48 protein-coding genes (2 of these 48 only partly in view) are annotated in these 57,671 nt (G+C 60.8%); 29 read left to right on the top strand and 19 right to left on the bottom strand.

The window, feature by feature from the left end; genetic code table 11:
* Positions 1–165: the 5' end (the start) of a type II 3-dehydroquinate dehydratase gene (gene aroQ / locus ACHPFG_RS27475; protein ID WP_010206717.1), read on the bottom strand. It extends 285 nt beyond the left edge of the window; the window shows 165 of its 450 coding nt (coding positions 1–165); it begins with the start codon at positions 163–165; its stop codon lies off the left edge, out of view.
* A gap of 207 nt (positions 166–372) precedes the next feature.
* Between aroQ and ACHPFG_RS27470 the strand changes: the two genes are divergently transcribed.
* The 9 genes from ACHPFG_RS27470 (at position 373) to ACHPFG_RS27430 (ending at position 11,163) form a co-directional block, all read left to right on the top strand.
* A complete protein-coding gene (locus ACHPFG_RS27470) occupies positions 373–894 on the top strand; it encodes an RNA polymerase sigma factor (RefSeq protein ID WP_131700139.1) in 522 nt (173 codons plus the stop codon).
* Between the two features lie 63 nt (positions 895–957).
* The gene (locus ACHPFG_RS27465; protein ID WP_145336652.1) at positions 958–1,956 is read left to right on the top strand and encodes a FecR family protein; all 999 of its coding nucleotides are present in this window, start codon (positions 958–960) and stop codon (positions 1,954–1,956) included.
* A gap of 151 nt (positions 1,957–2,107) precedes the next feature.
* Positions 2,108–4,858 carry a TonB-dependent hemoglobin/transferrin/lactoferrin family receptor gene (locus ACHPFG_RS27460; protein ID WP_431700983.1) on the top strand — a complete coding sequence of 917 codons (2,751 nt, stop codon included), beginning with the start codon at positions 2,108–2,110 and terminating at the stop codon, positions 4,856–4,858.
* 104 nt (positions 4,859–4,962) lie between these two features.
* Positions 4,963–5,583, top strand: a complete 621-nt coding sequence (locus tag ACHPFG_RS27455; protein WP_431700982.1) for a heme acquisition protein HasA — start codon at positions 4,963–4,965, stop codon at positions 5,581–5,583.
* A 174-nt stretch (positions 5,584–5,757) separates the two neighbouring features.
* A complete protein-coding gene (locus tag ACHPFG_RS27450; protein ID WP_431703529.1) occupies positions 5,758–7,494 on the top strand; it encodes a type I secretion system permease/ATPase in 1,737 nt (578 codons plus the stop codon).
* Positions 7,491–8,810: an HlyD family type I secretion periplasmic adaptor subunit gene (locus ACHPFG_RS27445; protein WP_431700981.1), complete on the top strand. Its 1,320-nt coding sequence runs from the start codon at positions 7,491–7,493 to the stop codon at positions 8,808–8,810. The genes ACHPFG_RS27450 and ACHPFG_RS27445 overlap by 4 nt, the downstream gene beginning before the upstream one ends.
* The gene (locus ACHPFG_RS27440) at positions 8,807–10,135 is read left to right on the top strand and encodes a TolC family outer membrane protein (RefSeq protein WP_431700980.1); all 1,329 of its coding nucleotides are present in this window, start codon (positions 8,807–8,809) and stop codon (positions 10,133–10,135) included. Before ACHPFG_RS27445 ends, ACHPFG_RS27440 begins: the two co-directional genes overlap by 4 nt.
* Before the next feature lie 135 nt (positions 10,136–10,270).
* On the top strand, positions 10,271–10,699 hold the full coding sequence (locus tag ACHPFG_RS27435; protein ID WP_431700979.1) for a DUF4160 domain-containing protein: 429 nt from the start codon (positions 10,271–10,273) through the stop codon (positions 10,697–10,699).
* On the top strand, positions 10,696–11,163 hold the full coding sequence (locus ACHPFG_RS27430) for a DUF2442 domain-containing protein (RefSeq protein WP_145336640.1): 468 nt from the start codon (positions 10,696–10,698) through the stop codon (positions 11,161–11,163). Before ACHPFG_RS27435 ends, ACHPFG_RS27430 begins: the two co-directional genes overlap by 4 nt.
* Here the strand turns inward: ACHPFG_RS27430 and trmA are convergent.
* Together trmA and ACHPFG_RS27420 are read right to left on the bottom strand one after the other, a co-directional pair.
* Positions 11,146–12,225, bottom strand: coding sequence for a tRNA (uridine(54)-C5)-methyltransferase TrmA (gene trmA, locus ACHPFG_RS27425; RefSeq protein ID WP_145336638.1), 1,080 nt, complete (start codon positions 12,223–12,225; stop codon positions 11,146–11,148). The two genes, ACHPFG_RS27430 and trmA, sit on opposite strands and share 18 nt — an antisense overlap.
* The gene (locus ACHPFG_RS27420; RefSeq protein WP_431700978.1) at positions 12,222–13,517 is read right to left on the bottom strand and encodes an NCS2 family permease; all 1,296 of its coding nucleotides are present in this window, start codon (positions 13,515–13,517) and stop codon (positions 12,222–12,224) included. The genes trmA and ACHPFG_RS27420 overlap by 4 nt, the downstream gene beginning before the upstream one ends.
* 188 nt (positions 13,518–13,705) lie before the next feature.
* Here ACHPFG_RS27420 and ACHPFG_RS27415 point away from each other — a divergent pair, with 188 nt between their 5' ends.
* The 4 genes from ACHPFG_RS27415 (at position 13,706) to ACHPFG_RS27400 (ending at position 17,939) form a co-directional block, all read left to right on the top strand.
* Positions 13,706–14,152, top strand: coding sequence for a DUF4879 domain-containing protein (locus ACHPFG_RS27415; RefSeq protein WP_431700977.1), 447 nt, complete (start codon positions 13,706–13,708; stop codon positions 14,150–14,152).
* 96 nt (positions 14,153–14,248) lie between these two features.
* On the top strand, positions 14,249–14,773 hold the full coding sequence (locus tag ACHPFG_RS27410; RefSeq protein WP_431700976.1) for a (2Fe-2S)-binding protein: 525 nt from the start codon (positions 14,249–14,251) through the stop codon (positions 14,771–14,773).
* Positions 14,770–15,759: an FAD binding domain-containing protein gene (locus ACHPFG_RS27405; protein ID WP_431700975.1), complete on the top strand. Its 990-nt coding sequence runs from the start codon at positions 14,770–14,772 to the stop codon at positions 15,757–15,759. Before ACHPFG_RS27410 ends, ACHPFG_RS27405 begins: the two co-directional genes overlap by 4 nt.
* Complete coding sequence (locus ACHPFG_RS27400; protein WP_431700974.1) at positions 15,756–17,939, top strand: xanthine dehydrogenase family protein molybdopterin-binding subunit; 2,184 nt, start codon at positions 15,756–15,758, stop codon at positions 17,937–17,939. Before ACHPFG_RS27405 ends, ACHPFG_RS27400 begins: the two co-directional genes overlap by 4 nt.
* 141 nt (positions 17,940–18,080) lie before the next feature.
* Here ACHPFG_RS27400 and ACHPFG_RS27395 read toward each other — a convergent pair whose 3' ends face one another.
* Positions 18,081–19,328: an MFS transporter gene (locus ACHPFG_RS27395; protein ID WP_431700973.1), complete on the bottom strand. Its 1,248-nt coding sequence runs from the start codon at positions 19,326–19,328 to the stop codon at positions 18,081–18,083.
* A gap of 317 nt (positions 19,329–19,645) precedes the next feature.
* Here ACHPFG_RS27395 and ACHPFG_RS27390 point away from each other — a divergent pair, with 317 nt between their 5' ends.
* Genes ACHPFG_RS27390 through ACHPFG_RS27380 form a run of 3 tightly spaced genes read left to right on the top strand, consistent with a single transcriptional unit; the run spans position 19,646 to position 22,274 of the window.
* Complete coding sequence (locus ACHPFG_RS27390) at positions 19,646–21,085, top strand: cytochrome ubiquinol oxidase subunit I (protein ID WP_131700154.1); 1,440 nt, start codon at positions 19,646–19,648, stop codon at positions 21,083–21,085.
* A gap of 1 nt (position 21,086) precedes the next feature.
* Positions 21,087–22,094: a cytochrome d ubiquinol oxidase subunit II gene (gene cydB, locus ACHPFG_RS27385; protein WP_131700155.1), complete on the top strand. Its 1,008-nt coding sequence runs from the start codon at positions 21,087–21,089 to the stop codon at positions 22,092–22,094.
* Positions 22,095–22,106: 12 nt separating this feature from the next.
* A complete protein-coding gene (locus tag ACHPFG_RS27380) occupies positions 22,107–22,274 on the top strand; it encodes a DUF2474 domain-containing protein (RefSeq protein WP_010562540.1) in 168 nt (55 codons plus the stop codon).
* A 66-nt stretch (positions 22,275–22,340) separates the two neighbouring features.
* Here ACHPFG_RS27380 and ACHPFG_RS27375 read toward each other — a convergent pair whose 3' ends face one another.
* Positions 22,341–23,465, bottom strand: coding sequence for a methyltransferase (locus ACHPFG_RS27375; protein WP_431700972.1), 1,125 nt, complete (start codon positions 23,463–23,465; stop codon positions 22,341–22,343).
* 161 nt (positions 23,466–23,626) lie between these two features.
* Complete coding sequence (locus ACHPFG_RS27370; protein ID WP_145336629.1) at positions 23,627–24,337, bottom strand: helix-turn-helix transcriptional regulator; 711 nt, start codon at positions 24,335–24,337, stop codon at positions 23,627–23,629.
* Positions 24,338–24,717: 380 nt separating this feature from the next.
* Between ACHPFG_RS27370 and ACHPFG_RS27365 the strand changes: the two genes are divergently transcribed.
* Positions 24,718–25,494 carry a ferredoxin--NADP reductase gene (locus tag ACHPFG_RS27365; protein ID WP_131699338.1) on the top strand — a complete coding sequence of 259 codons (777 nt, stop codon included), beginning with the start codon at positions 24,718–24,720 and terminating at the stop codon, positions 25,492–25,494.
* Positions 25,495–25,540: 46 nt separating this feature from the next.
* Here ACHPFG_RS27365 and mscL read toward each other — a convergent pair whose 3' ends face one another.
* Positions 25,541–25,957, bottom strand: coding sequence for a large-conductance mechanosensitive channel protein MscL (mscL, locus tag ACHPFG_RS27360; protein WP_053137928.1), 417 nt, complete (start codon positions 25,955–25,957; stop codon positions 25,541–25,543).
* Positions 25,958–26,243: 286 nt separating this feature from the next.
* Between mscL and katB the strand changes: the two genes are divergently transcribed.
* From katB to ACHPFG_RS27340, 4 genes are read left to right on the top strand one after another with little or no spacing between them, the layout of a single operon-like run.
* On the top strand, positions 26,244–27,785 hold the full coding sequence (gene katB, locus ACHPFG_RS27355) for a catalase KatB (protein WP_145336627.1): 1,542 nt from the start codon (positions 26,244–26,246) through the stop codon (positions 27,783–27,785).
* A 54-nt stretch (positions 27,786–27,839) separates the two neighbouring features.
* A complete protein-coding gene (locus ACHPFG_RS27350) occupies positions 27,840–28,379 on the top strand; it encodes an ankyrin repeat domain-containing protein (protein WP_431700971.1) in 540 nt (179 codons plus the stop codon).
* Positions 28,380–28,414: 35 nt separating this feature from the next.
* The gene (radA, locus tag ACHPFG_RS27345; RefSeq protein ID WP_024077502.1) at positions 28,415–29,782 is read left to right on the top strand and encodes a DNA repair protein RadA; all 1,368 of its coding nucleotides are present in this window, start codon (positions 28,415–28,417) and stop codon (positions 29,780–29,782) included.
* A gap of 16 nt (positions 29,783–29,798) precedes the next feature.
* Positions 29,799–30,524, top strand: coding sequence for a hypothetical protein (locus tag ACHPFG_RS27340; RefSeq protein WP_431700970.1), 726 nt, complete (start codon positions 29,799–29,801; stop codon positions 30,522–30,524).
* Positions 30,525–30,528: 4 nt separating this feature from the next.
* On the opposite strand, the gene ACHPFG_RS27335 is transcribed toward ACHPFG_RS27340, so the two are convergent.
* The gene (locus ACHPFG_RS27335; RefSeq protein ID WP_431700969.1) at positions 30,529–30,897 is read right to left on the bottom strand and encodes a PilZ domain-containing protein; all 369 of its coding nucleotides are present in this window, start codon (positions 30,895–30,897) and stop codon (positions 30,529–30,531) included.
* Between the two features lie 174 nt (positions 30,898–31,071).
* On the opposite strand from ACHPFG_RS27335, the gene ACHPFG_RS27330 reads away from it, so the two are divergent.
* From ACHPFG_RS27330 to yjiA, 3 genes are all read left to right on the top strand, one after another.
* Positions 31,072–33,138, top strand: coding sequence for a carbon starvation CstA family protein (locus ACHPFG_RS27330; RefSeq protein WP_053137912.1), 2,067 nt, complete (start codon positions 31,072–31,074; stop codon positions 33,136–33,138).
* Between the two features lie 15 nt (positions 33,139–33,153).
* Complete coding sequence (locus tag ACHPFG_RS27325) at positions 33,154–33,351, top strand: YbdD/YjiX family protein (RefSeq protein WP_003176208.1); 198 nt, start codon at positions 33,154–33,156, stop codon at positions 33,349–33,351.
* 156 nt (positions 33,352–33,507) lie between these two features.
* The gene (gene yjiA, locus ACHPFG_RS27320) at positions 33,508–34,467 is read left to right on the top strand and encodes a GTPase (protein WP_431700967.1); all 960 of its coding nucleotides are present in this window, start codon (positions 33,508–33,510) and stop codon (positions 34,465–34,467) included.
* Between the two features lie 185 nt (positions 34,468–34,652).
* Here yjiA and glyA read toward each other — a convergent pair whose 3' ends face one another.
* Positions 34,653–35,906, bottom strand: a complete 1,254-nt coding sequence (glyA, locus tag ACHPFG_RS27315) for a serine hydroxymethyltransferase (RefSeq protein WP_053137906.1) — start codon at positions 35,904–35,906, stop codon at positions 34,653–34,655.
* Between the two features lie 230 nt (positions 35,907–36,136).
* Positions 36,137–39,988 (bottom strand): EAL domain-containing protein, encoded by a 3,852-nt coding sequence (locus tag ACHPFG_RS27310; protein ID WP_431700966.1) that lies wholly within the window; start codon positions 39,986–39,988, stop codon positions 36,137–36,139.
* 284 nt (positions 39,989–40,272) lie between these two features.
* Between ACHPFG_RS27310 and ettA the strand changes: the two genes are divergently transcribed.
* Both ettA and gdhA read left to right on the top strand, forming a co-directional pair.
* Positions 40,273–41,937, top strand: a complete 1,665-nt coding sequence (gene ettA / locus ACHPFG_RS27305) for an energy-dependent translational throttle protein EttA (RefSeq protein WP_053137900.1) — start codon at positions 40,273–40,275, stop codon at positions 41,935–41,937.
* 298 nt (positions 41,938–42,235) lie between these two features.
* Complete coding sequence (gene gdhA / locus ACHPFG_RS27300; RefSeq protein ID WP_431700965.1) at positions 42,236–43,573, top strand: NADP-specific glutamate dehydrogenase; 1,338 nt, start codon at positions 42,236–42,238, stop codon at positions 43,571–43,573.
* Here the strand turns inward: gdhA and ACHPFG_RS27295 are convergent.
* The 5 genes from ACHPFG_RS27295 to ACHPFG_RS27275 all read right to left on the bottom strand — a co-directional run bounded on the left by ACHPFG_RS27295 (position 43,570) and on the right by ACHPFG_RS27275 (position 47,429).
* On the bottom strand, positions 43,570–44,067 hold the full coding sequence (locus tag ACHPFG_RS27295) for a GreA/GreB family elongation factor (protein WP_431700964.1): 498 nt from the start codon (positions 44,065–44,067) through the stop codon (positions 43,570–43,572). The two genes, gdhA and ACHPFG_RS27295, sit on opposite strands and share 4 nt — an antisense overlap.
* A gap of 70 nt (positions 44,068–44,137) precedes the next feature.
* On the bottom strand, positions 44,138–44,494 hold the full coding sequence (locus ACHPFG_RS27290) for a hypothetical protein (protein WP_131699347.1): 357 nt from the start codon (positions 44,492–44,494) through the stop codon (positions 44,138–44,140).
* 147 nt (positions 44,495–44,641) lie between these two features.
* Positions 44,642–44,947, bottom strand: a complete 306-nt coding sequence (locus tag ACHPFG_RS27285) for a chorismate mutase (RefSeq protein ID WP_431700962.1) — start codon at positions 44,945–44,947, stop codon at positions 44,642–44,644.
* Positions 44,948–44,995: 48 nt separating this feature from the next.
* A complete protein-coding gene (locus ACHPFG_RS27280; protein WP_431700960.1) occupies positions 44,996–46,849 on the bottom strand; it encodes a DUF4105 domain-containing protein in 1,854 nt (617 codons plus the stop codon).
* Between the two features lie 91 nt (positions 46,850–46,940).
* Positions 46,941–47,429 carry a DUF3015 domain-containing protein gene (locus tag ACHPFG_RS27275; RefSeq protein WP_027605327.1) on the bottom strand — a complete coding sequence of 163 codons (489 nt, stop codon included), beginning with the start codon at positions 47,427–47,429 and terminating at the stop codon, positions 46,941–46,943.
* Between the two features lie 267 nt (positions 47,430–47,696).
* Here ACHPFG_RS27275 and ACHPFG_RS27270 point away from each other — a divergent pair, with 267 nt between their 5' ends.
* Both ACHPFG_RS27270 and ACHPFG_RS27265 read left to right on the top strand, forming a co-directional pair.
* Positions 47,697–50,135, top strand: a complete 2,439-nt coding sequence (locus tag ACHPFG_RS27270) for a Lon protease family protein (protein WP_431700959.1) — start codon at positions 47,697–47,699, stop codon at positions 50,133–50,135.
* A 298-nt stretch (positions 50,136–50,433) separates the two neighbouring features.
* Positions 50,434–50,751: a hypothetical protein gene (locus ACHPFG_RS27265; protein WP_131699350.1), complete on the top strand. Its 318-nt coding sequence runs from the start codon at positions 50,434–50,436 to the stop codon at positions 50,749–50,751.
* 6 nt (positions 50,752–50,757) lie between these two features.
* Here the strand turns inward: ACHPFG_RS27265 and ACHPFG_RS27260 are convergent, their stop codons facing one another.
* On the bottom strand, positions 50,758–52,581 hold the full coding sequence (locus ACHPFG_RS27260) for a hypothetical protein (protein ID WP_431700957.1): 1,824 nt from the start codon (positions 52,579–52,581) through the stop codon (positions 50,758–50,760).
* A gap of 164 nt (positions 52,582–52,745) precedes the next feature.
* Between ACHPFG_RS27260 and ACHPFG_RS27255 the strand changes: the two genes are divergently transcribed.
* On the top strand, positions 52,746–53,234 hold the full coding sequence (locus ACHPFG_RS27255) for a TIGR00645 family protein (protein WP_017253710.1): 489 nt from the start codon (positions 52,746–52,748) through the stop codon (positions 53,232–53,234).
* 14 nt (positions 53,235–53,248) lie between these two features.
* Here ACHPFG_RS27255 and ACHPFG_RS27250 read toward each other — a convergent pair whose 3' ends face one another.
* The 3 genes from ACHPFG_RS27250 to ACHPFG_RS27240 form a co-directional block, all read right to left on the bottom strand.
* Positions 53,249–54,688 carry an ArnT family glycosyltransferase gene (locus ACHPFG_RS27250; protein WP_431700956.1) on the bottom strand — a complete coding sequence of 480 codons (1,440 nt, stop codon included), beginning with the start codon at positions 54,686–54,688 and terminating at the stop codon, positions 53,249–53,251.
* A gap of 146 nt (positions 54,689–54,834) precedes the next feature.
* A complete protein-coding gene (locus tag ACHPFG_RS27245) occupies positions 54,835–56,997 on the bottom strand; it encodes a methyl-accepting chemotaxis protein (protein ID WP_431700954.1) in 2,163 nt (720 codons plus the stop codon).
* Positions 56,998–57,130: 133 nt separating this feature from the next.
* Positions 57,131–57,671, bottom strand: the end of a protein-coding gene (locus ACHPFG_RS27240) for an HD domain-containing phosphohydrolase (protein WP_431700952.1). Its footprint extends 575 nt past the window's final position; the window shows 541 of its 1,116 coding nt (coding positions 576–1,116); its start codon lies off the right edge, out of view — the gene reads right to left on this strand; it ends in the stop codon at positions 57,131–57,133.

The following is a 57,671-nucleotide window of genomic DNA, read 5'->3' as shown; positions in this document are numbered from 1 at the left end:
TTCGTGGTTGGTCTGGCGGAATTCGATTTTAAGCCCCAATTGTTCGGCGCTGCGGCCGCACAGGGCCGCCACGTCGGCCAGGGTTTCATGGCCGTAGGTCGCGGGCTCGCGAGTGCCGAGCAGGTTGAGGTTGGGGCCGTTGAGCACCAGCACGATGGGCGGCATACAGGGGATCTCCACAGTTCTTGTTCGTTGTGGGGATAAAATGTACTGGTTGGTTAATTTGGTCAATTGATGGCGGCGGATATGTTCGATTACCGAACCGTTAATCAGACGTGTCCGACGCTGGAATCGGATTAGATATCAATTGAAAATCATTCTCGACAACGCTTAAGATGCCCGCCTGTTTCCTTTACATTCCAGGGAGTCGGTTTGTCGGACGTGGATCTCAAAGGCCTGTTTCTCAAGCATGCCGATACCCTGCGTGGGTATCTGGCGCGCAAGGTACGGGACCCGCAGTTGGCCGCCGACCTGGTACAGGAGAGCTTCCTGCGCCTGGCGGAAAAACCGGCCGGCGAGCGTATCGACAACTCCCAGGGCTATCTCTATCGAACGGCGAGCAATCTGCTGATCGACCATATTCGCCAGGAGGCGCGGCGCAAGACCGATTCCGTGCCCCATGAGGCGCTGGCCGAGATTGAAGATGAAGTGGCCGGGTTGGAGGCTCAGGCAATGGCGCAGCAACAGCGACAGGCATTGAAGCAGGCGTTGGCGGAGCTGCCGGAACGCACCCAGCAGATCTTCCGTCTGAACCGTATAGAGGGCATGACCCACGCCCAGGTTGCCCGGCATTTGGACATCTCCGACAGTTCCGTGCAAAAGCACTTGGCCAAGGCGCTGGCGTATGTGATGCAGCGCTTGCAGGATGGCGAGGTGGGGCCATCCGACGAATGAATTACGGAAAAACCTCAGGTCAGACGTCACAGCGTCATATAACGAAAAATTCGAGATTCACACGTGAATAGCCAGGGTCAGCAACAGCACAGCATTACCGAGGAGGCCGCCGAGTGGGCGGTGCGCCTGCACGCCGGTGCCCTGACCGACCAGGAGCAGGCCGAGCTGTGCCAGTGGATCGCCTGCGACAGCCGCCACGAAGCGGCGCTGCGCTTTGCCGAACAGACCTGGGCGGCGTTGGGCGAGGTGCATAAGGACGAGAGCGTTCACCGCCAGCGCCCCGCGACTGCAGCGCTGCCCGTGCGCCGCTCCCCGCGGCGCAGGCCCTGGCAACGTGCGGCGGCGGTCGCGTTGGTCGTGGTGGTGGCCGGCGTCGGCTGGCTGCGTGGGCCGGACGCCTGGCTGCACATGCAGGCCGACTATGTCACCCAAAAAGGCGAGGTGCGCACCGTGCACTTGGCCGATGGCAGCACGGTGGAGCTGGATTCCGCCAGTGCCATCCGCCTGGATTACGACGGCGTGCAGCGGCGTATCAGCCTGATCCAGGGCTCGGCGATTTTTGATGTGGCGCCGATGGTGGGTCAGGAGACCCGTCCGTTCGTGGTGCAGAGCGCCGGCGGGCAGACGCGGGCGTTGGGCACGCGGTTTGTGGTGGCGCGCGAGGCCGAACGCCGGGCATGGGTGGGCGTGTTGCAGCACAGCGTTGAAGTTTCTTTGCACGCCTCACCGAAAAAAGGCCCGAGCGATCGGGTGCTCCAGGAGGGCCAGGCTGCACGCTACAACGCCCAGGAGGGTGTGGTGCCCCTGGATCAATTCGATGTGGACCGTGCCACCAGCTGGCGACGTGGCGTGCTGATCTTTGATCGCCAGCCCCTGGCCAAGGTCATTGAGCAGCTCAATCGCTACCGTCCGGGGCGGGTGGTGTTGACCCATGCCGACCTGGGCGAGCGCGAAGTCAGCGGCGTCTTCCGTCTCGACATGCTCGACAGCGCCCTCGGTACTCTCACCCAGGAACTTCAAGTGCAACGCTTGGACCTGGCAGGCCTCAGCCTGATCTATTGATGATCCGGTGGGAGGCCTGCTCCCACCCGCTTAACTCCCCCCAGCGCAAAAACTTTTGAAAAAGCCTTACTGACTTCCTGCGCCTCGTACGTCTTGCTAGGTGAGAAGCATTCGCATAAACAAAAATACGATCAGCGCAGGGAAACCAGAAATGTCAGTACTCACCAAGGGGCGTCTCACCGGTAGCCGGTTAGCCCTGGCCATCCACTTGGGCCTGTTCGCCGCAGCCGCTCCCGTGTATGCAGCGCAGCCTCAGGTGGGCGCTGCCCAGCCGGCGGTGCTGGCGTTCGATGTGCCGGCGCAATCCTTGGGCAGTGCCGTATTGGCCTTTGCCGACCAGGCCGGTTTGCAGGTGCTGTTCGACAGCCCACGCCTGCAAGGCTTGAGCAGCACGGCGCTCAAAGGCAGCTTCAGCGTGCAGGAAGGGCTTGGCCGTTTGCTCGGTGCCACGCCGGTGGAATATCGCTTTACCGGCGAGCGCCAGGTCACCCTCAACCGTGTCAGCGACGACCACGACGGCGCCATGACCGTGGGCACCACCACCATCACCGGCAACACCAACGGCCAGGCCAGCGACTGGGTGTACCAGACCCCAAAGTCCGTGGCGGTGATCAGCCGCGACATGATCGATAAACGTCCGCCCCGTCACGCCGCCGACATGCTCGAAGAAACCGCCGGCGTCTACACCGCCGTCAACCAGCGCGACCCCGGCCTGTCGGTGAATATTCGCGGTGTGCAGGACTATGGCCGCGTGAACATGAACATCGACGGCATGCGCCAGAACTTCAACGTCAACGGCCACCAGCAGCGCAACGGCACGATGCTGATCGACCCGGAGTTCATCTCCAGCATCGAGATCGACAAAGGCAGCCAGTCGGGGCAGGGCGGAGCGGCCGTGCTGGGTGGCATTGCGTCATTCAAGACCCTGGATGCCAGTGAGTTCCTCAAGGACGGCAAGGACTACGGCGGCCGCCTTCGCGCCGGCAGCGGCATCGGTGAGCTGGGTAACGGCACCGACTTCAACGGCAGCGGCGTGTTCGCCTTTGGTGATGAGCGCGGCGATGTATTGCTGGGCTACAGCGAGCGGCATTTCGGTAACTACCGCGCCGGCAGGCACAACGACGACAACCTGGGCACCAATCTGCGCGCCAGATCATCTGCCCCTGCGGCCTTCGACGACTGGTTGAACAGCGAAGTCGGCGACACCGGCAGCGTGACCCGCTCACAGATCGTCAAGTTCGGCCTGAACCTGCCCAACGACCAACGCGTGCAGTTGAGCTACCTGGAAACCGACACCGACAGTAACGATGCCTGGGGCTATATCGCCGACGACCTTCAGAGCACCTACTACGTACGCACCAGCAAAAACAATCTCAACGCCAAAAACGTCGCGCTGGACTACAGCTACAGCCCGGACAACCCGCTGATCGACCTCAAGGCCAAGCTCTATTACGTCACCACCCAGATGGATCGCGGCAACGCCCCCAACCTGTCGTCGCCAGGTACCGGTAACTACGTCGGCGCCTACACCGATCACTTCCAGACCGACACCTGGGGCCTGCAGGGTGACAACACCTCACGGTTTGATTTCGGCGAGCGGGGGCATGTCACCTGGAACTACGGGGTGGAGCTGTATCAGGACGAGTTCAAGCCCCGCACCAACAAAGTTGAAGCCGTCAACAACCAGGGCTTGTTGCCTTACGCAGAGGGCAGTACGCCGGGGGGCAAACGCACCATTGCCAGCCTCTTCAACAACGCGCAGTACGAATATGGCGGCTGGCTGACCCTGGATGCGGGCTTGCGTTATGACCGCTATCGGCTTGAAGGCGAAACCGGCATGACCCTGTACCGGCGTGATCGTTTCTACAGCAGCCTCGTCGGCGCCAGGCGTGTCTCGGAAGTGATCGAGGTCGACCGTGAAGAAGGCCAGTTTTCCCCCACCTTCGGTCTGGCGGTAAAACCGGGCGTGGACTGGCTGCAACTCTATACCCGGTGGGGCAAGGGCTGGCGGCCACCGGCGGTGACCGAAACCTTCATGACCGGTCGCCCCCACGGTGGTGGTTCGGGAGAGCGCGTGTTTCCCAACCCGTACCTCAAGCCTGAAGAATCACGGGATTGGGAAGTAGGCATGAATGTCTTCAAGGAGGGGTTGTTCTTCAGTGATGACCGCCTCGGCATGAAGGTGGCTTACTTCGATACCCGGATTGAAAACTTCTCTTTCCTCAACACCAGCGTCAGCTTGCCGGAAACCCAGGTGGGTGGATTTCTCGGGACCATGGCTTACGTCAATAACACCAACCCGACGCGTTTTCGCGGGGTCGAATACCAGCTCAATTACGACATGGGGCGCGCGTACGCCAACCTCAGCTACACCCACATGATCGGCAGCAATGAGTTCTGCTCGAAGAACTATTACATGGGCGGCGCCAAGACCACCGGGCCAAGGACCACTCGCCTGGAGCGTTTCACCCTGCCGGATGGGCGCATCAGCATACGGCCGGTCACCACCTATGAAGTGTTGGATGACGACGTCGCCAACAACAAGGAAAGCTGCGGGCGAATCATGGGTAACGCCACGTACATGCCTGCCGATCGCGGCTCGCTGACCCTGGGCACGCGTTTCCTGGAAAAACGCCTGGATACGGGTGTGCGTGTGCGCTACAGCTCGGGCAACGGCGAAAACCTCGATCAGCAGGGCTACGAGCTGATGGATCAGGCGATGTGGCCCAAGTACACGCTCTATGACCTGTACGCCAGTTACTGGATGACGGATCAACTGAACATTGCACTGGCGTTGGAAAACGCCACCGATGAAGCCTATTTCGTCGCCATGGGCGACGCCAACAACCTCAGCCTGGCGCGCGGGCGAACCCTGAGCGGCATGCTGGAATACAAATTCTGATCAGTGTGCCCAGGCAGCTGATTAAAGATTTTGCCCATGGGTGGGCAAAAAAGGCGCGCCGCACCGGCGTGCTCATCAACAACGTTGTTTAACGAGGTTTAGCGATGACTATTTCTGTTAGCTACGATTCGGGCCTGGGTTCTCTGTCGGTATCGGACTACCTGAGTTCCTGGGCAGTGGGGTTCAACACGGCAGGTCACGGCACCAGTAACACGGGCGGCTTCAGCAACGGCACCCTCAGCGGCGACCAGTATTCGACCCACGGCGCCAACAACTCCGAGTACGCGTTCATCGCTGACAGCGACACCAGCAATGGCCTGCACTATGTGTTCAACCCATCGTTGCCCGCCAGCAGCAACCTGAACCACTACCTGTGGGGCGACCTGGATAATGTGCAACTGGGCACTGGCCTGGGCGGCGGCAATGGCAGCGACTTCAGCCTGAGCGACTTCAAGGTCGCGTTCAACGGCCTCGACCTGAGCGCCGCCGAGGGTGCCGGCCGGGCTGGCAACGAAGTACAGAGCGTGATCTACGGTTTGATGCAGGGCAATACCGCCGCGCTGGAAACCGTGCTCAACAACCTGCTCGACGACTTTGGTCTGTCCACTGCCAGCACGTTCGACGAAGTGTCGGCGGGCCTGGCGGCACACACCAGCGCAGTGTCCACCGACGTTGCCCTGGTGGGCGTGCAGGACGTGGCACAGGACTGGGCACTCGCTGCCTGAACCCGCTGCTGCATGAAAAAAAGCGAATGGAAGATCGCTCTCCCATTCGCTGCATTACACCGCCTTCGCCCAAGCCTTCTAACTCTTCCGGCGACGGCGGTGCCGAATTCTGCGCAGCGTCGTATCGCCTGTCAACGCGGCGACGCCGCACGCTCAACCCACGAGAATTCCCAGATGCGCCACGCCGGCAACGAAACCCTGGCCGCCCTCACGGCCTATAAAGGTGGCTTCTTCAACATCGGCCTGTTCTCGGCGGTGATCAACCTGCTGATGCTGGCCCCGGCGCTGTACATGCTGCAGGTGTACGACCGCGTGCTGGCCTCGGGTAATCAGATGACCCTGCTCATGCTGACGTTGATGATCCTCGGCCTGTTCGGCCTGATGGGCGCGTTGGAGTGGGTGCGCAGCCAGGTGGTCATCCGCCTCGGCACACAGATGGACATGCGCCTCAACCAGCGGGTCTACGACGCCGCATTCGAAGCGCAACTCAAGGGCGGCACCCAGGCGGCGGGCCAGGCGTTGCATGACCTGACCACCTTGCGCCAGTTCGCCACCGGCCAGGCGCTGTTCGCGTTTTTCGATGCGCCGTGGTTTCCGGTGTACCTGCTGGTGATCTTCCTGTTCCACCCCTGGCTTGGCCTGCTGGCGCTGGGCGGCGCTGTGATGTTGATCGCGTTGGCGTGGATCAACCACCACGTCAGCCAGGCGCCGATGGCCCAGGCCAGCCAACTGTCCATCCACGCCAGCCAGCAGGCCACGGCCAACCTGCGCAATGCCGACAGCATCGAAGCCATGGGCATGCTCGCCACCTTGCGCGGGCGTTGGTTCAACCAGCACCAGGCGTTCCTCGCCGAGCAAAACCTGGCCAGTGAAAAGACTGCCGCCGTCACCGCCTGGTCCAAGGGCGTGCGCCTGGCATTGCAATCGCTGGTACTCGGCCTGGGCGCGTTGCTGGCGGTGCAGGGCGATATCACGCCGGGGATGATGATTGCCGGCTCGATCCTGATGGGGCGGGTGCTGAGCCCCATCGACCAACTGATCGGCGTCTGGAAGCAATGGGGCTCGGCGCGTCTGGCCTACGAGCGCTTGTCGCAGTTGCTGGCGGCCAACCCGGCGCGACCGCCGCGCATGAGCCTGCCGGTGCCCAAGGGCCAGTTGAGCGTCGAGCACATCAGCGCCTGCGCCCCCGGCAGCCGTCGCCCGGCGCTGGTGAACCTGGCGTTCAACCTGCCAGCGGGTGAAGTGCTCGGCGTGATCGGCCCGTCAGGCTGCGGCAAGTCCACCCTGGCGCGGGTGCTGGTGGGCGCCTGGGCACCGCTGGCCGGCAAGGTGCGGCTCGACGGCGCCGACCTCGCCCAATGGGACAAACAGCAACTCGGCCCGCACATCGGCTACCTGCCTCAGGACATTCAACTGTTCGCCGGCAGCATCGTCGACAACATCGCGCGGTTTGCCGAGCTGGAGGCCGACAAAGTCCTCGCTGCCGCGCAAATGGCCGGCGTGCATGAACTGATCCTGCAACTGCCCCAAGGCTACGACACGCAGTTGGGGGAGGGCGGTGCGGGGTTGTCCGGTGGGCAAAAGCAACGCGTCGCCCTGGCCCGTGCGCTATACGGCCTGCCGGCGTTGATCGTGCTGGACGAGCCCAACGCCAACCTCGACGAAGTGGGTGAGCAGGCCCTGCTCCAGGCCATCACCCAGCTTAAGCAGCAGCGCCGCACGGTGATCCTGATTACCCACAAAGCCAATGTGCTGAGCCTGACCGACCAGTTGCTGATCCTCAAGGACGGCCAGTTGCAGGCCTTTGGTCCTACGGCGCGGGTGTTGGAAGCACCGCAGAAAGCCGCAGCGCCCAAGCCGGTGTCGACCCTGAGCATGAGCTACCGCCTCGGTGAAGGAAAACCGGCATGAGCAAACCGGTGCTGGTCAGCGACCAACCTCACACGGTGTTGGCGCTGGATGACAAACAATATTCGCGCCTGGGCTGGTGGCTGGTGCTCGGTGGCTTTGCCGGATTTATCGGCTGGGCTGCGTTGGCGCCGCTGGACAAGGGCGTGGCGGTGTCGGGCAAGGTCATGGTCTCTGGCCATCGCAAGACCGTGCAGCATCCTGCCGGTGGCATCGTCGAGCGCATCGAGGTGCGTGACGGTGAGGTGGTCAACGCCGGCCAGGTGCTGCTGAGCTTGAAGGAAACACCCTTGCGCGGGCAGATGCAGTCGCTGCGCAGCCAGTACCTGGCGTCTCTCGCCAGTGAGGCGCGCTTGAGTGCGGAAAGCGAAGGTTTGCCCGCCATCGCATTCGGCCCTGAATTGCTGAATGAACCGGAGGCGACCAACACCCTGAATCTGCAACGACAACTGTTCACCAGCCGCGCCCAGGCGCTGGCCACCGAGCAACAAGGCCTGCGCGAAACCATCGCCGGCGCCGAGGCGCAGTTGCGTGGCACGCGGGATTCCCAGGCGAGCAAGCTGCAGCAACGCGCGGCGTTGAATGAGCAACTGCAAGGCCTGCGCGAGTTGGCGCGCGATGGCTATATCCCGCGCAATCGCCTGCTCGACAGCGAGCGCCTGTACGCCCAGGTTGATGGCGCGATTGCCGAAGACTACGGGCGCATCGGCCAGTTGCAGCGCCAGGTTTTGGAGCTGCGCTTGCGCATCCGCCAGCTCGGCGAAGACTTCCAGAAAGACCTGCGCGGCCAGTTGGCCGAAACCCGCACCCGCAGCGACGACCTGCGCAACCGGCTGGCGTCGGCCGAGTTCGAACTGGCCAACAGCCTGGTGCGTGCGCCGGCTTCGGGGGTGGTGGTGGGGTTGGACGTGTACACCGAAGGCGGAGTGATCAAGCCCGGCCAGGCGCTGATGGACATCGTGCCCCAGGGCGAACCGCTGTGGGTGGAAGCACGGGTGCCGGTGCAAATGATCGACAAGGTGCACCCAGGTTTGCCGGTAGAACTGCTGTTCTCGGCCTTCAACCAGGCCACCACCCCGCGGGTGGCCGGTGAGGTGACGCTGGTCTCCGCCGACCGCCAGGTCGATGAGCGCACCGACGAGCCTTATTACACCGTGCGCGCCCAGGTCAGTGCGGCGGGCATGCAACAACTGGACGGCATGCAGATTCGCCCCGGCATGCCGGTGGAAACCTTCGTCAAGACCGGTGAACGTTCGATGCTCAACTACCTGTTCAAACCTTTGTTGGATCGTACCCACATGGCCCTGGTGGAAGAATGAAGGCGCTGTTTTTTACCCTGTGCCTGAGCGTTACACCGGCGGCGCATGCCTTGGGTTTGCTCGACGCCTACGACCTTGCCCTACGCAATGACCCGACCTTTCAGGCAGCCATCCAGGAACGTGAAGCCGGCGAAGAGAACCGCGTGATCGGCCGTGCAGCGTTATTGCCGAACCTGTCCTGGAGCTATAACAACTCGCGCAACGCATCCGAAGTTACCCAAAGCACCGCCGTCGGCAATGTCACCAGCGACCGTGACTACCGCAGCTATGCCTCGACCCTGACCTTGCAGCAACCGTTGCTGGATTACGAAGCCTACGCGCGCTTTCGCCAAAGCACCGCCCAGGCGCTGATGGCCGATGAACGTTTTCGCAGCAAGAGCCAGGAGTTGGCCGTGCGCGTGCTCAGCGCCTACAGCCAGGCGCTGCTGGCCCAGGAGCGCATCGAGTTGAGCCGCGCGCAGAAGCGTGCGTTTGCCGAACGCCTGCAACTCAATGATCGTTTGCTCAAAGGCGGCGAAGGCACACGCACCGATGTGCTGGAAACCCAGGCGCGCTTGAGCCTGGCCCAGGCAGAGGAAATCGAGGCGTTGGACGCCCAGGACAGCGCCTTGCGCGAGCTGGAAGCGATTGTGGGCCAACCGTTGCAGGTCGAAGCGCTGGCACCCCTGGCCCGCCAATTTGACATCCCACCCCTGGAGCCCAACCGTTTCGAGACGTGGCGCGAACTGGCCATGGCCAACAACCCCGAACTCAAGTCCCAGCACCATGCGCTGGACGTGGCCTCTTACGAAGTGGAGCGTAAACGCGCCGGCCACTTGCCCAAGGTCAGCCTGTACGCCAGCAGCCGTCAGACCAGCTCCGATTCAGAAAGCAGCTACAACCAGAAGTACGACACCCACAGCGTCGGCCTCCAGGTCAGCCTGCCCTTGTTTGCCGGTGGATCGGTTTCGGCTTCCACGCGCCAGGCGGCCAATCAACTGTCCCAGGCCCAATACGAGCTGGACGCACACACCTCGGCGACGCTGGTGGAGCTGCGCAAGCAATTCAACCTCAACACCAGCGGCGCGGCGAAAGTGCGCGCCTACGAGATGGCCGTCAGCTCCGCCACCGCGCTGGTCACTGCGACCAAAAAGAGCGTCAGCGGCGGTGAGCGGGTCAACCTCGACGTGCTCGACGCCGAGCAACAACTGTTCACCGCCCGCCGCGACCTGGCGAATGCGCGGCATGCGTATCTGCTGGCCAGGATTCAGTTGAAGTATTACGCGGGGTTGCTGAGTGAGCAGGACTTGCGGGCGTTGGCGGGGTATTTCCAGCCGTCGGCATGAGTGGTTACAACCCGGCATTCGCCGGGTTTTTTGTCGTTACTAATCTGTGAAACAGCTTCGAGATCATGGAGCCGGTTGTCGGGTGGCAGGGGGAAATTGTTACCTGGCGGAAAATAACCTAACGGATGGGTTACGATGAGGGTAGGTGCTTACAAGGGGTATGTCATCTCAGTGTTTATCAGGGACGAGCATTGCCCGCCTCATGTGCATGTCAGGGGCAAGGGGTGGGATGCGCGGTTTCGTTTCAGTTTTTTGGATGGGGACGTTGAGTTGTGGGATGTAGAGCCTGAACGGAGGCGGCCACCCACTGCGGTTCTGAAGGAAATACGCGAGGTAATCATGCAGCGACATTATCTGGCACGGGCACGCAGGATTTGGTGGGAAAAACTGCAAACGGTTTGCCTGGAGAACCATTCCTGGAACTGGAACACCAGTGAGTTGGTTCCAGGGTTAGTCATTCGACCTGGTGTCTACGTCATCGCAAGCGCCTGGCACGACGCTGTAGCGCAACGGACTATTTTGAATCTGGTAAGAGCGCCAGATTGCGTGGGGATTAATTTATGAAAATCGTAAAAGCCAAAGTCATACCTTATGTACCTCTCACTGACGCCGACGTCGACAAGGCAATCGCCCGTGGCCGCAGGCTAAAGCGCCTGTACGCCAACGCCAGCAATGTGCGTTACGAAAACGATTGCATCTCCATCGGCTTCAGCGACGGCAGCCGCGTCATGTTGCCGGTGGCCGGCCTGCCGGAGTTCGAAGGGTTTTCAGAGGAAGATTTCCAGCAGTTGGAAGTCAGTTTCGGTGGCAAGGCCATTAGTTGTGAGGCTCAGGACTTGGATGTTTCGATCACGGGCCTGATCGCCACAAGCCAGCCGCTGATGGACCTGGCCACCAGCCTGGTAGCCTCACGCAACGGTCGCAAGAGCAGCGCCGCCAAATCCGCCGCCGCCCGCGCCAATGGCAAGAAGGGCGGCCGGCCACGCAAGAAGGAACCTGAGGACGTTGAATTACCGCCTGGTCAATAACACCCCGGATTCCATATGGTGCGTCCACGGGAACTGGTCAAACATCGCACACTGGGTAATGCGGTGGGTGTCATGCAGTTGCGCAATGTTCGCCGCCAGCGTCTCCGGGTTGCAGGAGATGTACAGGATGTTGTCGAAGCGCCGGGTCAGTTCGCAGGTGTCCGGGTCCATGCCGGCGCGGGGCGGGTCGACGAACACGCTACCGAATTCGTAGCTCTTCAGGTCGATGCCGTGCAGGCGGCGGAACGGGCGCACTTCATTCAGCGCTTCGGTGAGCTCTTCGGCGGAGAGGCGCACCAGGGTGACGTTATCCACCGCGTTTTCATCGAGGTTGCTCAGGGCCGCGTTCACCGAGGTCTTGCTGATCTCGGTGGCCAGCACTTTACGCACACGGGTGGCCAGCGGCAGGGTGAAGTTGCCGTTGCCGCAATACAACTCCAGCAAGTCATCCGGGCGATCGCCCAAGGCTTCGTATGCCCAGTTGAGCATCTTCTGGTTCACCGTGCCGTTGGGCTGGGTGAACGCGCCTTCGGGTTGGCGGTAGCTGAAGGTGCGGCCGCCGACGTCGAGTTTTTCCACCACGTAATCGTGGCCGATCACATCGCGCTTGCCCTTGGAGCGGCCGATGATGCTGACATTCAAATCAGCCGCCAGCTTATTCGCCGCGGTGTGCCAGTGCTCGTCCAGCGGGCGGTGATAACACAGGGTGATCATCGCGTCGCCGGCCAGGGTGGTGAGGAACTCCACCTGGAACAGCTTGTGGCTCAGGGCGGCGCTGGCTTGCCAGGCGGCCTTGAGCTGGGGCATCAGTTGGTTGATGCGAGTGCTTGCGATGGGGAATTCTTCAATCAGGATCGGCGTGCGCTTGTCGTCCTGGGAAAACATCGCGTAGTGGCGTTCACCGCCTTCGCGCCACAGGCGGAACTCCGCCCGCAGGCGGAAGTTCTGCAATGGCGACTCGAAAACCTGCGGCTCGGGTGCGTCGAACGGTGCCAGCAGGTCACGCAAGCGCGTGACCTTGTCTTGCAGTTGAGCGGTGTAGCGTGCGGCGTCAAAAGTCATGCGTTGAACCAGCCCAGCTTGATCACGAACAGAATCGACAGAATCACCAGTGCCGGGTTGAGCTCACGGTAGCGGCCCGAAAGCAGCTTGATGGCGGTCCAGGCGATGAAACCGAAGGCAATGCCGTTGGCGATGGAGTAAGTGAAGGGCATCGCCAGGGCGGTGATCACCACCGGCGCTGCAACGGTAATGTCATCCCAGTCGATTTCGGCCAGGCCTGAGGTCATCAATACGGCGACGAACAGCAGCGCCGGCGCGGTAGCAAAGGCCGGTACGCTGGCGGCCAGCGGCGAGAAGAACAGCGCCAGCAGGAACAGGATCGCCACCACGATGGCGGTCAAGCCGGTACGGCCACCGGCGCTCACGCCCGCAGCGGATTCGATGTAACTGGTGGTGGTCGACGTACCCAGCAGCGAACCGGCCATGGCGGCGGTACTGTCGGCGATCAGCGCACGGCCCATTTTCGGCATGTGGCCGTCCTTGCCCATCAGCCCGGCGCGCTTGGCCACGCCGATCAGGGTGCCGGAGTTGTCGAACAGGTCAACGAACAGGAAGGCGAAGATCACGCTGACCAGGCCGATGTCCAGCGCGCCCTTGATATCCAGCTGCAGGAAAGTCGGAGCCAGGGACGGCGGCATCGACATCACGCCACCGAACTCGGTGACACCCAGCAGGATGGAGACGATGGTCACCGCCAGGATGCCGATCAGCACGGCACCGCGCACGGCCAGGGCTTCCAGCGCAACGATCAGCATGAAGCCCAGGATAGCCAGGATAGGCGCCGGTTTGGTCAGGTCGCCCAAGCCCACCAGGGTGTTCGGGTTGCCGACCACGATCCCGGCGTTGTGCAGGGCGATCAGCGCCAGGAACAGGCCGATACCGGCGGCAATCGCCGAACGCAGGGGCAGGGGAATGCTGTTGATGATCCACTCACGGATACGGAAGATCGACAGCAGGAAGAACAGCACCGCCGAAATGAACACCGCCCCCAGCGCAACCTGCCATGTATGGCCCATGTGCAGAACCACGGTGTAGGTAAAGAAGGCGTTGAGGCCCATGCCCGGCGCCAGTGCGATCGGGTAGTTGGCGATCAGGCCCATCACGGTCGAACCGATGGCCGCCGCCAGGCACGTCGCGACGAACACCGCGCCCTTGTCCATGCCGGTCTCGCCGAGGATGCTCGGGTTCACGAACAGGATGTAGGCCATGGCCAGGAATGTCGTGATGCCCGCGAGGATTTCGGTGCGCACGTTGGTGTTGTGTGCCTTGAGTTGAAACAGCTTTTCCAGCATGCCTGCTCCCTGTGACGCTATGTTGCGTCGTTATTTGTTGACCTCTAAGTCAAAGCACAAACTGCGCCAAGCGCCTGTGGTTCCAGAGAGGATCGGAAAAAGCGGCGCATCATACCAGCAGCCGAGGCTGTGTGGCGCATGGCCTTGAGGCATACTGCGGCAACGTTCAGTACCGGGTCATCGACAGCATGAAAAAAGCCAACGCGTGGAGTCTAGCCCTGATCCCTTGTCTCGGCCTGTGGTTGGGCGCGGCACCGGTGTGGGGCGCGACTGCACCGCCCTTGAGCGAGGTGCGCGTGTTCAAGGTCGAATCGGCGCGCTGCACGGAAACCATCCCGGAACGCGCGCAAAGCACCCAGATGTGCACGCACCGTGGGCCCACCAAAGTGTCGGTGATGGAAGTCGGCCTGGGCAACAACCCGATGGGCCGCTTCAATGGTGCCGAACTGAACGGGCAACGTACGCCCGTGTGCCAGGTCGGTAGCGTCAGCGAGGCCTGCAGCGGGGCGGGCACGCTGATGGGCTACATCTATGTATTTGACCTGAATGTCGAAGCCCAGGGCTGGTTCGAATACAGCAACTCGTCGATCAACGGCCCGCGAAACACCTTGAAGACCCTGCTCAATATCCGCTGATCAATCACCTTGAACGCTCAATAACCCGGGAAGTCGTACCCCTGAGACGGCGATTTTCCTGAACGCCGCGGATGTACACCAACCCGTGAGGTGTTTATGAGCGCGACCCCCAATGGCGCGGCGGCCCAACCGTTCGTCGCCCACTCCATACGCTTGACCCTCAATGGTCAGCACCGCCAACTGGATGTATTGCCCTGGACCACGTTGCTGGACCTGCTGCGCGAGCAACTGGACCTGGTCGGCAGCAAAAAAGGCTGCGACCACGGCCAGTGCGGCGCCTGCACGGTATTGCGCGACGGCAAACGCATCAACGCCTGCCTGACCCTGGCGGTGATGTGCGATGGCGCCGAATTGACCACCATTGAAGGCCTGGCCGGCGGCGACCAACTGCACCCGATGCAGCAAGCCTTCATCAAGCACGACGCCTTCCAGTGCGGCTACTGCACGCCGGGTCAGATTTGCTCCGCCGTCGGCCTGGCCAATGAAGGCCGCGCCCACGATACCGCGCAGATCCAGGAACTGATGAGCGGCAACCTGTGCCGCTGCGGCGCCTACAGCAACATCCGTGATGCTATCGAAGAGGCCTTGCCGGCCTGCCGCACCCCGGGAGGCGCGCAATGAATCCCTTCCAGTACAGCAAACCGGCGGATGTCCACGAAGCCGTGCACCTGAGCAGCGCCGCGTCGCGCTTTATTGCCGGCGGCACCAACCTGCTGGATTTGATGAAAGAAAACATCAGCCGCCCCGAGCACCTGATCGACATCACCGGCCTGCCGCTGAATGAGATTGAACAAACCGCCGAGGGCGGCCTGCGGATCGGCGCGCTGGTGAGCAATGCCGACCTGGCCTGGCACCCGCTGATCGAACAGCATTACCCGTTGCTGTCCCAGGCGATCCTTGCCGGTGCTTCGCCGCAACTGCGCAATATGGCCAGTACGGGTGGCAACCTGTTGCAGCGCACCCGTTGCTACTACTTCTATGACGCCACCGTGCCCTGCAACAAGCGTGAGCCCGGCAGCGGCTGCCCGGCGCGCACCGGCTTGAACCGCATCCACGCAATCCTCGGCGCCAGCGAACAGTGCGTGGCCACTCACCCGTCGGACATGTGCGTGGCCCTGGCGGCGCTGGAGGCGCGGGTGCATGTGGAGGGGCGTGGCGGTGCGCGGGTTATCGAGTTTGCCGACTTCCACCGCTTGCCCGGTGATGCGCCGCAACGCGACAACCAACTGGCCGACGATGAGCTGATCACCGCCATCGAATTACCCGCCGACCACCTGGCGCGTCACAGCCACTACCTGAAAATCCGCGACCGTGCGTCTTACGCGTTTGCGTTGGTGTCTGTCGCTGCCGCCCTCGAATTGGAGGGCGACCGAATCGTCGATGCGCGCCTGGCCCTTGGCGGCGTGGCCCATAAACCCTGGCGTGACCGCGCGGTGGAAGCCTCGCTGATCGGCCAGGTGGTCAGCCGCGAGACCTTCAGCAACGCCGCCGACGCCCTGTTGCACGACGCCGAGCCGCTGGAGCACAACGGCTTCAAGATCAAGCTGGCGCGCCGCGCAATTATCCGCGCCCTGAGCGACGCCGCCGTCGCAGGAGAACGCCCATGACCGCTATTGGCAAACCCCTGGACCGTGTCGACGGTCTGCTCAAGGTCACCGGCCAGGCGCGTTATGCCGGTGAATTCCCCGAGGACGGCCTGCTCCACGGCAGTGTGGTGTCCAGCACCATCGCCAAGGGCCGTGTGCTGGCTATCGACGCGGCCAGGGCACTGGCCCTGCCGGGCGTGGTGGCGGTTATCCATCACCTCAACCGGCCGAAAATCGCCAGTTACGACGATGCCTTCCAGGATGATGATGCGGCGGACGGTTCGCCGTTTCGTCCGCTGTATAACGACCATGTGCTGTACAGCGGCCAGCCCCTGGCCCTGGTGATCGCCGACAACCTGGAGCTGGCGCGACATGCGGGCTCGCTGGTAGAAATCGAATACGCGCGTGAAGACTTCGAGACTGACCTGCTAGCCCAACAGGAACAGGCCCATGCCTCACCGCAGACGCCACCCGCGCCGCGCGGCAACTTCCAGGCCGAGTGGGCCGCTGCCGCTGTCAGTCTCGACCTGCACTACAGCACGCCCATCGAACACCACAACCCCATGGAACCCCACGCCAGCACCGTGCTGTATCAGCCGGACGGCACCCTGCATATTCATGACAAGACCCAAGGCCCGCAGAACTGCCAGGCCTATGTGCAAAAAGTCTTCGGATTGGATAAAAGCCAGGTGCGGATTTTTGCTGCATACGTCGGCGGTGCCTTCGGCTCAGGTTTGCGTCCGCAGTATCAATTGCCCTTGGCAGTGATGGCGTCCCTGGCGCTCAAGCGCTCGGTGCGCGTCACCTTGACCCGCCAGCAGATGTTCACCTTCGGCTACCGCCCGCGCACGTTGCAGCGTTTGCAGATGGGCGCCGCCGCCAATGGTCGCCTGCTGGCGTTGGGGCATACGGCGATTGGCCAGACCTCGCGCTTCGAAGATTTCAGTGAGCATGTGGTGGAGTGGAGCGGCATGCTCTATCACTGCGACAACGTGCAACTGACTTACAAACTGGTGCCGCTGGATGTGTTCACGCCCCTGGACATGCGCGCGCCCGGCGCTGCGTTGGGTGTGATTGGCCTGGAGTGCGCCATGGATGAACTGGCCAGCGCCTTGGGGATGGACCCGGTACAGCTGCGGCTGGTCAACTACGCCGAGCGCAACCAGAACGAAGATAAACCCTGGTCGAGCAAGGCCCTGCGCGAGTGTTACAGCGAAGGAGCCGAGCGCTTCGGCTGGAACCAGCGCAACCCGGAACCGCGCAGCATGCGCGACGGCCGCCAGTTGATCGGCTGGGGCATGGCCGGTGGCGTGTGGGAGGCCATGCAGATGAAGGCCAGCGCCAAGGCGCGCATCGACGCCGAGGGCAAGCTGACGGTCAGCAGCGCGACCACGGATATCGGCACCGGCACCTACACGGTGATGACCCAGATTGCGGCGCAGGCCAGTGGTGTGGCGGTGGAGGACGTGGTGTTTCTGCTCGGCGACTCTTCACTGCCCACCGCGCCGCTGCAAGGCGGCTCGTTCACCGTGTCGTCCGTCGGCACCGCCGTGCAGCAAGCCTGCGAAGCGTTGAGCGCCAAGCTGCTGACCATCGCCCGGCAAACTTACCCGGTGTTCAAAGAGGCCGAGTCCGTGCGCTTTGAAGACGGCCAACTGCACACCGGTGACGTGAGTGTGTCATTGGCTCAACTGGTCAAGGACAGCGGCGAAGAGACCTTGGAGGTCCAGGTCGACAGCGAACCGGACAAGAAACGCGAGGGGTACGCCACCGCCACCCATTCGGCGGTGTTCGTCGAAGTGCGGGTTGATGAAGACTTGGGCACGATCAAGGTCAGCCGGGTGGTCAGCGCCATCGCGGCGGGGCGTGTGGTCAACCCGAAGATGGCACGCAGCCAGATCCTCGGCGGGGTGGTGTGGGGAATCGGCATGGCCCTGCACGAAGAGACTCAGATCGACCATCAACTGGGACGCTACATGAACCACAGCCTGGCTGAATACCACATCCCCGTAAATGCCGATATCGGTGAGATAGACGTGGTGTTTGTCGAAGAACACGACGAGATCGTTAACGCCCTTGGGTCCAAAGGCGTGGGGGAAATCGGGATTGTCGGGGTGGCGGCGGCGGTGGCGAATGCGATTTACCATGCCACCGGCAAGCGGGTGCGGGAGTTTCCGATCACCCTGGACAAGTTGCTCTGAGGCGGTCCAGCAAACACTGAAAATCCAAATGTGGGAGGGGGCTTGCTCCCGATGGCGGAGTTTCAGTCCAAGCATAAGTTGGCTGATCCACCGCTATTGGGAGCAAGCCCCCTCCCACATTGATCTTATTGCCACATTGAATCATGCAGCGGGCTTGATGCTTTCTTCCACCGGCACATGCATACGATCCCGATTCGCCAGGGTCGGGAACAGTTTGATCCACACCCCGGTCACCACCAGCGTGCCGATCCCGCCCATCACCACGGCCTGCACGGTGCCAAACCAATGGGCAGTGATGCCCGACTCGAACTCGCCCAATTGGTTGGACGCGCCGATAAACAGGCCATTGACCGCACTCACCCGGCCGCGCATTTCATCCGGGGTTTCCAACTGCACAAAGGAGGCGCGGATGACCATGCTGATCATGTCCGCCGCGCCCAGTACCACCAGTACCGCCAGGGAAAACCAGAACGAGGTGGACAGGCCGAAGGCAATGGTCGCCACGCCGAATACGCCGACGGCGGTGAACATCACCCGGCCGACCTTCCGATCTACCGAAAAACGTGCCAGCCACAGTGACATCAACAACGCACCCACCGCCGGTGCCGAACGCAACAGGCCCAGGCCCCAGGCGCCGGTCAGCAGGATGTCCTTGGCGAACACCGGCAGCAACGCGGTGGCGCCGCCCAGCAGCACGGCGAACAGGTCGAGGGAAATCGCCCCGAGGATGTCCGGGCGGCTGCGGATAAAACGAATCCCCGCCAGCAGCGAATCCAGGGTGGCCTTGCCTTTATTGAGCGGGGTCTGGCGGGCGGGCAGGTTGAGGGTCAGCACGCAGGCGATGAGGTACAGCGCCACTGTGGGGCCATACACCCAGACGCTGCCGAAGGCGTAAAGCAAACCGCCCAGCGCCGGGGCGACGATGGTCGCCAGTTGCTGGGCCGACTGCGACGAGGCCACGGCGCGTGGGAACAGTGCGCTGGGCACGATGCTCGGCAACAGGGCCTGGGTGGTGGGCATTTCAAATGACCGCGCCGCGCCGAGCAGGAAGGCCAGGATAAAGATCATCTCGCGGGTCACGTTGCCGGTCAGGCCGCCGATGGCCAGGGAGAGGGCAATCAGCGCCTGCACGGTCTGGCAGATGGCCGCGACTTTGCGTCGCTCATAGCGGTCGGCCACATGCCCGGTGTGCAGCATGAACAGCACGCGCGGCACGAACTCCACCAGGCCGACCAAACCGAGGTCCAGTACGTTGCCGGTGAGTTGGTAGAGGTTCCAGCCGATGGCCACGGTAAGCATCTGGAAGCCGCTGGCGGTGAAAATCCGTGCCAGCCAGAACGCGATGAAAGGGCGGTGGTGACGTAACAGCAACGCGGGTTCACTGGGCATCGGAAATTCTGGTCAAGGCCGGAGGAAGGGCCGAGATTATCATCAAGTTGTAACAGATGGTTGCAAGAACTGCGCTGAGGCAGTCTGTCACGCGGCAAAAGACCACACGGACCAACCGCGAAAATGGGACTACTCTTTTCACTGTGATTGATCCAGATCAAAGTCATTTCAGAATTTGTTCTGGTGGCCGCAAGGCCTGATTCCCTACGTGGTTGGTTAAAAAAAGAAACGAATTGAAATTCGCCAGACTCCATATCCGTGGGGGCAGTGGGTGCAGGCTCCCGCCAGCAGCCGGTATTACTGACAGAGGAAGACTTATGTTCGGTTTGGAGGCGCTAGATCTCGCCCGAATTCAGTTCGCGTTCACCATCTCATTCCACATCCTGTTCCCGGCGATCACCATCGGCCTGGCCAGTTACCTCGCGGTGCTGGAAGGCTTGTGGCTCAAGACCCATAACGACACCTACCGTGACCTCTACCATTTCTGGTCGAAGATCTTTGCCGTCAACTTCGGCATGGGCGTGGTCTCCGGTTTGGTCATGGCCTACCAGTTCGGTACCAACTGGAGCCGCTTCTCGGACTTCGCCGGCGCCGTCACCGGGCCGCTTCTGACGTACGAAGTGCTTACGGCCTTCTTCCTCGAAGCCGGTTTCCTCGGGGTGATGCTGTTTGGCTGGAACAAAGTGGGGCGCAAGCTGCACTTCTTCTCCACCGTGATGGTGGCCGTCGGTACGTTGATCTCGACCTTCTGGATCCTGGCGTCCAACAGCTGGATGCAGACACCGCAGGGCTTTGAAATCATCGACGGTCGCGTGATTCCTACCGATTGGCTGGCGGTGATCTTCAACCCGTCGTTCCCCTACCGGCTGGCGCATATGGCTACGGCGGCGTTCGTGGCGACCGCGTTCTTCGTCGGTTCCTCGGCGGCCTGGCACTTGCTGCGCGGCAAGGACAACCCGGCGATCCGCAAGATGTTGTCGATGGCGATGTGGATGGCCCTGATCGTGGCGCCTATCCAGGCGGTGATCGGTGACTTTCATGGCCTCAACACCCTCAAGCACCAGCCGGCAAAAATCGCCGCCATCGAAGGCCACTGGGAAAACAAAGGCAATGAGCCAACCCCGCTGATCCTGTTTGGCTGGCCGGACATGAAAGCCGAAAAAACCAAATACGCGGTGGAGATTCCGTACCTGGGCAGCCTGATCCTGACCCACTCCCTGGATAAACAGGTGCCGGCGCTCAAGGAGTTCCCACCGGAAGACCGGCCGAATTCGACCATCGTGTTCTGGTCGTTCCGGGTCATGGTCGGCTTGGGTTTCCTGATGATCTTCACCGGTCTGTTCAGCCTCTGGCTGCGCCGGGGCGACAAGATGTACACGTCCAAACCGTTCCTGTACCTGGCGCTGTGGATGGGGCCGTCTGGCCTGATCGCGATTCTTGCCGGTTGGTTCACCACCGAAATCGGCCGCCAGCCGTGGGTGGTCTACGGGTTGATGCGCACGGCGGATGCTTCTTCCGGGCATAGCCTGGCGCAGATGACGATCACCCTGGTGTTGTTCGTGGTGGTGTACTTCGCGCTGTTTGGTGCGGGCCTGGGCTACATGATGCGCCTGGTGCGCAAAGGCCCGGTGACCCACGAAAGCACGGAGCCGACCCACGGTGGCCCTGGCCAGAAACGCACACCGGCCCGTCCTTTGTCCGCCGCCGATGATGGCAGCGATGACGACCACGCCCACATCCAGCACAAGGGGAATTGAGATGGGTATTGATCTTCCGCTGATCTGGGCCGTGATCATCATCTTCGGCATCATGATGTACGTGGTCATGGACGGCTTCGACCTCGGCATCGGCATTCTCTTCCCGTTTATCCCGGGCAAGACCGACCGTGACGTGATGATGAACACCGTGGCCCCGGTCTGGGACGGTAACGAAACCTGGCTGGTACTCGGTGGCGCGGCGTTGTTCGGCGCGTTCCCGCTGGCCTATTCGGTGGTGCTCTCTGCGTTGTACCTGCCGTTGATTTTGATGCTGATCGGGCTGATTTTTCGCGGCGTGGCTTTCGAGTTCCGCTTCAAGGCCAAGGACCACAAGCGTCACCTGTGGGACAAGGCGTTTATCGGCGGCTCGCTGGCGGCCACGTTCTTCCAGGGTGTAGCGCTGGGCGCGTTTATCGACGGGATCCCGGTGGTCAATCGCCAGTTTGCCGGCGGCTCGCTGGACTGGCTCACACCGTTCACGATGTTCTGCGGCGTGGCGCTGATCGTGGCCTATGCGTTGCTGGGCTGCACCTGGCTGATCATGAAAACCGAAGGCCCGTTGCAGGAGAAGATGCACAACCTGGCGCGGCCGTTGGCCTTCGTGGTGTTGGCCGTGATCGGCATCGTGAGTATCTGGACGCCACTGTCGCACCCGGAAATCGCCTCGCGCTGGTTCACCCTGCCGAATCTGTTCTGGTTCCTGCCGGTACCGATCCTGGTGCTGGTGACCATGTACGGGTTGATCCGCGCCGTGGCGCGTAATGCCCACTACACGCCGTTCCTGCTGACGCTGGTGCTGATCTTCCTCGGCTACAGCGGCCTGGGGATCAGCCTGTGGCCGAACATCATCCCGCCATCCGTGTCGATCTGGGATGCCGCTGCGCCGCCCCAGAGCCAAGGCTTCATGCTGGTGGGCACCTTGTTCATCATCCCGTTCATCCTGGGCTACACCTTCTGGAGCTACTACGTGTTCCGCGGCAAGGTCACCCACGAAGACGGCTATCACTAGGAGGGTCGTTGCATGTCCGGCAAACCTACGTTGCACGAGATTGAACAGGCCGAGAAACAGCCGTTGTGGCGGCGCCTGGGGTGGCTGGCGATGATCTGGACCGGCAGTGTGCTGGCCCTGTTCGTCGTGGCCAGCCTGATGCGCATGTTCATGAATGCGGCCGGCCTGACCACCCACTGACATCCCGATCCGGGCTTCGCGCTCGGTTTTCAGCCCTGCTCTTCTTTTGGAAGGGCAGGGCTTTTTTTATTTGCGCGCTTTGAGAATCACAAACTTTGGCGTGGCGGCCACTTGCTCTACGCCACGGAACAAGCGCGCCAACTTGCTGTGATAACCCAGGTGACGGTTGCCGACGATATACAGGGCGCCGCCGACCACCAACGCCTCCCGCGCCTGCTGGAACATACGCCAGGCGAGGAAGTCGCCGACCACCTGCTGCTGGTGGAACGGCGGGTTGCACAGCACAACGTCGAGGGAGTCTGGTTCCTGACCGGCCAGGCCATCGCCAGCGCGTACGGTGACGGCGCGGTCACCGAGGGCGGCTTGCCAGTTCTCCAGCGCCGATTGCACGGCCATATAGGACTCGTCCACCAGAGTGTATTGCGCCTCGGGGTTTTGCAGGGCGCTGGCAATCGCCAGTACACCGTTGCCACAACCCAGGTCCGCCACGCGGGCACTGCCCAGGTTGTTGGGCAGGTGCGGCAGGAAGGCGCGGGTGCCGATGTCCAGGCCTTCACGGCAGAACACGTTGGCATGGTTGAGCAGTTCGATAGCCGGCGCGTCCAGGGTGTAGCGCGTCGGGTAGGGCGAGACAGCGATGGGCCGGTCGGCCTGGGTGGCGATCAGCAACCGGGCTTTCTTGACGGCCAGGGAGGCGTGCATCGGCCCGATATAGCGCTCAAGCATTTCCCCGGCCGCCCTTGGCAGGTGCTTGATCATCGCCCCTGCGATCACCTCGGCACCCGGCGCCAGTTGGCCTTGCAGGCGGATCAGTTGTTCTTCCAGCAATGCCAGGGTTTTGGGTACACGGATCAGCACCCGGTCGAACGGCCCTGTGGGCACTTGGCAGGCGGGGATGAACGGCACGGCGTCAAAGGCCTTGCCATTGCGCACCAGGTTTGTATCCAGGCCCAGGGCGGCCAGGAACGAGTCGCCGCTGGAGGTCACCTGCGCCCGGCCTTCGAGACTGGCAGCCAGGGCGCCGAAGCTGTCATTGAGCACCAGCACGCGAGTCGCAGCGCTCGGTTGCTGTTCAGCCAGATAGCTGAGCAGGTACTCGTCGGCTGCGTCGAAGGCTTGCAGCGGATCGTTATGCTGCTCTGGCTGGCGGATCAGATCGAGCTGGGCGAAGGGGCTGTCGAGCAGGGGCATGGCGAGGGAGGCTCTGGGTCATCGATGGGTGTTCGGCAGTCGGCTGCAGAACCGTCTGAGTGAACAGCGGGCGGCGCCCCGTGGGGACAGCCCAGCACTCAGAATGGGTCGTAAATGTTACTTTTTTTCTTGAGGGATTACATGCGGTGTTTCAACGCGGCTTAAAACAACCCCGCTTTCGAGGCGCAGAGCACAGCGGCGATCTTGTTGTTGACCCCCAGCTTTTTGAAGCAACTGCAGATATGAAAGCCCACCGTACGTTCGGACAGGCACAGAATGGTGGCGATGTCCGCAGCGGTCTTGCCCATGGCTGACCACTTGAGGATTTCGGTTTCGCGCGGGGTTAATTTGCTGGCAGGGTTAATGCTGGGCTTGCGTGCGTAAGTCTGCGCCACTACCGCGTGCATCGCATGGCACAGCCACAGGACCTGGCCGGCTTTTTCGTACAGCTCCTGCGGGGTCACTTCACCCGTGCTACGGCCAAGGGTCAGCATGCTGAACACACCCTGGAAATCATGCACAGCTTGGGTCCATCCCAAATGCACACCAAAGGATTTGGCTAAAGACCACAAGTTTGGTGAGTCTTTAAAGGTTTTTTCCTCCCAGACAAGGGGGAGTACACAACGTTTGCAATGTTCCACCACGGGATCAACTTCAAAGAAGTGGGCCTGGTTATACAGTTTGTTCCACTCATCGGGATAGTTGTTGAGGTGAATAGGTTTCGTTTGGTTGTTAGGCAGTTGAGAACTCATCGTAAAAGAACAGTATTGGAAGCCAAGTGCGTAGGTGTGGTTCACAGCCGTCTCGAAAAGAGTAGTTGCCTCGCTCTCGCCCTCCAGCTTGGGAAGTCGGGTGTTGCGCCAGTTGACCATTGGTAACTCTCCATGGGTTTCCGCATGACATGGGATACGTCCCGAACTCCCACTGCACGCAAACCAGTGTAGGACATGAGCTACATCGCGAGATGAAATTTTCGCTCTTGCAGGGCGGCGTTTAAGAAGTTTTCTCTACGGTCGCGGCGGGCTTTGCTAAGGGGCTTAGTTGTTTTTTTCGATTTTTTAGTCAGTTGAAGCACTTGTAGCAGACCAACTTAGAGTGTGCTTGTGGTGCTGATAGGGGCGCTAATAGCAAATTTATTAGCGCTGATATTAAGTTGCTACTATTTTGTGCCTGCACCATGCCATTACCCGGCATGGGTGTTTCCGGGCGCGACTTTGAGGGACACTAGGGCACCTGTAGAACGGAGTCCCCCATGACGGCCAGTGCTGAGAAATTTACCCGCCAGACCTTGCTCGATGTGCAATCCCTGACCCCCAGCCTGTTTACGCTGCGAACCACCCGTGACCCAGGGTTCCGTTTCACCGCCGGGCAATTCGTGCGCCTGGGGGTCACCAAGGCGGATGGCAGCACGGTGTGGCGTGCCTATTCCGTGGTGTCCTCGCCATTTGATGAATACTTGGACTTCTTCTCGATTGTTGTCCCAGGTGGCGAATTCACCAGTGAGCTCAGCCGACTGCGGGTAGGCGATACCTTAATGGTGGAGCGCCAGGCTACCGGGTACCTGACCCTGAATCGTTTCGTCGATGGTCGTGACTTGTGGATGTTGGGTACGGGGACCGGGGTGGCGCCGTTTTTGTCGATCCTGCAGGACTTTGAAGTCTGGGAGAAATTCGAGCGCATCATCCTGGTATACAGCGCGCGGGAAGCCCAGGAGTTGGCCTATCAGTCGCTGATCAAAGAGCTGGGTGAACGAGAGTACCTGGCCGAATACGCGCATAAATTCACCTACATCCCGCTCGTCACCCGTGAACAGCACCCAGGTGCGCTGAATGGGCGCATTACCACGCTGATCGAGAATGGCGAATTGGAGCGTGCTGCCGGCGTCGAGCTGACTCCGGAACATTCCCGCGTGCTGATTTGCGGTAACCCGCAGATGGTGGATGACACCCGCCAGTTGCTCAAGCAGCGCGACATGCAACTGAGCCTTAGCCGCCGGCCGGGGCAGGTGGCGGTGGAAAACTACTGGTAATAAAAAGGCGCCTCAAGCAGGCGCCTTTTTTCCAAGCCGGTACGGGTTAAAGCGGCTTGTCGTTCTGTGCCTTGAGCAGGTCGCGAATCTCACCCAGCAGCACTTCTTCCTTGCTCGGTGTCGGTGGCAGGCTAGGTGCAACGGCTTCTTCGCGCTTGAGGCGGTTGATGGCCTTGACGCCCATGAAGATCGCAAACGCGACGATCACAAAGTCGATCACGCTCTGGATGAACTTGCCGTACGCCAGGACGACGGCGGGCACATCGCCTTGTGCCGCCTTGAGCGTTATCGCCAGGTCACCAAAGTCCACGCCACCGATCAACAGACCAATGGGCGGCATCACTACGTCGCCTACAAACGAAGAAACAATTTTGCCGAAGGCGGCGCCGATGATGATACCGACGGCCATGTCGACCACATTACCTTTGACCGCGAAGGCCTTGAACTCACTGATCACGCCCATAGGTTATTCCTTGTTACAAATGAGAAGGGTGCCGCTTAGTGTAAGTCAGCGGTAGCGGGCTTGCCCGACACAACCGTTAACACTGTTAGTTTTAATCGACACATTAAAACGCAAATAGTTTGCAAAGTGCCACCAATCGCGCGCGAAATACGCGCTGTTTCAGTGGCTTACCACATTATTTTCTTAATCGCCCTGGTGGGGTTTTTCTATTTATCTTCTGACTCGCGGGTCACTAGCCTCTGGCAAGCACGACTGAATGTGCACTAAAAAACCAGAGGAAACCTTGATGAAGAATCCAATCAATCGCGGCCCGGTATTGGCGCGTCATGTGCTGGTACTGGCGACCGCCAGCCTGCTTTCCCTCTCCGTGCAAGCCGCCAACCTGACCCGTGATAACGGCGCCGCGGTCGGCGATAACCAGAACTCGCAAACCGCTGGCGCCAACGGCCCGGTGCTGCTGCAGGACGTGCAACTGATCCAGAAGCTGCAGCGCTTCGACCGTGAACGCATCCCCGAGCGCGTCGTGCATGCCCGTGGCACCGGCGCCCATGGCACCTTCACCGTCACCGATAACCTCAGCGACCTGACCAAGGCCAAGGTCTTCGCTGCTGGCGAAACGACCCCGGTATTCGTGCGCTTCTCGGCCGTGGTGCACGGTAACCACTCCCCGGAAACCCTGCGTGACCCGCGCGGCTTCGCCACCAAGTTCTATACCGCCGATGGCAACTGGGACCTGGTGGGCAATAACTTCCCGACGTTCTTTATCCGCGATGCCATCAAGTTCCCCGACATGGTCCACGCCTTCAAGCCGGACCCGCGCACTAACCTGGACGATGACTCCCGTCGCTTCGACTTCTTCTCCCATGTTCCCGAGGCCACTCGCACACTCACCGAGTTGTATTCCGACTCCGGTACTCCGGCCAGTTATCGGGAAATGGACGGCAATGGTGTACATGCCTACAAGTTGATCAACGCCAAGGGTGAAGTGCACTACGTCAAGTTCCACTGGAAGAGCCTGCAAGGCATCAAGAATCTCGACCCCAAGCAAGTTACCGAAGTGCAGGGGCGTGACTACAGCCATATGACCAACGACCTGGTCACCCATATAAACAAGGGCGACTTCCCCAAGTGGGACCTGTATGTGCAGGTACTCAAGCCGGAAGACCTGGCCAAGTTTGATTTCGACCCGCTGGACGCCACCAAGATCTGGCCGAATGTGCCCGAGCGTAAAGTCGGGCAGATGGTGCTGAACCGCAACCCGGCGAATGTCTTCCAGGAAACCGAGCAAGTGGCCATGGCCCCGGCCAACCTGGTGCCGGGCATCGAACCGTCGGAAGACCGCCTGCTGCAAGGGCGGGTGTTCTCGTATGCCGACACGCAGATGTATCGACTGGGCGCCAATGCCCTGCAATTGCCGATCAATGCCCCACGGGTCACCGTCAACAACGGTAACCAGGACGGCGCGCTGAACTTCGGCAAGACCACCAGCGGTGTGAACTACCAGCCAAGCCGCCTGGAAAACCGTGAAGAGCCGCAAACCGCGCGCTACAGCCAGACGGCGCTGTCGGGCAGCACCCAGCAGGCGAAGATCCAGCGTGAGCAGAACTTCAAGCAGGCCGGCGATCTGTATCGCTCCTACAGCAAGAAAGAGCGTCAGGACTTGATCGACAACTTCGGCGGCTCCCTGGCCACTACCGATGACGAGAGCAAGCACATCATCCTGTCGTTCCTCTACAAGGCTGATCCGGAATACGGCACCGGCGTGGCCAAGGTCGCCAAGGGTGACCTGGCGCGCGTGAAGGCGCTGGCCGAAAAACTCACTGACTGACGTTGGTTTCGGTCGACGCCCACGCGGGCGTCGACCTCTGGCAGGAGAGAACTCATGCGTATTTCGATCGGCCTACTGATGACCATGCTGGCCTTTGTCGCCCATGCCGAGTCGCCCGACCCGGTCGCGCTCAAGGCGCAGCTCCAGGATTATTACTTCGACGCCGCCCGCCGTGGTGACCTCGACATGCTCAACACCTTTATCGACGCCGGCTTCCCCCTCAACACCCAGGACGACAAGGGCTACACGGCGTTGATTCTCGCCGCCTACCATGGTGAAAGCGCCTACGTGGAGCGTTTGCTCGCCGCCGGCGCCGACGCCTGTGTGCAGGACAAGCGCGGCAACACCGCGTTGATGGGCGCGATCTTCAAGGGTGAACTGAAAATTGCCCAGCGCCTGCTGGCCACCGACTGCAACCCCGACCAACGTAACGGTGCCGGTCAGACGGCGGCCATGTACGCCGGCCTGTTCAAGCGCCTTGAGTTGCTCGACGAACTCAAGGCCAAGGGCGCCGATCTCAATGCCGAAGACCCGGTCGGCAACAGTGCTTCACGACTGGCCAGCGGTGAAATCCGGACCCCGGCGTCGCGCTGAGCTATCATCGCGGTTTTTCGGTTGGAGGTTCTCAAATGGCAAAGGCCAAGCGCATGTACGGCTGCACGGAGTGCGGCGCGACCTTTCCCAAGTGGGCCGGCCAATGCACCGAGTGTGGTGCGTGGAATACCCTGACTGAAACCATGATCGAAAGCGGCGGCGCCTCGGCCCCCACCGGCCGCGCCGGCTGGACCGGGCAACAGGCGCAGATCAAGACCCTGGCCGAGGTCAGCGTTGAAGAGATCCCGCGTTTCTCGACAGCTTCCGGTGAGCTGGATCGGGTTCTGGGTGGCGGCCTGGTGGATGGTTCGGTGGTGTTGATTGGCGGCGACCCCGGCATCGGTAAATCGACGATCCTGCTGCAAACCCTGTGCAGCATCGCCAGCCGCATGCCGGCGCTGTACGTCACCGGCGAAGAATCCCAGCAACAGGTGGCCATGCGTGCCCGCCGCCTCGGTTTGCCCCAGGACCAACTGCGGGTCATGACTGAAACCTGCATCGAAAGCATCATCGCCACGGCCCGGATCGAAAAACCCAAGGTCATGGTGATCGACTCGATCCAGACGATTTTCACCGAGCAACTGCAATCGGCGCCGGGCGGTGTGTCCCAGGTGCGCGAGAGTGCGGCGTTGCTGGTGCGCTACGCCAAGCAGAGCGGCACGGCGATCTTCCTGGTCGGCCACGTCACCAAAGAGGGCGCGCTGGCCGGGCCACGGGTGTTGGAGCATATGGTCGACACCGTGCTGTATTTCGAAGGCGAGTCCGATGGCCGCTTGCGCCTGCTGAGGGCGGTGAAGAACCGCTTCGGTGCGGTGAACGAGCTGGGTGTGTTCGCCATGACAGACCGGGGGCTGAAGGAAGTCTCCAACCCCTCGGCGATTTTCCTGACCCGTGCCCAGGAAGAAGTCCCAGGCAGCGTGGTTATGGCAACGTGGGAAGGCACCCGGCCGATGCTGGTGGAAGTCCAGGCGCTGGTGGATGACAGCCATCTGGCCAACCCTCGTCGCGTCACTCTGGGCCTGGATCAAAACCGCCTGGCGATGCTGTTGGCGGTGCTGCACCGTCACGGTGGCATCCCGACCCATGACCAGGACGTGTTCCTCAACGTGGTCGGCGGGGTCAAGGTGCTGGAAACCGCGTCCGACCTGGCGTTGATGGCGGCAGTGATGTCCAGCTTGCGTAACCGGCCATTGCCCCACGACCTGCTGGTGTTCGGTGAGGTGGGCCTGTCCGGCGAAGTGCGCCCGGTGCCGAGCGGTCAGGAACGCTTGAAGGAAGCGGCCAAACACGGCTTCAAACGCGCGATCGTGCCCAAGGGCAATGCGCCGAAGGAAATGCCGCCGGGATTGCAGGTGATTGGGGTCACGCGCCTGGAACAGGCGTTGGATGCACTTTTCGAATAACCCAGGGATGGACGCCATGCAACGATCGAATCGCTTGGGTGTAGTCGCCCTGTTAATCGCCTTGGCCGGCTTGCCCGCCATGGCCTGGGCTGAGCTGCCAACGGGCTATCGCCTGGCGCAAACGCTGGTGACACCAGATGGCAGTGTGCTGCAGGTGCTCGAAGACCAGCGCATCAGCGCCCAACTGCACAAGGACAGTTGGGGCAGTGGGCTGGATGAAGACTCGTTCGACGAGCCCGGCGATTTGGTCGACAACCCGCTGCTCGAAGCCCAGGTGCGGTGGGTATCGGCCTCTGGCGAGGTGATAGCTCACGAAGACCTCGGCTACCCCTTGGCCGAGGTCAAGAAAGCCCCGCTCAAAGGGCTGCCCGAACCTGTGTATTTTTTGACCATCGACCAGACCGCCCCCATGGGCAGCTACAGCGGACCTGCCACGCAGCTGTTGCTGCCTGGCAAACAGCAACTCAAGCCGTTGAGTTACCAGGGCGCCGACGGCAAAGTCCAGGCGCTGACCCTGGCTCATACCGGCAAGGCTGCGTGGATGATCGCAACGCCAGCCAGTGGCGGCGCGGATGAACTGCTGCAGGTGTCGTCATTTATGGACGGCGACGGTGAGGACGACTTTGCCACCCGTTATCAGACTTATCGGTTTGTCGAAGGGCAGTGGCACGGCGCCGCAAGTCAGAAGAAGGGCTACTGGGACATGGAAAGCGAATTTCCCGCACGTACCGCGTTCCCCTGAGCCATCAAACTTCCAGCAACGCGGCCAGCTCCCGATCCAGTTCCTCCTGATCGCCCAGGTTCAACTCGATCAGCCGCCGCAAGTGGCTGATCGAGTCCAGGTCGATGTATTGGCACACGAAACCCAACTGACCAGGATCCTCGTGAGTCAGCTTCACTTGCATCTTTATATGGGCCTTTGGATCCAGACGAATATCGACGTCGAACGGCAGCGCCTTATTTCCCTTCCAGTCTTCAGGTCGTTGCGCCAACAGGCCCTTGAGCGACAAATCCACCAATTGCACTGGCCATTCGTTGCCGTTTTGCCGAAGTTCGGTCTTGGCATCAAAGGCGATCCGGCGAAAACGGCGGCGATCAGACGCTTGCTCGGTCATGGTGAAACCCTCTGTGGATAAAAGGATTGTAGCCCTGCGCCATCATTGGGCGGTTTTTTCTGTTTTTTTTACCGCTGCAAGGCTCTAGACCAACGTAGGGGGGTGGCCTTTAAGGCCAGTAGCGCTAAACTCCGGATGGCTGTCCTTTCTGTCCACCCTGGCTGGAATATAAAAATGAAAAATAATAATAGCCTGCTACGCCACTTACCCTGGCTGGTGCTGGCAATCGTAGGAGCGTGCGCCCTGGGCGTAGTGGCCTTGCGCCGAGGCGAGGCGATCAACGCCTTGTGGATTGTGGTCGCTGCCGTGGCCATCTATCTGGTCGCTTATCGCTACTACAGCCTGTTCATCGCTAATAATGTGATGCAACTCGATCCACGACGGGCCACCCCCGCAGTGGTCAACAATGACGGTCTGGACTATGTGCCGACCAACAAACACATCCTTTTCGGTCACCACTTTGCGGCAATTGCCGGTGCAGGCCCCTTGGTCGGCCCGGTACTGGCGGCGCAAATGGGCTACCTGCCCGGCACACTCTGGCTGATTGCCGGCGTGGTACTGGCCGGTGCGGTGCAGGATTTCATGGTCCTGTTCCTGTCCACGCGTCGTAATGGCCGTTCCCTGGGGGACATGGTTCGCGAAGAGATGGGTCGTATCCCGGGGACCATCGCGCTGTTCGGCTGCTTCCTGATCATGATCATCATCCTTGCGGTGCTTGCGCTGATCGTGGTCAAGGCCCTGGCCGAGAGCCCATGGGGCATCTTCACGGTGATGGCGACCATCCCGATCGCGATGTTCATGGGCATTTACATGCGCTACATCCGCCCGGGCCGCATTGGTGAAATTTCGATCATCGGCGTGCTGTTGCTGCTCGGTTCGATCTGGCTGGGCGGGCAGATTGCCGCTGATCCGGTCTGGGCCAAGGCCTTCACGTTCACCGGGATCCAGATCACCTGGATGCTGATCGGCTACGGGTTCGTGGCCGCGGTACTGCCGGTGTGGCTGATCCTCGCGCCACGTGACTACCTCTCTACCTTCTTGAAAATCGGCACCATCATCGCCCTGGCGATTGGCATCCTGGTCACCATGCCTGACCTGAAAATGCCGGCGCTGACCCAGTTCATCGATGGTACCGGCCCGGTTTGGAAGGGCGGTCTGTTCCCGTTCCTGTTCATCACCATTGCCTGTGGCGCGGTCTCTGGCTTCCACGCGCTGATTTCCTCGGGCACCACGCCCAAGCTGCTGGCCAGTGAAAGCCACGCCCGTTACATCGGTTACGGCGGCATGCTGATGGAGTCCTTCGTGGCGATCATGGCGATGGTTGCCGCTTCGGTGATCGAGCCAGGCGTGTACTTCGCCATGAACAGCCCGGCGGCAATCGTCGGCACCGACGTGGTGACCGTGGCACAAACCGTCAGCAGCTGGGGTTTTGCAATTACCCCCGAGGCGCTGTCGGCCGTGGCCCATGACATCGGTGAAACCACCATCCTCGCGCGTGCCGGTGGTGCGCCGACGCTGGCGGTGGGTATCGCGCAGATCCTGCACAGTGTGCTGCCGGGTGAAAACACCATGGCGTTCTGGTACCACTTTGCGATCCTGTTCGAAGCGCTGTTTATCCTGACTGCCGTCGACGCGGGCACCCGTGCCGGTCGCTTCATGCTTCAGGATTTGCTGGGCTCCTTCGTACCGGCGCTCAAGCGCACCGAGTCCTGGACCGCCAACCTGATCGCGACCGCCGGTTGCGTGGCCATGTGGGGTTACCTGCTGTACCAGGGCGTGATCGACCCGCTGGGCGGCATCAACACCTTGTGGCCGCTGTTCGGTATCTCCAACCAGATGCTGGCCGGTATCGCGCTGATGCTCGCCACCGTTGTGCTGATCAAAATGAAACGCCAACGCTACATCTGGGTGACCATGCTGCCGGCGGTATGGCTGCTGATCTGCACCACCACCGCAGGCTTCATCAAGCTGTTCGACGCCAACCCGGCGATCGGCTTCCTGTCGCTGGCGAAGAAGTACAGTGATGCCCTGGCGAACGGCCAGATCCTGGCCCCGGCCAAGAGCGTGGACCAGATGCAGCACGTGATCTGGAACGCTTACACCAACGCAACGCTGACTGTGCTGTTCCTGTTCGTGGTGTTCAGCATCCTGTTCTATGCGCTCAAGGTCGGCGTCGCCGCCTGGGGCAACAAAGAGCGTACGGATAAAGAAGCCCCGTTCCAGGCAGTACCGGACGCATAACCGAGGATTGCAAGCATGTTCAATGACATCAGTCGCCTCGGTAAATACCTCGGTCAGGCCGCGCGCCTGATGGTCGGCATGCCCGACTACGACACGTACGTCGAGCATATGCAAACCAAGCACCCGGACAAGCCGATGATGGACTACAAGGCGTTCTTCCGGGAACGCCAGGAGGCCCGATACGGCGGCAAGGGTGGGCCCAAGTGCTGCTGACCCGTTAGTTCGGGCTGGCGGTGTTCCACTGTGGGAGGGGGCTTGCCCCCGATAGCGGTGTCTCAGTGACACATAAGTGCCTGACACACTGCTATCGGGGGCAAGCCCCCTCCCACATTTGTTTTGTGTTTCTTCAGTTAATAAGGAGAACTGTTTTTGTCCTCTCCCATTCCCGTCACCGTCCTCAGTGGCTTCCTCGGCGCCGGCAAGACCACCTTGCTGCGCCACCTGCTCAAAGCCGAGCACGGCCTTAAAATCGCCGTGATCGAAAACGAATTCAGCGACGCCGGTATCGACACCCAGTTATTGGGCGAAGAACCGGTGCAAGTCATGACCCTGTCCAACGGCTGCGTGTGCTGCACCATCCACACCGACCTGACCAAGGCCCTCTATCTGCTGCTCGAGCGCCTGGACAGCGGCGAGATCGCCTTCGACCGCCTGGTGATCGAGTGCACCGGCCTGGCCGACCCGGCGCCGGTGGCCCAGACCTTTTTCATCGATGAAGAACTGCGCGAGCGCTACATCCTCGACGGCATCATCACCCTGGTGGACGCGGCCCACGCCGAGCACCACCTGACCCAGACCATCGCCCAGGCGCAGATCGGTTTTGCCGACCGGCTGCTGGTGAGCAAGCGTGACCTGGTGGACGACGCGACTTTCGACGCCCTCAGCGAACGCCTGACCCGCATCAACCGTCGCGCGCCGATTCGCGTGGTCGAGCACGGCAAGATTGATTTGGCCGAACTGCTCGATGTGCGTGGTTTCAACCTTAATGCCGGCATGAGCTTGCGCCCGGTGAGCAAGGCGCCGTCCATCGACCGTATATCCAGCCTAGTGTTGCGCACCGACCAGCCGCTGGATATCGACCGCCTCAGTGAGTTCATGAACGAACTGCTGGAAGACCATGGCAAGCAACTGCTGCGCTACAAAGGCGTGCTCAACATCGCCGGCGAAGACCGCCGCATGGTGTTTCAGGGCGTGCTGAAACTCTATGGTTTCGACTGGGATACCGAGTGGGCCGAGGGTGAAGTGCGGGAGAGTGTGATCGTGTTTATTGCCGATGAGTTGCCGGAAGACAAAATCCGCGAAGGCTTTGCCAAAGTCTACCAACCCTGACGTGTAATGCAGTCAACTGTGGGAGGGGGCTTGCTCCCGATGGCGGTGGGTCAGTAAACCTATATGTGACTGACACACTGCTATCGGGGGCAAGCCCCCTCCCACACTTGGGCGCATTTCAAACTGGACAATTGGCATAAAAAAGCCCGGCTCAAGAGCCGGGCTTCTTAGTCAAGCAACTGCAATCAAGCGCCGTATACCGGCAGTTTTTTGCAGATGGCCTTGACCTTCTCACGTACCGCGTCGATCACGGCTTCGTTGTTCAGGTCTGCCAGGATGTCGCAGATCCAGCCGGCCAGTTCCTTGCACTCTGCTTCCTTGAAGCCACGAGTGGTCACAGCCGGGGTGCCGAAGCGCAGGCCCGAGGTGACGAACGGCGAACGTGGGTCGTTCGGCACGGAGTTTTTGTTCACGGTGATGAAGGCTTTGCCCAGGGCAGCGTCAGCATCTTTACCGGAAATGTCCTGCTTGATCAGCGACAGCAGGAACAGGTGGTTTTCAGTACCGCCGGACACCACGTCAAAACCGCGTTCGATGAACACGCTGGCCATGGTCTGGGCGTTTTTCACCACTTGTTGCTGGTAGGTCTTGAACTCAGGTTGCAGTGCTTCCTTGAAGCAGATCGCTTTAGCGGCGATCACGTGCTCCAGTGGGCCACCCTGGGCGCCCGGGAATACGGCGGAGTTCAGCTTTTTCTCGATCTCGGCGTTGGCGCGCGCCAGGATCAGGCCGCCACGTGGACCGCGCAGGGTCTTGTGGGTGGTGGTGGTCACCACGTCGGCGAAAGGCACCGGGTTCGGGTAGACGCCAGCGGCGACCAGACCGGCTACGTGAGCCATGTCGACGAACAGGTAGGCGCCAACCTTGTCGGCGATGGCGCGGAAGCGTGGGAAGTCCAGGATCTGCGAGTAGGCAGAGAAACCGGCCACGATCATTTTTGGCTTGTGCTCGACCGCCAGGCGCTCGACTTCGTCGTAGTCGATCAGGCCGTTGGCATCGATGCCGTATTGAACGGCGTTGTACAGCTTGCCGGAGGAGGAAACGCTGGCGCCGTGGGTCAGGTGACCACCGTGGGCCAGGCTCATGCCCAGGATGGTGTCGCCGCCTTGCAGCAGGGCCAGGTACACGGCGCTGTTGGCTTGGGAGCCGGCGTGTGGCTGGACGTTGGCGTAATCGGCACCGAACAGTTCTTTTGCACGGTCGATGGCCAGTTGCTCAACCACGTCGACGTACTCGCAGCCACCGTAGTAACGCTTGCCTGGGTAGCCTTCGGCGTACTTGTTGGTCAGAACCGAACCTTGAGCCTCCATCACCGCAGGGCTGGTGTAGTTTTCCGAAGCGATCAGCTCAATGTGCTCTTCCTGGCGCACGGCTTCTTGCTCCATGGCGGCGAAGAGATCGGCGTCGTACTTGGCAATAGTCAAATCACGGCTGAACATGGCGGTCCTCAAGGATCGGGGGCAGAAAAGGAGGGCATTCTAACCCAATGGGTTTTAGATGGCATATGAAAGGACATCATGTCGCGGACAAGTGGGGCTCATCTCGGGATGGGTGGTGACTGTGCCGGCCTCATCGGGGGCAAGCCCCCTGCCACCTTTTGACTTGTGAATACATTCAAATGTGGGAGGGGGCTTGCCCCCGATGAGGCCAGTGGCTTCACCACAAAATCTCAGTCGAACATGAAGAGGGCATCATTGCTGAACTGCGCCTCGAACCGATGTGCCGGCATCGGCCGTCCAAACAGATAACCCTGCACCTCGTCGCAACCATGCTCGCGCAGGAAGTCCAGCTGCTCATGGGTTTCCACACCTTCGGCGATCACCGCCAGGTTGAGGCTGTGGGCCATGGCGATAATGGCGCGGGCGATTTGCGCATCCTGCTCGCCGGATGGCAGGCCATCGACGAAGGTGCGGTCGATTTTCAGCACGTCGATGGGGAATTGCTTGAGGTAGTTGAGTGACGAATAACCCGTGCCGAAGTCGTCCACCGCAATGCTCAGGCCCAGGTTTTTCAGGCTGTCGAGGATCTGCATGGCTTCGTTGACTTCGCGCATCAGGATACTTTCGGTCAGCTCCAGTTCCAGGCACGCCGGTGGCAGGCCGGTGTCCTTGAGGATGGTGGCGATGCGCGTGCCCAGCTGGCCGTCGGAGAACTGCCGCGCGGAGATGTTCACCGAGACTTTCGGCACCCGCACCTTGTTCTGGTGCCAGGTCTTGAGCTGGCGACAGGCTTCGCTGATCACCCAGTCGCCCACGTCCACCACCAGGCCCAACTCTTCGAGCACCGGAATAAAGTCCCCCGGCGGCACCAGTCCACGGCGTGGATGGCGCCAGCGCAGCAGCGCTTCGGCGCCGGTCAGGCGTTTGCCGTCGCCGCTGAACTGTGGCTGGTAATAGAGCACGAATTCGTCCTGCTCCAGCGCGTGGCGCAGGTCGCTTTCCAGCTCCAGGCGTTCCAGGGCGCTGGCGTTCATGTCGGCCTGGTAGAACTGGAAGTTGTTCTTGCCACGTTCCTTGGCGTGATACATCGCCGTATCGGCGTTCTTCATCAGCTGGCTCAGCTCGTTGCCGTCCTGCGGGCTGAGTGCAATGCCGATACTGGCGGTCACAAAGAACTCGCGACCCTCCAGCACAAACGGCTTCACCAGGCTGGCCAAAATCTGTTCGGCCACATGGATCGCGCGGTTCAGCGCCATTTCGCGGCTGACCCGCGGTTGCAGCAGCAAGGTGAACTCGTCGCCGCCCATGCGCGCCACGGTATCGTCTTCGGCGACGCAACCGAGCAGGCGGGTGGCCATTTCCTTGAGCATGCGGTCGCCGGCGGCGTGGCCCAGGGAGTCGTTGATCGGCTTGAAACGGTCGAGGTCGAGAAACATCAGCACCACCCACGACTTCTGCCGTTCGGCCGACTGCAACGCGGTGTGCAGGCGGTCCTGGAACAAGGTGCGGTTGGGCAGGTGGGTCAGGGCGTCGTAATAGGCCAGGCGGTGGATGCGCTGTTCGCTGGCCTTGCGTTCGCTGATATCGCTGAAGAAGCACACATAACTGGCCAGGTCGCCTTCATCGTCGAACACCGCCGTAATGCCGACCCAGGCCGGGTAATGCTCGCCGTTACGGCGCTTGAGCCACACTTCGCCTTCCCAGGTGCTGTGCTGGTGCAGTTGCTTGAGCACGTAGCGCAGGTGGGCTTCCTGTTGTTCGTCGACGGTGAGCATGTTCGGCAACTGGTCGAGTACATCACTCACCGCATAACCGCTGACCCGGCTGAACGCCTCGTTGGCCTGCACGATATAGCCGGCGGGGTCGGTGATCAGGATCGCCGACGTGGAGTGCTCGAATACGGTGGCGGCCATGCGCAGGTCTTTTTCGGCACGGCGTTGCTGGCTGATGTCGCGGCCCACGCCAAGGATGCCCTCGAAGGCGCCGTGCTCATCCCACACCAGCACCAGGCGCAGCTCGATCGGCACCTTGCGGCCATCGGCGCGCAGGCAGTCGAACAGGAACAATTGGGTCTGCACTTGATCGCGCAGTCTATTCAGCGCCTCGGGATCGCCCAGTGCGCGGCTGACCTGTTCCACCAGGCTATAGATGCCGGTCAGTTGCTGCGGGTTGGCGATGATCGACTGCCAGCCGTTCTTGAATACCCAGTCCACGTCATAACCCAGCACGGCGTTGACCGACGGGCTGACGTAGTTCAGGGCCAGTTGGCTGTCGGTGGAGCAGATCACGTCGCTGATGCTTTCGGCCAGCATGCGGTAGCGCTGTTCGCTGTCGCGCAGGGACTCGCTGGCTTCGATCTGGTCGGTGATGTCCTTGGCCACACCGATGATGCGCGTGACTTGCGCCGTCTTGTCCCGCGCCAGGGCCTGCTCGCGAATATCAAAGCGCCGCCATTGGTTATTGCGATGGCGAAAGCGCAACTGGCAGTGCAGCTGCGTCGTGTAGCCGACCTGGCGTTGCTGTTGGCGTAGATCGTGGTAATGCTCGGCGTCTTCGGGGTGCAGCAGGATTTCCCAGAAATACTCGCCCATTTGCTGCAGTTCGGCCTTGGTATAGCCGAGGGTATGGCCCAGATGGTGGTTACTGAAGATCATGCGCTGGCTGATCACATCCTGCACATACAGGTGGTCGGGCACGGTACGGACCACGTCCGACCAGAAGCTTTCACGTTCCACCAGCGACAGTTCGATCAGCTTGCGGCTGGTGATGTCGCTGATGCTGAGGATCACCGCCTTGAAGTCGTCCTGCTGTTCCGGCAGGCGCATCACCATCCAAAGGTACTGTTCGTTGCCGGCCACGTCCTTGAGCTGGATTTCCAACTCAAGCTGATTTTGTTGGGTCAGGACCGCTTCGAGTATCTGATGACCGATGGACGTGGTGTTGCGCGGGCAATCATCGATCAGCCGCTCCCACGCTTCCTCGCAGGAGCTCACTCTGAGCAGGCTCACCGCCACCTGGTTGATCTCGGTGATGCGCAGTTCGGTGAGCAACTGCCGGCATTCCTCGGGGGAAGTTTGCAGCCAGGCGTGCAGTTGCTCGCGGGTCTGCAAGTGCACCCTGCCAAAGAATGCATTCAGGCCCGACAAGTCAAGTACGCACAGCGCGACGCCGGTGCCTTCGAAAATATCCTGATACCGCCGCCGGCCTTCATGCACCTGGCGCTGGCGGCGACGCATATTCAGCAGCACGATCACGGGGATCAACGAGAAGGCCAGGCCCAGCAGGCATTTACCGATAAACGCCGGCAGCAATTGTTCCAGCACGGCTGCACGGTCGAACAACCCGCGCAACTGCCAGTCGCTTTTGCTCAAGGGCGTGACCAGCACGCTTTTATTCAGGTCATCCGGGGTCAGGGCGTCGCCCCATTGCGCCGGCATGCCGCTGTCACGGCTGACCACACGGTGGTTCAGGCGGTTCTCGATGGCCCACATGGGGCGCTGGCCCTGGCTGTCCTGGCGGGTCAGGTTGACCAGGTAGTTGGGTGCCAGGCGCAGCGCCCAGTACATCCTTGAGCCACCGCTGGGCTGGTGCAGCAGCAGATAGATGAGGGTGCCGTCGTCGTTATTGCTCAGGTAGTAAGGCTGGCCGTGGCTGCGCTGCACCAGCTCTTCCAGCCAGGCGCTGTCCTGGCTGTCATTGGCGCTGTCGCTGATCATCGCGCCGCTGGGCGCGAGCAGGGCGATACTGCGCAGTTCCGGCAGCGAGCGCTGCAACGTGCGCGTCAAGGCCTGTTGCTGTTCGATGTCGCGCGGCGGCTCGACCATCGGTAGCAGGTTCAGGGCAATTTTTGCGCTCAGGGCCATGTTCAGGCTGATCTGTTCAGCCAGGTCGGCGCTGTAGTCGATGGTGTATTGCTGCTGGTTTTTCTGGTTTTGCTGCAGTTGGTCCAGCAGTTGCCAGAACAATAACGCGAGCAGCAGGAGGACAAGCGTCGCCAATGCGCCTTTGAGGGTGCCGTGCAGGGGCGTTCCCGGCGCTACATGAGCGGCGCGCAAGGGAGTTGGCGGCGTGACTTTGGACAAGCTGTGATCCTGCGGTTTGGCTGGACTGGCGCGCGACGTGCACTATAAGCCGGACGCCCGAAGGGCGGCTAGCATGCCTTGACTTGTGGCAAAGTGCCAGCCCTGCTTGGCTGGACTGACCAAGCGCATTGAGGTAGCTTTGCCGGTTACGCGGTGGCGTTCCAGCCCCAGATTTTCAGGCTTTTCCGCTCGCTGGCATTGATGATAGTCAACTGCCCGCGCGGCGCATGGCCTGGCACGGGCTTCGCCCGCTTAATTCATCAGTCACAGACGCTAGGTTCACCATGGCTCAATACGTCTTCACCATGCATCGGCTGGGAAAAGTTGTTCCGCCGAAGCGGGAAATCCTGAAAAATATTTCGCTGTCCTTTTTCCCGGGCGCCAAGATCGGCGTGCTCGGCCTCAACGGCTCGGGTAAGTCCACACTGCTGAAAATCATGGCTGGCGTCGATACCGAGTTCGAAGGCGAAGCCCGCCCGATGCCGGAACTGAACATCGGCTACCTGCCACAGGAACCGATCCTGGACCCGACCAAGACCGTGCGTGAAGTGGTTGAGGAAGCCGTCAGCGTGATCAAGGACGCCCAGGCCCGCCTGGACGAGGTCTACGCCGCCTACGCCGAGCCGGATGCCGACTTCGACAAGCTGGCCGCCGAACAGGCCAAGCTTGAAGCGATCCTGCAGGCCGGCGACGGTCACAACCTGGAGCGCCAGCTGGAAGTCGCCGCCGATGCGCTGCGCCTGCCGGCCTGGGACGCCAAGGTCGAATTCCTCTCCGGTGGTGAGAAACGTCGCGTGGCCCTGTGCCGCCTGCTGCTGTCCGCTCCCGACATGCTGCTGCTCGACGAACCGACCAACCACTTGGACGCCGACTCCGTCGCCTGGCTGGAGCACTTCCTGCACGACTTCCCGGGCACCGTGGTTGCAATCACGCACGACCGGTACTTCCTGGACAACGTTGCCGGCTGGATCCTCGAGCTCGACCGCGGCGCCGGTATCCCTTACGAGGGCAACTACTCCGGTTGGCTGGAAGCCAAGTCCGACCGTCTGGCCGCCGAATCCAAGCAGCAATCGGCCCACGAAAAAGCCATGAAGGAAGAACTGGAGTGGGTGCGCAAAGGCGCCAAGGCCCGCCAGTCCAAATCCAAGGCACGTCTGCAACGCTTCGAAGAAATGCAGTCGCAGGAATTCCAGAAGCGCAGCGAAACCAACGAGATCTACATCCCGGCCGGGCCGCGCCTGGGTGACAAGGTCATCGAGTTCAAGAACGTGACCAAAGGCTATGGCGATCGCGTGCTGATCGACAACCTGTCGTTCTCCATGCCAAAAGGCGCGATCGTCGGCGTTATCGGTGGTAACGGTGCGGGTAAATCCACCCTGTTCCGCATGCTGATGGGCAAGGAAACCCCGGACTCGGGCACCATCGAAGTTGGAGAAACCGTGCAACTGGCCTGTGTGGACCAGAGCCGCGAAGACCTGGATGGCAGCAAGACGGTATTCCAGCAGATCTCAGACGGTTCCGACCAGATCCGCATCGGCAACTATGAAATCCCGTCGCGCACCTACGTCGGTCGTTTCAACTTCAAGGGCGGCGACCAGCAGAAGTTCGTCAAGGACCTGTCCGGTGGTGAGCGCGGTCGCTTGCACCTGGCCCTGACCCTGAAAGAGGGCGGCAACGTCCTGCTGCTCGACGAACCGTCCAACGACCTCGACGTTGAAACCCTGCGTTCCCTGGAAGAAGCCCTGCTGGACTTCCCGGGCGCCGCCATTGTGATCTCTCACGATCGGTGGTTCCTTGACCGCGTCGCGACCCACATCCTGGCGTACGAAGACGACTCCCAAGCCGTGTTCTTCGAAGGCAACTACACCGAGTACGAAGCGGACCGTAAAAAGCGTTTGGGCGAAGCTGCTGCCCAGCCGCACCGTGTACGGCACAAAAAACTGGCCTGATCCGGCTGGTTTGAAAAAAGCGGGGCCCTCGGGCTCCGCTTTTTTTTGCGCATTTTTCCCAACCCACACCGATCAAATGTGGGAGGGGGCTTGCCCCGATGGCTATTTCCTTGCTGGTGCATCGCCTGCCTTGGCAATCCCCTTTTAAGTGCGATAAATCCCTGTTTCCTGGGTTTATTTATATCTAATGCACCATTTAAATTCACAAAGGCGACATTTTGCCCTGTCGCGGTGCGGCATGAATTGATAAAGTCCGGCTCAATCTCATTTAAAAACAATCAATTTGCCGAGACTTTTCATGATCGAATCCGTCGAATCCTTCCTCGCCCGCCTGAAAAAACGCGACCCCGACCAGCCGGAATTCCACCAGGCCGTAGAAGAAGTCCTGCGCAGCCTGTGGCCGTTTCTTGAAGCCAATCCCCACTACCTGACATCGGGCATCCTGGAGCGCATCTGCGAGCCGGAGCGGGCGATTACCTTTCGGGTGTCGTGGGTGGATGATCATGGCAAGGTCCAGGTCAACCGAGGCTTCCGTATTCAGATGAACAGCGCCATCGGCCCTTACAAGGGCGGTCTGCGTTTTCACCCGTCGGTAAACCTGGGCGTGCTCAAGTTTCTTGCCTTCGAGCAGACCTTCAAGAATTCCCTGACCTCGCTGCCCATGGGCGGCGGTAAAGGCGGCTCGGACTTTGATCCAAAAGGTAAGAGTGACGCCGAAGTCATGCGCTTCTGCCAGGCGTTCATGAGCGAACTGTACCGCCATATCGGCGCAGACGTGGACGTACCGGCCGGCGACATCGGCGTGGGCGCCCGTGAGATTGGCTTCCTGTTCGGCCAGTACAAGCGCCTGAGTAACCAATTCACCTCGGTGTTGACCGGCAAGGGCATGACCTACGGCGGCAGCCTGATCCGCCCGGAAGCCACCGGATTCGGGTGTGTGTACTTCGCCGAAGAGATGCTCAAGCGCGACGATCAACGGGTAGAAGGCAAGCGCGTGGCGGTCTCTGGCTCCGGCAACGTAGCCCAATACGCGGCGCGCAAGGTCATGGACCTGGGCGGCAAGGTGATTTCCTTGTCCGATTCCGAAGGCACGCTGTACGCCGAAAGCGGCTTGACCGAGGAGCAATGGTCGGCGCTGCTGGAGTTGAAAAACGTGCAGCGTGGGCGCATCAGCGAACTGGCCGCCCGTTACGGCCTGGAGTTCCGCGCCGGTAAAACCCCTTGGGAACTGGCCTGCGATATTGCCCTGCCATGCGCTACCCAGAACGAACTCGACGCCGAAGCCGCCCGCACGTTGCTGCGCAACGGCTGCATCTGTGTGGCCGAAGGCGCCAACATGCCGACGACACTTGAGGCTGTGGATATTTTTATCGAGGCGGGCATTCTGTTCGCGCCGGGCAAGGCATCGAATGCCGGCGGCGTCGCCGTGAGCGGCCTGGAGATGTCGCAGAACGCCATGCGCCTGCTGTGGACCGCCGGTGAAGTGGACAGCAAGCTGCACAACATCATGCAGTCGATCCACCATGCCTGCGTGCACTACGGCGAAGAGAACGGTCGGATCAACTACGTGAAGGGCGCGAACATTGCGGGCTTCGTGAAAGTTGCCGACGCGATGCTGGCCCAAGGCATCGTCTAAGCCTCGGTTTCGATGCGCAGCACTTCGATCAACTGATCGCCGACGGGGCGCTTCCACAGCACCTCGTCACCCACCTGGGCTCCCAGCAAGGCACGGCCCAGGGGCGAACCCCAGTTGATCAGGCCGGCGCCGGCATCGGCCTGGTCTTCGCCGACCAATTGGATACGCTGTTGCTCGTCATGCTCATTGGCGAAGGTCACCCAACTGCCGATCTGCACCTTGTCGGTGGATGTAGCGGGCGCCACCACCTGGGCGCTCTGTACGCGCTGGTTGAAGTAGCGCAAATCCCGCTCAAGGTCGGCCTGGCGCTGTTTGTCGGCCTGTTCGCCCTTGGCGGATTCGGCGCTGTGTTCGGCCTGTAGCTGCGTAACCTTGGCCTGCAATTGCGCCAACCCCAGCGCGGTCAGGCGATTGGGCTGCTCACTGACCTGACGCTCCACCGGTTGATCGGCCTGGGCGGCCGCGTTGTCCTCATTTACAAAAGCTCGGCTCATGACGTTCTCCCTCTATGGAGCTTGGGCCATGTTCGCCGCGCTTTAGTTTCGATGGATGTCTGAAAGCGACCTATTGCGAGCGATAGGCCCGCGCAGCATCTCGGTTCTTCTCCTGCTGCCAGGCGCGCTCGCGGTCGTCCCAGTGGTCGTTCTTGTAGTCGCGCAACTCCTCGTTCTCGCGCATGGCCTTGCACTGGCGAAAACCATCCTCCCAGCCTGCGGCGTATTCCCGGTCTTTCAGGTAGCGGGGAACGTTCTTGCGAAACTCCCCAGTGATCACGCCAGCGGCCTGGCGACCGCTGCTGCAGCCATCATCAAAGCCATCGGCAAAGGCCGGTGGATAACCCTTGGCGAGCAACTCCTGATGAGTCGATTGGCAACCCGCCAGCCACACCACCGCACACAGCATTACTGCATACCGCCACATCGCTTGCTCCCTCGCCGCTTCACGGCTGATAGGGGAAGTCTAGATAGGGATTTGTCGGGGAGGCGTGAAAGGGGTGTGAGAAAGGTGTGGAGCGCGATGAGATCGAGCGGTGGGCGCCGAAGCCGTTGGCGCCCTCACCACAAGGGCCTATGTTGCCTGGTTGGTCGCCAGAGCCGCGTGTTCCGCCAATTCCTGCTGGATAAACGCCGCGATCATCGCGCGATAGACCTGCTCGGTCACCTCGGGGTTGGCGCCTACGGCTTCCGATAAACCCCGCACCTTGGCAATCACCTGCTCAACCCGCTGTGGGGCCTTGACGCCATCGGTGTCTTTTTTGAAGCGTGCCGCCTGGGAGACGTAGCGGCCGCGTTCGGCCAGCAGGGTGACGATTTGCTGGTCGAGGCGGTCGATGTTGTTTCGAACTTCTTCAAGGGTGGTGCAGGTAACGGCCATGTCGAGTGAGCTCCTGATTGTGCGGGCAATGCTGACAAAAGGTGTTAGTCAGTAGTGATACCACTTCACCTCAAGCATCACTTCATTCACCGGCGTCGACAAGTGGCTGTACTCGCGCTGTGCACTCAGGCGCAGGCCCAGGTTGCGGGACAGTTCCCACTGCTGGTTCAGGCTGAGGCTGCGCCGCACTTCACCATTGGTGAAGAAATCCCCTTTTGCTTCAAGGCTCAAATTGCCCAGCGGGTTTTTCCACAACACGCCGGTATTGAACCCGGCAGCGGGGGAGATGGCTTCGTTGAAGTCATTGTTGTGTTCCACGCGCACGGTGCCGAGGGCGAAGCCGAGCATGTCGTCGCTCAGTTGCCAGGTGCCGCCGGCGCCGCCGTTGACATGGGCGACCAGGGTTTCGTCGTCGTGTTTACCGGGTACGCGCTCCAGGCCGCCGGTGACTTGCCAGGACCACGGCTGCAGCAAGGCGTTGCGCGGGGTCAGGGAGCGGATGGTGGCCAGGTCCAGTTGCTGCAGTTGCCAGTGGTTACCTTCGTACTGGCGCAGTTTCATCTGCAGGATTTCGATCTGCGCGCCGAGGGGGAAGCCTTCGGCGTTGTCGTTGAGGTCGTGGTAGGCCATGCGCAGGCCATATTCGCCGAAAGCCTTGTCGCCGCGTGTGCCGATGCCGGCTTGCCAGGTACGTGACTCATGGCCGTTTTCGGGCAGGCCGGGGGGCGTAATCTTCAGGTCGGGCGCGGGGTTCTGGTTGATCGCGCGCAGCAGTTCGAAGCTGCGTTGGGAGCGTGCGGTGTCGCGTTCGAGGCCATTGGCGCGGTAGCGACCCAGGCGGTAGGCGGCGTCGATGATCAGGGCCTGGCGGTCGCGAGGTAATGCTTTGAAGGCCGGCGCCTGCAATTGCTGCTGGTCGTCGCTGACCTTCAGCACCCATTGTTGCTCGTCGCTGTCCAGCGGCTTGGCGCGCTCCAGCAGCTCGCGCTCACGGGAGGGGCGGTAGTCGATCTTCTCGACCAGGCCGGCCTCTTTCACTGCCTTGACCGTGTCGGTGGGGATGGCGGTAAGCGGGAATTGTTCGGTCAGGCGCAGGCCGGGGCGGGCCACTTGCAGCAGTTCCAGCAGGCGATAGGAGCAGTTTTCATCGAAGAAGAAGTAGTCGAACTGGATCTGCTTGAGCTCCCACACGTGCTCGACCATGCGCTCGGTCTCGACCTGGGTGAGGTTGAGGCGGTATTCCCACAGGTCACGGTTTTCGAGGCTGCGGTATTCCGAGAGTTTTTCTTGGTAGGGCACCAGGGCGAACAGGCCGGGGTAGCCGCCCATCAGGCCTTTCCAGGCATATAGGATGCTGTTGTCCGAGCCTTCGATGTAGGCGCCGAAGTTGATCGCGTAGCTGAGCAGCGCGGTCTTGTTGCTCTGTACGTCGGCCTGGTCGATACGCAGCAGGGTGTGGCCGAACATCGACGACGGGCTGTTGAGGTAGGCCGCCGGGAAGATCATCACCGCGCTATGGGGCGCGACGTCCTTGAACCATTGCTTGAATTCTTTGCAGTCCACGGCAGGCAGGTCAGTGAGGTGCAACTGATCCTTGAGCCAGCGGGTACGTGCGGGATAAACGCATTGGGCGTGTTTTTCACCCAGGCTGGCCGGAGCGTAAAGCGCGTCGACGGTGGCCTTGAGTTCTGCTTCCGGGTGGTGTGCGCCATCGGCGGCGAGGAAGAATTTCTTTTCACTGACATAACTGCGCCAGCCACTGATTTTGCCGGCTTCGTAATGGCCTAAAGAGAGCCAGAACGGATCATTGGCCAATTGCTGCAAACGTTGATCATCAAGGTGCGGTGCCGCGTACAGCGGGGCGCAGGCGAGGAGTGCCATCCAGGCAAAGCGTTTGAGCATAGGGGCAACTTAAGTCGGAAATTAGAGAGACCCAAAGGGAGGCGGGTCCAAAAATAAAACCCGCGCCTGGGGAGGCGCGGGCAGGTCGAGCTTAAGCCTGGGTAGCGTATTTCGCCAGACGGGCATCGCCTTTCAGTACAGCCAGGGTGTTGTTGTGCACGTCTTCAGCGGTCACATCGGCCTTGCTGAAGATTTGCTGGAAGTGCTCGTGAGCCACAGCCGCGAAGTGCTCGCGATCTTCCGGAGCAACGCCCAGTACCACGGCGTAGGTGGTCAGTGCTTCACCATTGCCCTTGGCCATGTCTTCGGACAGCTCGTTCATCATGCCATTCATGGCAATCCAGGACTTGCCGCCGTAGGTCAGCGCGCTGTTGGTGCTGCAGCCGTTGGTGCCCGAGGTCATGCCGAAGGTGGCGTTACCCGAGGTACCGTTGGTGGTGGAAGCCAGGAAGTGCGCCGGAGTACCGCGCTGGCCTTCGAACAACATGTTGCCCCAACCGCAGTTCGGGCCGCCTGGTGCTTCAGCCATTGCATTGAGGGAGACGACGGTGAAGAGAGTACCGAGAAGGATCCGTTTCATAGCTTTGTTCTCTTTGTGTGCAAACCAATGGACAAGGGTTCAGGCACTTCATAGCGCCCCTGGGATCGGTTATTAGTCCAACCCGCGCAGTTTGGAGTTTAGGCACGTTCCAAGGGTTCCGTGTGTTTTTATAAAACAATCAGCAATGTCACGTTTTTCTTGCAGGACGTATCCCGTGTCTATGCTTTCCCTACGGCTCGCCTTGCCAGAGCGCGCAACGGAGAGCCAGAATGCCGTCATCTGCCCCGCCTGATGTAAGGAAGCCCGATGCCTGATCCTGTTGCTGCCAGCTTGCGTCTAGCGCCCGAAGCGCTGACTCGCCCTTTCTCCGCTGAACAGTTCAGCTTCTCGACCACCAATGATCTGGAGCCCTTTCGCGGTGTGCTTGGCCAGGAACGCGCGGTTGAAGCGTTGCAGTTCGGTGTGGCCATGCCACGCCCCGGTTACAACGTATTTGTCATGGGCGAGCCGGGCACCGGCCGCTTTTCGTTCGTCAAACGCTACCTGAAGGCCGAAGGCAAGCGCCTGCAGACCCCGGCGGACTGGGTCTATGTGAATAATTTTGACGAGCCTCGCGAACCCCGCGCCCTGGAGTTGCCAGGCGGTGCGGCAGCGGCGTTCATTGCCGACATCAATGGGCTGGTCGACAACCTCGTCGCGACCTTCCCGGCGGTGTTTGAGCACCCTACTTATCAACAGCGCAAAAGTGCCATCGACCGCGCCTTCAATCAGCGTTACGACAAGGCCCTGGACGTAATCGAACGCCTGGCGTTGGAAAAGGATGTGGCGCTGTACCGCGACAGTTCAAACATCGCCTTCACCCCGATGCTCGACGGCAAGGCGCTGGATGAGGCCGAGTTCTCGCAGCTGCCGGAAGTGGATCGCGAGCGCTTCCATACGGATATTTCCGAGTTGGAAGAACGCCTCAACGAGGAGTTGGCCAGCCTCCCTCAGTGGAAGCGCGAGTCCAACAACCAACTGCGTCAGTTCAACGAAGAAACCATCACCCTGGCCCTGCAACCGTTGCTCGCGCCGCTGTCGGAAAAGTACGCCGAGAACGCCGGTGTCTGCGGTTACCTGCAGGCCATGCAGGTGTACCTGCTGAAAACCGTGGTGGAACAATTGGTGGACGACGCCAAGACCGACGCCCAGGCCCGCAAGCTGCTCGAAGAGCAATACTGCCCGAGCCTGGTGGTGGGTCATCCGGTCAACGGTGGCGCGCCGGTGGTGTTTGAACCGCACCCAACCTACGACAACCTGTTCGGCCGTATCGAATACAGCACCGACCAGGGCGCGCTGTACACCACCTATCGCCAGTTACGCCCGGGGGCGTTGCACCGTGCCAACGGCGGCTTTCTGATTCTTGAAGCCGAGAAGATGCTCAGCGAGCCGTTTGTATGGGACGCCCTCAAGCGTTCCCTGCAGTCACGCAAGCTGAAGATGGAATCGCCCCTGGGCGAACTGGGCCGCCTGGCCACCGTGACCCTCAACCCGCAGATGATCCCATTGCAGGTCAAGGTGATCATCATCGGTTCGCGCCAGTTGTATTACGCGCTGCAGGACGCCGATCCGGACTTCCAGGAGATGTTCCGGGTGCTGGTGGATTTCGACGAAGACATCCCGATGGTGGACGAGAGCCTGGAGCAGTTCGCCCAGTTGCTCAAAACCCGCACTTCGGAAGAAGGCATGGCGCCGCTGACCTCTGACGCGGTGGCGCGCCTGGCCACCTACAGCGCACGGCTGGCAGAGCATCAGGGCCGTTTGTCGGCGCGTATTGGGGATTTGTTCCAGCTGGTGAGTGAGGCGGATTTTATCCGTCACCTGGCAGGCGATGAGATGACCGATGCAGGCCATATCGAGCGTGCACTGAAGGCCAAGGCCACGCGTACCGGGCGTGTGTCGGCGCGCATTCTCGACGACATGCTCGCCGGGGTAATCCTGATCGACACCGCCGGCGCGGCGGTCGGCAAGTGCAACGGGCTGACGGTGCTGGAGGTCGGTGACTCGGCGTTCGGTGTGCCGGCGCGGATTTCCGCCACGGTGTACCCGGGCGGCAGCGGCATTGTCGACATCGAGCGTGAAGTTAACCTCGGGCAGCCGATTCACTCCAAGGGTGTGATGATCCTCACCGGTTACCTGGGCAGCCGCTATGCCCAGGAGTTCCCGCTGGCGATCTCGGCGAGCATCGCGCTGGAACAGTCCTACGGTTACGTGGACGGTGACAGCGCGTCCCTGGGCGAGGCGTGCACCTTGATCTCGGCCTTATCGAAGACGCCACTCAAGCAGTGTTTTGCCATCACCGGTTCGATCAACCAGTTTGGTGAAGTGCAGGCCGTGGGCGGGGTCAACGAGAAGATCGAAGGTTTCTTCCGCCTGTGTGAAGCCCGCGGTTTGACCGGTGAGCAAGGGGCGATCATTCCCCAGGCCAACGTTGCCACGTTGATGCTGGATGAGAAGGTGCTGCAGGCCGTGCGCGCCGGGCAATTCCATATCTATGCGGTGCGTCAGGCGGATGAGGCGTTGAGCCTGCTGGTGGGCGAGGATGCCGGTGAGCCGGACGCCGAGGGGCAGTTCCCGGAAGGCACCGTCAATGCCCGCGTGGTCGAGCGCTTGCGCGCGATTGCCGAGATGATCAGCGAGGAAGACTTGAAGGAAGCGGAGAAGGAGCTGGCGCAGCAGGCGCTGGCCGAAGCCAGGCCCACCTGAGTTCTGAGGCCAGGCCGGATCAAGCATGTGGGAGGGGGCTTGCTCCCGATTGCGATAGGTCAGTCACGTAGATGTCGACTGACACACTGCATCGGGAGCAAGCCCCCTCCCACATTTGGATCTGGTTGCGTCACTAAATTGACTTCCTTCTGGGGGGCTAATGTCCGTTGGTCCCTACAGCCTTGGTTTGTCGTGTTTTTCTTCTATTCTGAGCGTAGGGATATCCACAGGAGTCGCTGGATAGAAACAGCCTCGCCATAGGTTGAGGTTGAACACCGATCTACCGAGGGTCGCCGCCATGCCGCGCAACCTTTGCCTTACCCGCCAGTGCTTCGGCCTGGTTACCCGAATCGAATGTTCCGTTCGCCCTCTCGCGGGGGATAACGGGATGTGGACCTTGTTGTTTGCCGCTGGAATGACCGGCGAACAGCCTTCCACGATCAAATCCCAGGGTCCGTTTCATGGGCCCTTCGTGGCAGAAACCATGCTGCAATCGATCGTCGAAAGCCTGACCCTGCACGGCTATGAGCTGGCGGGTGACCCGCAGATCTGGTGCCTGCACATGCAGGCCCATCTCCGCCAGCTCAATGGCAGCCATGAGCAACTGGCGCTGTAGGCGCGTTTATTTGCTCTCGGGCTTGTCCAATTTGACCTCAAAGCCGTATTGCACGGTACTGAGGTCGGTGCGCTGGTAGCTTTCCAGTGCCGTCGGCTGGCCGTAGAAATAATGCACGTCAAACAAGGCCGTGCCGTATTCCTCGGCACGGTGGCTGACGCCGAGGATTTCCTTGAGGTAGTTGCCGCTGGCGTCCTTGGCGTAGAAGCGCCAGCTGTCGGCGGGGAATTCCTTTTGGTCGACGATCAGTGCGTTGTCCTTGAGCGACAACCCCTTAGGCAGCTTGGCCGCATCGATGTCGCCTTTCTCGATAGTCGCCAGGAACAACGGGATCGAACCCACGACAAACGCCGGGTTTTCCGGGAACAGGTTGAGGTCGTAGGTGAGAGTGCCGCGGGCCGGGTTCAATTCATACGCCTCGGTCGGCAGCTCAATAGGCTCGCCGCGTTCACCTTTCTCGTCGGCAGTGAAGAACGTCACCGGTGATTCGCTGCTGTTGCGCTCGCTGCCCACCAGGTCGTCATTGAAGGTGAATGGGTGGTCGAACACGATATGGGCGGCGCTGGCATCTTCGACGGACTGGCTGATGGTGACGCTGTTCTTCAGTTGTTCCTCGGTCAACGATGCGTCCTTGAGCCAGCTGGCGGCGCCGTCGTCATACACGGTGACCGGCATGGGCAAGGCTTGTACGGTCTTTTCCAGGCTGTTCTTGTCGAAGCGCAGGACCGGCAGGTCGAGATCTTTGCGGGTGACCGTGGCCGTGGAGAAATCCAGCACGTTGATCTGCAGGGTGTCGATCAGGCCATTGAAATAGACCTTGGCGTAATGGCTGCTTTGCTTGTGTTCGAAGGCTTTCTGCTCATCGACCAGTTGCTTTTCAAATGCGTCGGACCAGGCCTTCTGTTTTTGCATCTCGGCCAATTGCTTCTGGTAGAACTCGACTTGCGCGCTGCTTTCGTTGATCGAACCCGAGCGTGTGAGGAATTGCCCGGTGCTGTCCCGCGCCTGTACCAGCAAGGGGTTAGGCGATTCGTCACCCACTTCCGGTGCCAGCGGTTGGCTGTTGGTCAGTTCGATTTCGGCGTAGTTCTTTTCCAGGAGCAGCAGGTTGACGGTGATATTGCCTTCGGTGCGTTTGTGGCCCACGTCCTTTTTCGACAAATCGAAAGTCAGCGCTTTGCCCGGTGCGATCACTTCTACCGTGCCCTTGAGGCGGACGGGTTGCGGCTGGCTTTTGTTTTCCGTCTCGATGCCATCGATGAACGGATAGGTGACCGTCAGGTCATCCGGGTTGGTCAGGTTGGAGCTGCTGGGGCTCAACTGGATGCCGGGATCAGTTTCCGACCATTCCGGCTGGAACGGCACGACCTTGTTGTTGCTCAAGGTGACGGATTGCCATTCCAGGCCGTGGGGGAAGGGGAACTGGTCTGGCACATTGAAGTTGAACGGGAAGACCGGCTGCAGGTCGGTCAGGTAGTCCGAATGTGAGGCTTTGCGCAGTACGAACAAGCCATTGATGTAGGTGTCCACCAGCCCTTGCGGCGTGGGGTAGTGCTTGAGCAGGGCGAGGGTGTCTTCGCCGTATTCGGCTTCTATGGGCTTGGTGGCCAGCTTGACCCGCGCCCGTTCCAGCAGCAGCAGCGAGCCGCCGAGGTCGGCAATGGCGTCGCGCAGTTTCGGATCCTGGATGCTGTCGAGGGACTGTTCGAACTTTGCGGTTTTCTCTTCGAGGGTGGCCTGTTTCTGCTCATCGCTTGGGGAACAGCCGCCGGCCAGTAACAATGCGGCGCACAGGCCAACGCTGGCCAAAGGGGATCGCACATCCATCATCTGATTTTTTTCCTGTCCGACGTCATCGAGCCGAGTTATTGGGCTCGACACTAGCAGAAAAATTCTCTTACAGATGCCGCCCAGGTCAGTTTTCTCGTGGTTACAGGTGTCTTATAGCGGCTGGTATACTCGCCGCCATTTCTAGCCATGCTGTGTGAGATCCAATGGAACGCTTTATCGAAAATGCTATGTACGCCTCGCGCTGGCTGCTGGCGCCGATCTATTTCGGCCTGTCCCTCGGGTTGCTGGCGCTGGCGCTGAAATTCTTCCAGGAAGTGATTCACCTGCTGCCGAGCGTGTTCTCGATGGCCGAGTCCGAGTTGATCCTGGTGCTGCTGTCGTTGATCGACATGGCCCTGGTCGGCGGCTTGCTGGTGATGGTGATGATTTCCGGCTACGAGAACTTCGTCTCGCAGCTGGATATCGATGAAAACAAGGAAAAGCTCAACTGGCTGGGCACCATGGACTCTTCGTCGTTGAAGATGAAAGTGGCGGCCTCCATCGTGGCGATTTCCTCCATCCACTTGCTGCGCATCTTCATGGACGCCAAGAACGTCGATCCGCAACACCTGATGTGGTACGTGATCATTCACATGACCTTCGTGATCTCGGCGTTCGCCATGGGTTACCTGGACAAGGTCACCAAACACTGATGCCCGCGCCGGCCTTACTGCTCGATGAAGTAGTAGGGCTGGCGGTTGATTGCCATCTCCTTGATCACCGTGACCTTGGCGGTCAAGTCGTTGGTATGGTCCAGCAGCGCAACGTTGCCGGGCTTGGCCGCGAGGTAGCGGTGCAGGTCGGGTTCCGTCTGCAGGATCTTCAGGTACCCCTTCATATAGAACACGCCGGCCCCCGCGATCCGCTCGTTGGGCTGGAACAGCGCGACTTCCTTGCCTTGCGCCTGCAGCGCCTGGACCTGAATGATCACCGGTACGAATGACTGGCGCGCATCAGCTTTTGGCGCGAACCAGAATGCGGTCACCAGATAGCAGGCGATCAGCAGGCTGAAGACACCGCCGATCACGTGCCGGTGGTAGCGGTACAACGCCGGCTTGTGATCCTTGAGCCATTCCAGCAACACCCGGGCATATTCTGCGGCCAGTACGGCGGCGGCCGGTGTCAGGGCCATCAGATAAACCGTGCGCTTGCTTGAGGCCAGCGTCAGCAGGGTGAATTGCGCCACCAGCCATACGCTGAAAAACAGGCGATAGCGGTTGCGCACCAGGCTTCTACGGAAATGCCACAGGCCCAGGTACACCAGGATGTTCCACGGCAGGAAGGCCTCGGGCAGCTTGGCGATGTAGTAGTAGAACGGTTCGTAGTGCCCGGCCTCCACAAACGAGCCGCTGAAGCGCCCGACGCTGTTGGTCCACAGCACTTCGCCAACGGCCTGCATTCCGCCGCGTTGGAACAGGAAGCCCAGCCAGATCATCAGCGGCACCAATGCCAGCAGGGTAAACAGCGCCGGTTTGAGCCAGTCGGCGATGCACAGGCGCTTGTCCATCAGGCTGGTGCTGGCCAGGTACACAAAGATCACGATGCCCGGCATCGCCAGGCCCAGTACGCCTTTGCTCAAGGTGGCGATCGCCATCCCGGCGGTAAACAGCGCCCAGGCCCAGGTCGTGGAGCCTTGGCGCTCGGACTCAGGCCGCATCGCCTGGTAGAACGCCAGCAGCGCGGTGGTCACGCCGAGGCTGAGCAGTGAGTCTTCCCCCACGCCGCGCACATTGCTCCAGTAGCTGGCCATGGTCGCCAGGATCAGCGCCGCGCTGAAGGCCAATGTTTTCGGGCGCCCGAACCGGCGCAGCATTCCATAGAACAGCATCACGCTGAACAGACCGGCAAATGCCGAGGCCAGGCGTACCGCCCCAGGCGTGCCACCGAACAGGCGAATCGCTCCGGCGTCCAGCCACAGGCTCAGGGGCGGTTTTTCCAGGAAGGGTTCACGAAACAGTTGCGGCACGACCCAATCATTGTCCAGGTGCATGGCCATGGCGATCCCCGCGACGCGGGCTTCGGTGGAGCCTTGCAGTTCGTGGTTTCCCAGGGCAAAGAAGAACAGCAGACCAGCAAGCAGGAGCAGCAGGGGAGCGGGGCGCGTCATGGGTTGTGGCTACCGGGGCAGGGGACCGCTCGGGGGAACGGCCCGCAATCGGCGAGTATAGGGAGGCGATTCTTAATATTTGATGAACGAAGAGTGGATTTAAGGGGCTGGGCCAGGGGTAACGTCCCCTGGCTTCGCGTGAGGCATTACGAGGCTTTGACTTTGAACCGGCTCAGGCCCTGTTGCATGGAGTTGGCCCGCTCCGACAGGTTCTTGGCCGCCTCCGCGCATTGCTGGGAGTTGACCTGATTCTGCTGGGTGACTTCGTCGATCTGCTCCAGGCCGATACTCGCCTGTTGCAGGCCGGAAGCCTGCTCACTGGAGGCTTGGTAGATCAACGACACCAGGCTGGACACCGTGCTGGTGCCGGTGACGATATTTCGCAACGAGTCGGCTGTGCGGCCGGCGATGATCATGCCGCGCTGGGTCTTGGTCGAAGAGTCGGCAATCAGCGCGGCAGTTTGCTGGGCGGCTTCGGCGCTACGGGCGGCGAGGCTCCTGACTTCATCGGCGACCACCGCAAAACCGCGACCCAGTTCGCCGGCGCGTGCCGCCTCGATGGCCGCGTTCAACGCCAGCAGGTTGGTTTGAGCGGCGATGTTGTCGATGGTGGTAATAATGGCAGTGATGTCTTTGCCCGAGTTGTCGATCTCCGCCATGGCCGCGATCAATTCGCTCATCAGCTTGTCGCTTTCTCCCGCGTCTGCGCGCGAAGCCTGGGATTGCTCGTCGGCCTTCTTCGCATTAGCGGCGTTGTCGGTGGTCTGCGCCGCCATCTGGGTCATCACCGCACTGATTTCGGTGATGGACGAAGCGGAATTGGACGCGCCGTCGGACAGCGACTGGCTTAACTCGGTGACCTGTGCGGAACTGCCGGTGATTTGCGTGGCGCTGGCCTGTACCTGGGAAATTAAGTTGTTCAGGTTGCCGACCATTTTTTCCAACGACTTGCCCAGGGTGTCATTGGGCGAGGACAGGCGTACTTCCAGATCCAAGTCCCCCTCGGAAATACGCTCGGCCACGCGCACCTGGCGTTGCAGGCTTTCCGACATATCGTTCAAGGCAAAGGACAATTGGCCCACTTCATCTTCAGATTTTTGCACCAGCCGGCGCGAGAAATCACCCAGGCTGATGTTGGCGGCCAGGGCGGCGGCTTCACGAATCGGACCGACGATTTTCGCGGTGGCGAACCACAGTACAAGCAATGCCAGCAAGGAGATGCCGACGCCAACCGAGACCTGCCAAATGCTGCTCTTGACGCCGCGTGACTGCAGTTCCTGCTCCAGGGCCATGGCCTGGCTCATGACCACCGCTTTGGGCAGATGGATCACGATCGCCCAGGGCTTGCCGGTGCGCCCCAGGTTGATCGGCATCTGCACTTCGATTTCCTGGGAGTCCGGGTTGAGTCGGCTGTCGCCCTGGCCCTTCTGCATATTGGCCAACACTTTTTCCCACGTGTCGGGCAGCAAGGCCTTCAGTGACTGGCCGATGAGTTCCGGGCGTTTACTGTCGGCCACCACCAGCCCTTGATTGCTCAGGATCGCCACGGAGCCTTTGCCGCCATACAGGTCGGCGGACATTTGCTCGCTGAGCTTCTGGATAAACGAGATGTCGAAGTCAGCACCGACCACGCCGTAGAACTTACCATTGGCGGTGATAGGGACCGATAGCGTGGTCAGCCACACATTTTTGCCTTGCACCACATAGGGAAGCGGGTCGAGGACGCTTTCTTTCCGAGTGTCCCGAGGGCCGGAGTACCAGCCGCCCTTCAACACGCCATTGGGGTGGCGGGCATCGGAGTCGTACTCAACCAGCGGTTGCACGGCGATATTGCCATCCGAGCTGCGTGTCCAGTAGGGGGTGAAGCGGCCCGTCAACGGGTTGTTACCGCCCTCATTGATACGAAAGGCTTGATCCTGGCCGTCCAGCGCATCCGGCTCCCAGCATGAATATGTGCCGTTGAAGTCGGGGTTGTCCTTGAGCACGCTGAGCAGCATCGTATTGATCTGCTCACGACCCAGGGTCAGCGGGCTCTGGGCACTTTTACTCGCCCCCAGCGTATTGGCCATAGTGCGTGCCGAATCCAAGGCGTTCTGAAGTTTTGCCTGGATGGCATTGGCACGCGACTCGGCCAGGTTTTGCACTTCGCGGATGGTGGCGCTTTCAATCAGGGTTGAAACTTCCGTGCCGACATAGGCTTGATTGGCGGTTGAGGAATAAAGGCCATATAAGACCAGGCTTGCACACGAGATAAACAGGCAGAGCCCGGCGGTGAAGCAAATTCGAGTCTGCAATGAGTTGAATTTCATGATGTTTCCTGCCCATGCTAAATAGTCGCCAACATCATCGAATGTCGACATTTCGGTACTTTTTTTGCGCAAGGCATAGTGTTTTATCATTGGCTGCTTAGGCATAGACATGCGGTACAGCGCTGGGGATTGCTTAATGCTCTTTGGGCATCTCTTCATCGAGCCATAAACGTTCGGTGTTTTTAAAGCCATAACGCTGGGTCGGTACTCGCGCGACAATCCGGTCGGGTTGTGCGGGATCACTCAGGTCTATTATTTTCTGTGTGACATAGATATTTAGAACGGGCAGGAAGAACACTTTTATTTTTGGCGTCAATAAAGAGTCGGGATGTTGTTCTATCACGACGCCGATACTGCCACTTTTCAATTGAACGATAGAGCCGACCGGGTAAATACCCACGGACTTTAAAAACGCGCTGAATACCTCGTCATCAAAATGCCCCTCCCATGTGGACATTTTCTGGATGGCGACGGCGGGGTCCCAGCCCTGGTTGTAGGAGCGGTCCGAGGTGATTGCGTCGTAGACATCGCACACCGCCGCCATCCGGGCCACCAGGCTGATCTGGTCCCCCGCCAACTGATGGGGGTAGCCGGTGCCGTCGACTTTTTCGTGGTGATGCAGGCACACATCCACGACCATTTCGCACATCTGTGAGGCCGCCAGCAGGGTTTTT

The organism is Pseudomonas sp. BR20, from assembly GCF_050780135.1.
In the GTDB taxonomy this organism is placed as follows: Bacteria; Pseudomonadota; Gammaproteobacteria; order Pseudomonadales; family Pseudomonadaceae; genus Aquipseudomonas.
Note: the sequence above shows the minus strand (reverse complement) of the source record. Positions and strands in the feature narration are given on the sequence as shown.

Bases quoted from the DNA above. Each gene is read 5' to 3' on its own strand.
- cydB (WP_131700155.1), top strand. From the start codon at position 21,087: ATGGGTATTGATCTTCCGCTGATCTGGGCCGTGATCATCATCTTCGGC.
- katB (WP_145336627.1), top strand. From the start codon at position 26,244: ATGAAGAATCCAATCAATCGCGGCCCGGTATTGGCGCGTCATGTGCTG.
- ACHPFG_RS27245 (WP_431700954.1), bottom strand. From the start codon at position 56,997: ATGAAATTCAACTCATTGCAGACTCGAATTTGCTTCACCGCCGGGCTC.
- ACHPFG_RS27410 (WP_431700976.1), top strand. From the start codon at position 14,249: ATGAGCGCGACCCCCAATGGCGCGGCGGCCCAACCGTTCGTCGCCCAC.
- ACHPFG_RS27335 (WP_431700969.1), bottom strand. From the start codon at position 30,897: ATGACCGAGCAAGCGTCTGATCGCCGCCGTTTTCGCCGGATCGCCTTT.
- ACHPFG_RS27275 (WP_027605327.1), bottom strand. From the start codon at position 47,429: ATGAAACGGATCCTTCTCGGTACTCTCTTCACCGTCGTCTCCCTCAAT.
- ACHPFG_RS27435 (WP_431700979.1), top strand. From the start codon at position 10,271: ATGAGGGTAGGTGCTTACAAGGGGTATGTCATCTCAGTGTTTATCAGG.
- ACHPFG_RS27260 (WP_431700957.1), bottom strand. From the start codon at position 52,581: ATGATGGATGTGCGATCCCCTTTGGCCAGCGTTGGCCTGTGCGCCGCA.
- ACHPFG_RS27370 (WP_145336629.1), bottom strand. From the start codon at position 24,337: ATGGTCAACTGGCGCAACACCCGACTTCCCAAGCTGGAGGGCGAGAGC.
- ACHPFG_RS27380 (WP_010562540.1), top strand. From the start codon at position 22,107: ATGTCCGGCAAACCTACGTTGCACGAGATTGAACAGGCCGAGAAACAG.
- ACHPFG_RS27290 (WP_131699347.1), bottom strand. From the start codon at position 44,494: ATGTGGCGGTATGCAGTAATGCTGTGTGCGGTGGTGTGGCTGGCGGGT.
- ACHPFG_RS27375 (WP_431700972.1), bottom strand. From the start codon at position 23,465: ATGCCCCTGCTCGACAGCCCCTTCGCCCAGCTCGATCTGATCCGCCAG.
- ACHPFG_RS27445 (WP_431700981.1), top strand. From the start codon at position 7,491: ATGAGCAAACCGGTGCTGGTCAGCGACCAACCTCACACGGTGTTGGCG.
- ACHPFG_RS27330 (WP_053137912.1), top strand. From the start codon at position 31,072: ATGAAAAATAATAATAGCCTGCTACGCCACTTACCCTGGCTGGTGCTG.
- ACHPFG_RS27455 (WP_431700982.1), top strand. From the start codon at position 4,963: ATGACTATTTCTGTTAGCTACGATTCGGGCCTGGGTTCTCTGTCGGTA.
- ACHPFG_RS27395 (WP_431700973.1), bottom strand. From the start codon at position 19,328: ATGCCCAGTGAACCCGCGTTGCTGTTACGTCACCACCGCCCTTTCATC.
- ACHPFG_RS27400 (WP_431700974.1), top strand. From the start codon at position 15,756: ATGACCGCTATTGGCAAACCCCTGGACCGTGTCGACGGTCTGCTCAAG.
- ACHPFG_RS27405 (WP_431700975.1), top strand. From the start codon at position 14,770: ATGAATCCCTTCCAGTACAGCAAACCGGCGGATGTCCACGAAGCCGTG.
- ACHPFG_RS27430 (WP_145336640.1), top strand. From the start codon at position 10,696: ATGAAAATCGTAAAAGCCAAAGTCATACCTTATGTACCTCTCACTGAC.
- ACHPFG_RS27350 (WP_431700971.1), top strand. From the start codon at position 27,840: ATGCGTATTTCGATCGGCCTACTGATGACCATGCTGGCCTTTGTCGCC.
- ettA (WP_053137900.1), top strand. From the start codon at position 40,273: ATGGCTCAATACGTCTTCACCATGCATCGGCTGGGAAAAGTTGTTCCG.
- ACHPFG_RS27250 (WP_431700956.1), bottom strand. From the start codon at position 54,688: ATGACGCGCCCCGCTCCCCTGCTGCTCCTGCTTGCTGGTCTGCTGTTC.
- ACHPFG_RS27390 (WP_131700154.1), top strand. From the start codon at position 19,646: ATGTTCGGTTTGGAGGCGCTAGATCTCGCCCGAATTCAGTTCGCGTTC.
- glyA (WP_053137906.1), bottom strand. From the start codon at position 35,906: ATGTTCAGCCGTGATTTGACTATTGCCAAGTACGACGCCGATCTCTTC.
- gdhA (WP_431700965.1), top strand. From the start codon at position 42,236: ATGATCGAATCCGTCGAATCCTTCCTCGCCCGCCTGAAAAAACGCGAC.
- ACHPFG_RS27270 (WP_431700959.1), top strand. From the start codon at position 47,697: ATGCCTGATCCTGTTGCTGCCAGCTTGCGTCTAGCGCCCGAAGCGCTG.
- ACHPFG_RS27450 (WP_431703529.1), top strand. From the start codon at position 5,758: ATGCGCCACGCCGGCAACGAAACCCTGGCCGCCCTCACGGCCTATAAA.
- ACHPFG_RS27460 (WP_431700983.1), top strand. From the start codon at position 2,108: ATGTCAGTACTCACCAAGGGGCGTCTCACCGGTAGCCGGTTAGCCCTG.
- ACHPFG_RS27365 (WP_131699338.1), top strand. From the start codon at position 24,718: ATGACGGCCAGTGCTGAGAAATTTACCCGCCAGACCTTGCTCGATGTG.
- ACHPFG_RS27415 (WP_431700977.1), top strand. From the start codon at position 13,706: ATGAAAAAAGCCAACGCGTGGAGTCTAGCCCTGATCCCTTGTCTCGGC.
- ACHPFG_RS27440 (WP_431700980.1), top strand. From the start codon at position 8,807: ATGAAGGCGCTGTTTTTTACCCTGTGCCTGAGCGTTACACCGGCGGCG.
- ACHPFG_RS27325 (WP_003176208.1), top strand. From the start codon at position 33,154: ATGTTCAATGACATCAGTCGCCTCGGTAAATACCTCGGTCAGGCCGCG.
- trmA (WP_145336638.1), bottom strand. From the start codon at position 12,225: ATGACTTTTGACGCCGCACGCTACACCGCTCAACTGCAAGACAAGGTC.
- ACHPFG_RS27295 (WP_431700964.1), bottom strand. From the start codon at position 44,067: ATGAGCCGAGCTTTTGTAAATGAGGACAACGCGGCCGCCCAGGCCGAT.
- mscL (WP_053137928.1), bottom strand. From the start codon at position 25,957: ATGGGCGTGATCAGTGAGTTCAAGGCCTTCGCGGTCAAAGGTAATGTG.
- ACHPFG_RS27285 (WP_431700962.1), bottom strand. From the start codon at position 44,947: ATGGCCGTTACCTGCACCACCCTTGAAGAAGTTCGAAACAACATCGAC.
- ACHPFG_RS27340 (WP_431700970.1), top strand. From the start codon at position 29,799: ATGCAACGATCGAATCGCTTGGGTGTAGTCGCCCTGTTAATCGCCTTG.
- ACHPFG_RS27280 (WP_431700960.1), bottom strand. From the start codon at position 46,849: ATGCTCAAACGCTTTGCCTGGATGGCACTCCTCGCCTGCGCCCCGCTG.
- ACHPFG_RS27420 (WP_431700978.1), bottom strand. From the start codon at position 13,517: ATGCTGGAAAAGCTGTTTCAACTCAAGGCACACAACACCAACGTGCGC.
- radA (WP_024077502.1), top strand. From the start codon at position 28,415: ATGGCAAAGGCCAAGCGCATGTACGGCTGCACGGAGTGCGGCGCGACC.
- ACHPFG_RS27265 (WP_131699350.1), top strand. From the start codon at position 50,434: ATGCCGCGCAACCTTTGCCTTACCCGCCAGTGCTTCGGCCTGGTTACC.
- ACHPFG_RS27255 (WP_017253710.1), top strand. From the start codon at position 52,746: ATGGAACGCTTTATCGAAAATGCTATGTACGCCTCGCGCTGGCTGCTG.